General features: G+C 59.4%; 40 protein-coding genes and 1 tRNA gene. 20 read left to right on the forward strand and 21 right to left on the reverse strand.

What is annotated here, in order from left to right; translation table 11 throughout:
- Positions 1-113: 113 nt before the first annotated feature.
- The 6 genes from EXQ56_07565 to EXQ56_07590 all read right to left on the reverse strand — a co-directional run bounded on the left by EXQ56_07565 (position 114) and on the right by EXQ56_07590 (position 6368).
- A complete protein-coding gene (locus EXQ56_07565; GenBank protein MSO20310.1) occupies positions 114-569 on the reverse strand; it encodes a hypothetical protein in 456 nt (151 codons plus the stop codon).
- 569 nt (positions 570-1138) lie between these two features.
- On the reverse strand, positions 1139-1744 hold the full coding sequence (locus EXQ56_07570; protein ID MSO20311.1) for an HAD family phosphatase: 606 nt from the start codon (positions 1742-1744) through the stop codon (positions 1139-1141).
- Between the two features lie 602 nt (positions 1745-2346).
- Positions 2347-3714 carry a GTPase HflX gene (gene hflX, locus EXQ56_07575; GenBank protein ID MSO20312.1) on the reverse strand — a complete coding sequence of 456 codons (1368 nt, stop codon included), beginning with the start codon at positions 3712-3714 and terminating at the stop codon, positions 2347-2349.
- A 6-nt stretch (positions 3715-3720) separates the two neighbouring features.
- On the reverse strand, positions 3721-4020 hold the full coding sequence (hfq, locus tag EXQ56_07580) for an RNA chaperone Hfq (GenBank protein ID MSO20313.1): 300 nt from the start codon (positions 4018-4020) through the stop codon (positions 3721-3723).
- A 164-nt stretch (positions 4021-4184) separates the two neighbouring features.
- Positions 4185-5012: a hypothetical protein gene (locus EXQ56_07585; protein MSO20314.1), complete on the reverse strand. Its 828-nt coding sequence runs from the start codon at positions 5010-5012 to the stop codon at positions 4185-4187.
- The gene (locus EXQ56_07590; protein ID MSO20315.1) at positions 5013-6368 is read right to left on the reverse strand and encodes a hypothetical protein; all 1356 of its coding nucleotides are present in this window, start codon (positions 6366-6368) and stop codon (positions 5013-5015) included. It lies immediately after the preceding gene.
- 193 nt (positions 6369-6561) lie between these two features.
- On the opposite strand from EXQ56_07590, the gene EXQ56_07595 reads away from it, so the two are divergent.
- Complete coding sequence (locus EXQ56_07595; protein MSO20316.1) at positions 6562-6858, forward strand: hypothetical protein; 297 nt, start codon at positions 6562-6564, stop codon at positions 6856-6858.
- 32 nt (positions 6859-6890) lie between these two features.
- Complete coding sequence (locus EXQ56_07600; GenBank protein MSO20317.1) at positions 6891-7814, forward strand: dihydroorotate dehydrogenase; 924 nt, start codon at positions 6891-6893, stop codon at positions 7812-7814.
- Positions 7815-8015: 201 nt separating this feature from the next.
- On the opposite strand, the gene EXQ56_07605 is transcribed toward EXQ56_07600, so the two are convergent.
- The 7 genes from EXQ56_07605 to EXQ56_07635 form a co-directional block, all read right to left on the reverse strand.
- Positions 8016-9197 (reverse strand): tetratricopeptide repeat protein, encoded by a 1182-nt coding sequence (locus EXQ56_07605; protein MSO20318.1) that lies wholly within the window; start codon positions 9195-9197, stop codon positions 8016-8018.
- A gap of 78 nt (positions 9198-9275) precedes the next feature.
- A complete protein-coding gene (gene queC / locus EXQ56_07610) occupies positions 9276-10019 on the reverse strand; it encodes a 7-cyano-7-deazaguanine synthase QueC (protein ID MSO20319.1) in 744 nt (247 codons plus the stop codon).
- A gap of 156 nt (positions 10020-10175) precedes the next feature.
- On the reverse strand, positions 10176-10835 hold the full coding sequence (locus EXQ56_07615) for a radical SAM protein (protein ID MSO20320.1): 660 nt from the start codon (positions 10833-10835) through the stop codon (positions 10176-10178).
- Positions 10836-10894: 59 nt separating this feature from the next.
- The gene (locus EXQ56_07620) at positions 10895-11344 is read right to left on the reverse strand and encodes a metal-dependent hydrolase (protein MSO20321.1); all 450 of its coding nucleotides are present in this window, start codon (positions 11342-11344) and stop codon (positions 10895-10897) included.
- A gap of 34 nt (positions 11345-11378) precedes the next feature.
- Positions 11379-11786 carry a 6-carboxytetrahydropterin synthase QueD gene (gene queD / locus EXQ56_07625; protein ID MSO20322.1) on the reverse strand — a complete coding sequence of 136 codons (408 nt, stop codon included), beginning with the start codon at positions 11784-11786 and terminating at the stop codon, positions 11379-11381.
- Positions 11787-11794: 8 nt separating this feature from the next.
- Positions 11795-13807, reverse strand: coding sequence for a DEAD/DEAH box helicase (locus EXQ56_07630; protein ID MSO20323.1), 2013 nt, complete (start codon positions 13805-13807; stop codon positions 11795-11797).
- Between the two features lie 151 nt (positions 13808-13958).
- On the reverse strand, positions 13959-14630 hold the full coding sequence (locus EXQ56_07635; protein ID MSO20324.1) for a bifunctional precorrin-2 dehydrogenase/sirohydrochlorin ferrochelatase: 672 nt from the start codon (positions 14628-14630) through the stop codon (positions 13959-13961).
- Between the two features lie 367 nt (positions 14631-14997).
- Between EXQ56_07635 and EXQ56_07640 the strand changes: the two genes are divergently transcribed.
- Together EXQ56_07640 and EXQ56_07645 are read left to right on the forward strand one after the other, a co-directional pair.
- A complete protein-coding gene (locus EXQ56_07640; protein ID MSO20325.1) occupies positions 14998-16233 on the forward strand; it encodes a twin-arginine translocation signal domain-containing protein in 1236 nt (411 codons plus the stop codon).
- Positions 16220-16780, forward strand: coding sequence for a cytochrome c (locus tag EXQ56_07645; protein MSO20326.1), 561 nt, complete (start codon positions 16220-16222; stop codon positions 16778-16780). Before EXQ56_07640 ends, EXQ56_07645 begins: the two co-directional genes overlap by 14 nt.
- 423 nt (positions 16781-17203) lie before the next feature.
- Here the strand turns inward: EXQ56_07645 and EXQ56_07650 are convergent, their stop codons facing one another.
- Positions 17204-18445 (reverse strand): hypothetical protein, encoded by a 1242-nt coding sequence (locus EXQ56_07650; GenBank protein MSO20327.1) that lies wholly within the window; start codon positions 18443-18445, stop codon positions 17204-17206.
- A 683-nt stretch (positions 18446-19128) separates the two neighbouring features.
- Positions 19129-19218 (reverse strand) — tRNA-Ser (locus tag EXQ56_07655).
- Positions 19219-19437: 219 nt separating this feature from the next.
- Between EXQ56_07655 and surE the strand changes: the two genes are divergently transcribed.
- The 7 genes from surE to EXQ56_07690 all read left to right on the forward strand — a co-directional run bounded on the left by surE (position 19438) and on the right by EXQ56_07690 (position 31287).
- On the forward strand, positions 19438-20217 hold the full coding sequence (gene surE / locus EXQ56_07660) for a 5'/3'-nucleotidase SurE (protein ID MSO20328.1): 780 nt from the start codon (positions 19438-19440) through the stop codon (positions 20215-20217).
- 16 nt (positions 20218-20233) lie between these two features.
- On the forward strand, positions 20234-21043 hold the full coding sequence (locus EXQ56_07665; protein ID MSO20329.1) for a hypothetical protein: 810 nt from the start codon (positions 20234-20236) through the stop codon (positions 21041-21043).
- A complete protein-coding gene (locus tag EXQ56_07670; GenBank protein MSO20330.1) occupies positions 20835-22313 on the forward strand; it encodes a site-specific DNA-methyltransferase in 1479 nt (492 codons plus the stop codon). The genes EXQ56_07665 and EXQ56_07670 overlap by 209 nt, the downstream gene beginning before the upstream one ends.
- A gap of 117 nt (positions 22314-22430) precedes the next feature.
- A complete protein-coding gene (locus tag EXQ56_07675) occupies positions 22431-25478 on the forward strand; it encodes a hypothetical protein (GenBank protein MSO20331.1) in 3048 nt (1015 codons plus the stop codon).
- Between the two features lie 8 nt (positions 25479-25486).
- The gene (locus tag EXQ56_07680; protein ID MSO20332.1) at positions 25487-26224 is read left to right on the forward strand and encodes a hypothetical protein; all 738 of its coding nucleotides are present in this window, start codon (positions 25487-25489) and stop codon (positions 26222-26224) included.
- A gap of 20 nt (positions 26225-26244) precedes the next feature.
- Positions 26245-30432, forward strand: coding sequence for a hypothetical protein (locus EXQ56_07685; GenBank protein MSO20333.1), 4188 nt, complete (start codon positions 26245-26247; stop codon positions 30430-30432).
- 69 nt (positions 30433-30501) lie between these two features.
- Positions 30502-31287 (forward strand): glycosyltransferase family 2 protein, encoded by a 786-nt coding sequence (locus tag EXQ56_07690; GenBank protein ID MSO20334.1) that lies wholly within the window; start codon positions 30502-30504, stop codon positions 31285-31287.
- Between the two features lie 14 nt (positions 31288-31301).
- Here the strand turns inward: EXQ56_07690 and EXQ56_07695 are convergent, their stop codons facing one another.
- Entirely contained in the window at positions 31302-32252 is a 951-nt protein-coding gene (locus EXQ56_07695) for a helix-turn-helix domain-containing protein (GenBank protein MSO20335.1), read from the reverse strand.
- 247 nt (positions 32253-32499) lie between these two features.
- On the opposite strand from EXQ56_07695, the gene EXQ56_07700 reads away from it, so the two are divergent.
- The 3 genes from EXQ56_07700 to EXQ56_07710 all read left to right on the forward strand — a co-directional run bounded on the left by EXQ56_07700 (position 32500) and on the right by EXQ56_07710 (position 35190).
- The gene (locus EXQ56_07700; GenBank protein MSO20336.1) at positions 32500-33639 is read left to right on the forward strand and encodes a hypothetical protein; all 1140 of its coding nucleotides are present in this window, start codon (positions 32500-32502) and stop codon (positions 33637-33639) included.
- Positions 33597-34031: a (2Fe-2S) ferredoxin domain-containing protein gene (locus EXQ56_07705; protein ID MSO20337.1), complete on the forward strand. Its 435-nt coding sequence runs from the start codon at positions 33597-33599 to the stop codon at positions 34029-34031. Before EXQ56_07700 ends, EXQ56_07705 begins: the two co-directional genes overlap by 43 nt.
- A gap of 148 nt (positions 34032-34179) precedes the next feature.
- Complete coding sequence (locus EXQ56_07710; protein MSO20338.1) at positions 34180-35190, forward strand: alpha/beta fold hydrolase; 1011 nt, start codon at positions 34180-34182, stop codon at positions 35188-35190.
- Between the two features lie 130 nt (positions 35191-35320).
- On the opposite strand, the gene EXQ56_07715 is transcribed toward EXQ56_07710, so the two are convergent.
- Entirely contained in the window at positions 35321-36712 is a 1392-nt protein-coding gene (locus EXQ56_07715; GenBank protein ID MSO20339.1) for an anaerobic glycerol-3-phosphate dehydrogenase subunit C, read from the reverse strand.
- A gap of 245 nt (positions 36713-36957) precedes the next feature.
- On the opposite strand from EXQ56_07715, the gene EXQ56_07720 reads away from it, so the two are divergent.
- A complete protein-coding gene (locus tag EXQ56_07720; GenBank protein MSO20340.1) occupies positions 36958-37680 on the forward strand; it encodes a dienelactone hydrolase family protein in 723 nt (240 codons plus the stop codon).
- A gap of 25 nt (positions 37681-37705) precedes the next feature.
- Here the strand turns inward: EXQ56_07720 and EXQ56_07725 are convergent, their stop codons facing one another.
- Complete coding sequence (locus EXQ56_07725) at positions 37706-38227, reverse strand: phosphatidylglycerophosphatase A (protein MSO20341.1); 522 nt, start codon at positions 38225-38227, stop codon at positions 37706-37708.
- A gap of 176 nt (positions 38228-38403) precedes the next feature.
- The gene (locus EXQ56_07730; protein ID MSO20342.1) at positions 38404-39708 is read right to left on the reverse strand and encodes a thymidine phosphorylase; all 1305 of its coding nucleotides are present in this window, start codon (positions 39706-39708) and stop codon (positions 38404-38406) included.
- A 793-nt stretch (positions 39709-40501) separates the two neighbouring features.
- Here EXQ56_07730 and EXQ56_07735 point away from each other — a divergent pair.
- From EXQ56_07735 to EXQ56_07755, 5 genes are all read left to right on the forward strand, one after another.
- A complete protein-coding gene (locus EXQ56_07735) occupies positions 40502-41320 on the forward strand; it encodes a hypothetical protein (GenBank protein MSO20343.1) in 819 nt (272 codons plus the stop codon).
- A gap of 548 nt (positions 41321-41868) precedes the next feature.
- The gene (locus EXQ56_07740) at positions 41869-42099 is read left to right on the forward strand and encodes a hypothetical protein (protein ID MSO20344.1); all 231 of its coding nucleotides are present in this window, start codon (positions 41869-41871) and stop codon (positions 42097-42099) included.
- Positions 42100-42184: 85 nt separating this feature from the next.
- Complete coding sequence (locus EXQ56_07745) at positions 42185-42439, forward strand: hypothetical protein (protein MSO20345.1); 255 nt, start codon at positions 42185-42187, stop codon at positions 42437-42439.
- A 63-nt stretch (positions 42440-42502) separates the two neighbouring features.
- Positions 42503-42784, forward strand: coding sequence for a hypothetical protein (locus EXQ56_07750; protein MSO20346.1), 282 nt, complete (start codon positions 42503-42505; stop codon positions 42782-42784).
- Positions 42785-43258: 474 nt separating this feature from the next.
- Entirely contained in the window at positions 43259-43900 is a 642-nt protein-coding gene (locus EXQ56_07755; protein MSO20347.1) for an NAD-dependent epimerase/dehydratase family protein, read from the forward strand.
- A gap of 683 nt (positions 43901-44583) precedes the next feature.
- Here EXQ56_07755 and EXQ56_07760 read toward each other — a convergent pair.
- Positions 44584-45150, reverse strand: a complete 567-nt coding sequence (locus tag EXQ56_07760) for a hypothetical protein (GenBank protein MSO20348.1) — start codon at positions 45148-45150, stop codon at positions 44584-44586.
- Between the two features lie 252 nt (positions 45151-45402).
- Positions 45403-48795, reverse strand: coding sequence for a TonB-dependent receptor (locus tag EXQ56_07765; GenBank protein ID MSO20349.1), 3393 nt, complete (start codon positions 48793-48795; stop codon positions 45403-45405).
- Positions 48796-49169: the final 374 nt, after the last annotated feature.

Raw genomic sequence — 49169 nt, forward strand, 5'->3', positions numbered from 1 at the left:
AGTACAACACCCGCAGGCCGCACTCGGCGCTCGGCTATAGGCCCCCGGCGCCGGGGGCCTATAGCCCTGTCAAAAACCCAGTTTCTCGGCCTCAGGTTGTGATGTAAACTCTCTCACAAGGATTGGTACAAAATCTCGGGCGGGTCAGATGGATCAAAGATTTCAGCGGTGCATATGCCTCCGCCATGTGGTGTTGAAGTAAGACCTCCCGTGATGAGAACCTTGCCCTCAGGTAGCAATGTGGCTGAATGGTCTGCCCTCGTCCAAATCATGTTGCCTGGAATAGGCCTGAATGTTTCCGTGATGGGATCATAAATCTCGGCGGAGGAGAGGTAGTTAGGATTGCGGAATCCTCCAGCTATCAAGACCTTTCCGTTAACTAGGAGAGTCGCCGTATGCCCCCTACGACCGATTGTCATCCTTCCGGTCGGAGTGAATGTTCCTTTAGTCCAATCATAGAGCTCGGTTCCTAGTGCCCAGCCCCCGCATGGACCAATGTCCCCACCAACAATCAGGACTTTACCATCGGCGAGCAGCGTTGCTGTATGCTGCACGTGCCCGGTTCTCATGTTTGGTGTTTGCTGAAAGGTGCTAGTCGTTGGATCATAAAGCGCCGCGTGAGAATTTACGGCAGGATTCAACGGACAGCAAGGAGTGCTGCTCCCTCCGGCAATGAGAGCTTCGCCGTTGGGCAACAATGTGGCATGGCTTGCAGTTGCTCCCTCGTGTTGACAATCCCGGTGTTAGCACTCGCGTAAGCCGGGACTACCGTTTTGGCTGGCGGGGTCAACTCCGCGTCCGCTTCCTTACGTTGGGGACGATGGAGCCATGATAGCAGGGATTGGAGCCAGCCGGCCTTTGCCTTTGGTGTGGGTTTAGGGTGCATGAGGGGAGCCTTCATTTTTCACTGCGGGCATTATCTTCCGCCGTCAGATGGATCAGTGAGCTTGGCGGGTCGAGTCAGCCAACCATCAAACGGGCAATTGAGTTGACAGCAGTTGTCTGCATATCTCAGGGGGGAGCGAGCCTGATTACGAAAAAAGTATTAGCCTCCCCCCTATCATGTCAAGGGTCAAGTTGGCCCCAACTTGGCCCCAACTTGGGGAGTAGTGATTGGGGAATTGGCGGTGGGGAGGGATCAGCACGTTACGCCGCGCAATTGCAGGTCGGCGCGTAGCTGGTCGAGAGAGGTGAACACTGCGGCGTCGATGCCTGCGCGGCGGGCGGCGTCCACGTTGTCGGCGAGGTCGTCCACGAAGAAGCACTCCGGCGGCGGGCATCCGGCGGCCGCGATGGCGTGTTGGTAGATGCGGGGGTCGGGCTTCATTGCGCCCACGCGAAACGAGAGGACGAACTCGTGGAAGTGGCGCAGCATCGGGTAGCGCGCCTCGGCCTGGCCAAAGTGCATGGCGTTGGTGTTGGAGAGCAGCACCAGGCGGCGCGACACGGCCAACGATTCCAGCAAGCTTTCCGGCACCAGTGGATCGGGAGACAAAATCTCGCCCCAGACCGCGCAGAATGTTTCGTAGGTAACCCGCATGTCCAGCAGGCGGCAGGTGGTCTCGAAGAACTCTTCGGAAGTGACTTCGCCCTGCTCATAACGGCGCGGCAGCCCGCTCGTGCTCATGATGCGCTGGACGTCTTGCGGAGTGTGCGGGCAGACCTCCGCCAGGGCCTCGCGGCAACGCCGGAAATCCACGGGCACCAGCACGTTGCCCAGATCGAACAGGACAGCCTTGATCATGGTGATGGAGAGACCTCACTATGAATCTCGCAAATTTAGTCGCATCTGTCCAGCGAACCCACAGCCAATGGTCCGCGCCGTTCCGGAGTATCAGGATGACGCGCCTACCAGAGCCTGCTGCTGCGCTTTGGTAGCTGCCTCAAGACCATCTCTTTCCGCTGGTTTTCCAGACAGCCCTGCATACATTTAAAAAAATCAAGGGAAAAGTAGCAAAATGAAGGCGCGCCATGGCCTGTGGAAAAAGATGTGGAAATTGCTAGCTAGGTGAAATTGGGGAACGAGCATCGTAACGGACATTCAGGCGTTGTCAATAGAGAAAATAAATAAATATAATATATTTATAATCAACATGTTACGGACTTTCCGTTGGGTGATGCTCAGGATCGTGCAATGCTGCCTGGGTTTGCTCGTGTTCTGGCTGATGATTTGCACAACTATGCAGCAGTAAATGGCCAAAACAGCTGTTTTTTAAGGCTTTTGTGCTCTTTTCGGCACTCTGTTTCGGTTGCCTACTTTGTAGCACGGCATGCATGTTCCATCAATAAAAAACGAGTCATTTGTGTCTGGGAACCATTCCAGAGAAAAGTTTCTGCGGAGGCGATCTATTGGACTTGGCGCGATGCTGCAGCCGGCGGTTGGACATGATTGCCGAAGCGCAGGACCAGGGAATGCGGCAGCTCAGCCACCACCGTGATTCCCGCCGCGGAGTCTTCGCGGTGCAGAACACGCCCGGCGTCATAGACCTGCGACAACTCCTTGCCTTCGCGCTGCGTGAATTGCAGCACCACGCGTTTGATGGGATCGCTAGTGAGGGCGCGATCAATCGCCTCGAGCAACTCCTGAATTCCTTCGCCGGTGTGCGCCGAGACCAACGCCTGTCCGGGAATTGCTGCCTGTCCGGGAATTGCTGATAGCTGTGCGCGCTGCTCCTTGCTCAGCAGATCCATCTTATTTCCGATATGCAGCACGGGACTCTCGCTCGCGCCCAGGTCGGACAGCACCTTCATGACCTCCTGCTCCTGTTGTTGACGGAGCGGCGAGGCGCAGTCGGAGACATGCAGGATCAGTTGCGCTTCGCTGACTTCTTCGAGCGTGGCGCGGAACGCTTTGATGAGCGAGACGGGCAAGTTGCTGATGAAGCCGACGGTGTCCGACAGCAGCACGCGTCGTCGCGACGGCAGTTCGAGCAGGCGACCTGTGGGGTCCAGCGTGGCGAACATCTGCGGCGAGGCCAGCACCTGCGCCTCGGTGAGCCGGTTGAAGAGCGTCGACTTTCCCGCGTTGGTATAGCCCGCCAGCGCCACGGTTGGAATGGGAATCGAGAAGCGGCGCGAGCGGCGGCGCAGGCGCTGCTGGCGCACCGTCTCCAGCGTCGCGGTCAACGTGCGGATGCGCTCGCGGATGCGGCGGCGGTCCACTTCCAGTTGCGTTTCGCCCGGCCCGCGCGTGCCGATGCCGCCGCCGAGCCGCGACATCTCCACGCCGCGTCCGGTGAGCCGGGGCAGCAGATAGGTCAGTTGCGCCAGCTCCACCTGCAACTGACCTTCGCGCGTGCGTGCGTGCCGCGCGAAGATGTCCAGGATCAACTGTGTCCGATCGATGGCGCGGCAGGAGGTGTGTTTCTCGATATTGCGTTGCTGCGTGGGCGTGAGTTCGTGGTCGAAGATGAGCAGGTTGGCTGCGAGCGCGGCGGCCTGCTCGCGCAACTCGTCCAGCTTGCCGCTGCCGAGCAGCGTGGCTGCGTCCAGACGGTCGCGCGCCTGCAGCATCATCCCAGCCACCAACGCCCCGGCGCTGAACGCGAGTTGGCGCAACTCGTCGAGCGACTCCTCCGGCTCCAGCCCCGCCGCGTGGCCCGCCGCGTGAGCAGCGCTCTTCAGGCGCACGCCAACGAGGATGGCGCGCTCGGGTCCGCGAGCGGATCGCTGGGCCGAAGTGGTGTCGGATGCAGTTGGTTGCCGGTGCGTCAGAAAAGTTTAGCCCTCCGCGGGAGGGTTCGCCGGCGGCGTGGCTCCAGCAGGAGATGAGTTGCCTCCGCCGGGGCGGCTCTGCGTGGTAATCGAAGCGATGGCGTGCTTGAAGACCAGATGGTCCTGATGATTGGCATCGAGTATCAACGAAAATTTATCGAAGCTGCGAATCTTGCCGGTGAGTTTGACGCCACCCATCAGAACCAGCGTTACCAGCGCGCGGTCGCGCCGGGCGTTGTTCAGAAATAGATCCTGAATGTTCTCGGGCTTATCAGCGGTATGTGGTGCATTCTTGAGTTCGCTCATGTGGATCATTCTACTGGCGAGTGGAGGGATACTGCAACTGAAAGCAAATTCTGGTAGTGTCCGATTTGTGTGTAGCTCCGTGTATCTCTGTGTCCTCTGTGGTTAAGAACGATCTCAACCACAGAGGACACAGAGGCAAACACAAACAGAACATCACCGATGCGTTAGAACACCTCCGGGAAGTAGAAGCTCATCACCGCGTTCTGGGCCATGTCGGAGACCACGATCTCCTTGTGCTTGGGGTTCAGGGCGATGCCGCGCGGCTTGATGAGCGTGCTGCTGGGTCCGCGCAGCTTCCAGCGCGGGGCTACGTTGCCGTTGTCGTTGACGTGCCAGACGCCGAGGAAACCGTCGTCGGGATGCAACTCCTCGTGCGTGCCCGCTTGCGCGGCCAGTATCCAGCCCTTGGGCTCGTAGATGGCGGTTTGCGTGATGCGGATAATCTCCGTCTTGTCGCCCTCGATGACGCGCAGCGGCGCGGCGTCGCCATTGGCGGTGCGGCTGTAAGTCAGCAGCACGCCGTACTGCTCGCCTTTCGGCCCGCGCGCCTGCGTGCCGGCCACCAGCAGATTGCGGATGGTGTCGACGGAGAGCGAGCGGACGCTCTTCAGTTGCGTTTGCTTTCCCTGAATCCTGCGCAGCGGGGGAACATCGCCATTCGCGGTGCGCGAATAGACGAGGATGGAGTCGCCGGCTTCGGGAACGTAAATTTCGTTATTGACCGCATCCACTTCCAACCGGTCCGGCCCTTCAAGTTGCGTCTTGGGCCCTTGAATGACGCGGATGGGAGCCTCCTCGCCGTTGGCACCGCCGCGGAAAACCAGGATCGCGCCGGCAAACGGCTGGCCGACCCACATCTCGTCATTCACTTCGTCATAGCGAATATCGTGCATGGTGCGCGAGAGCTTGCTGTTCTGTCCAAAGATGAGACGCGTGGGCGTCGCATTTTCTTTCGCCATCCTGGCGAAGATCGCAATCTGCGGATGCGCCACTCAGTTGGGCACCAGTATTTCCTCGCGCTTGGTGTCATAGCCGACCGCGCCGGGATTGCCGATGGCCATGGCCAGCTTGTCATTCGGCGCGCTGCGGATGACGCGCGCGGGCGCGGCGTTGCCGTTGGCCGTGAGGGGGTACACCGTCGCGCGGTGATTGCCCATGTTGGAAATCCAGACTTCCTTGTTCTTCGCGTCCACGAACACGCCGGTGGGATTCTTGATCTGCGTGCGCGCGCCCTTCACCTCGCGGGTGGGTGCGACGTTGCCGCTGTCGGTAATCTTGAAGACCAGCATGGAATCGGCGGCGTCGTTGGCCACGTAAATCTCGCCGCGCTCTTCGTCGACGGCCATGGCGGCGGGCCAGTTCAGTTGCGTCTTGTCGCCTTGAATCATGCGCACAGGAGCGACATCGCCCTTCGACTTCAGCGGATAAATGGTAATGGATGGCGCGGAGAAGCGGCCTGAGCCGACTACGTCTTCCGTTACACGGCTGCCGTGGTTGGAGACGAACAGCAGATTATTTTTCTTGTCGAGGGCGATGCCGTGCGGATCGGCGAACTCGGTCTTCTCGCCTCGGATCTCGCGCAGCGCCTTGTCTTCGTCCTTGGCGTATTTGTTGTAGACCACCACGGAGTTCTGATGCTCCACCGTCATGTAGAGTTCCGAGTCCTGCTCATCGACCGCAATGCCGTAGGTTCCGTGCGGGGTGTGCAGCTTGCGCGAGGGCTTCACATTGCCCTTGGCGTCGCGCGGGAAGATGACCATCGAGTCCTGCGTGTCGTTGTTTACCGAATAGACATCACCCGTCTTGGGGTCGATGTACAGGCCACAGTTGAACTCCATGCCGGTGTCCAGGCCCTGCACGATGCGCTTGGGCTCGGTCATGGCGGCGGCGGGCGGGGTGTTGTCCATGCGATTGAAGACGCGATAGCCGAACAGGTTTTCATCCTGCATGTAGACTTCGTTCGATTGCAGATCAACCGCGATCGCACTGTAAGTGGGATAAGTATCCTTAATGGTCCGCACGGGAACGCGGTCGGCATTTTCGGATTTCGCCTCGCGGTTCGCGGTCTCTGCTCTCCCTTGGGCGGCGCGAACTTGCATCGCGATCATCTTCGATGGCGCCATGCTGGCTGGCATCCACTCGCACATCTCGCCGTTTTCAGGCGAAAGCGGTACGGATGCGACCAATTGCGCCTGGCCGTTGGCGGCGCGGAGCGCATCGACGCCCGACTTGCGCAATGTTTCCGGCTGCGGATGCGTTGAAACCAATGTGGCGACCGTGCCAGCCGAAAGCAAGAAGAGTAAAAACCACGGGCCGAATGGAATCCGGCGACGAATGCGCGACATCATATATATCTGCCTCCGATAGTTCTGCGGAAAAATAGGTACCCTAAAATGTTACAACAATTGGAGTTCTGATGGGCATGGAAAATGACGCCGGGGTTACCGAGAATTGCCAAGCGTGGCCCGGCGAGTATGAATTGACGACCGTCACCGGACTGGGCGACAATGGACTTTGTTGAGACCATGACCGAGACTTCTAATGCCAGGGACTCCTATGGACTACCCGCAACGATGGCCGGGTGACTCCGAGCACGATTTGTGGAGCGAAGTGCGCGGTGGACGGTTGGCTCCCGACGCCTCCGCAGCCAGTCCTGCTGGCGCGCCCACGCACGAATCTGACGAAGACGATCATTGGCTGGGACGTATCGCGCTGGTCTACATCGCGCACCCGACGATTCCCAATCTGTTTCACTTCTGTTTCGATTACGCCGAGCCTTGGGACTGGTCCCGCGAGACCGAGCACGTCCCGACCGGCTGCTGGGTGCGCAGAGATTGAACGCCAATCCAGACATGCCCAATATGCCCAACATGAATGTCGAGTTCGCCGGGATTCGCTTGCAGAATCCCGTGCTGGCGGCCAGCGGCACGTTCGGCTATGGCCTCGAATGGGAGTCGCTGCTCGACCTGAACAGTCTCGGCGGTTTTGTCACCAAGGGACTGTCGCGCCAGCCGATGGCGGGCAATCCGCCGCCGCGTCTGGCGGTGATGCCAGATGGCCGCGATGTTCAAATTGGCATGCTCAATTCCATTGGACTGCAGAACGTCGGCGTGGACGCCTTCATCAAGGATAAGCTTCCGAAGCTCGCCAAGCTGAAGACCGCCGTCATCGCCAATGTCTTCGGTTACGAGATTGAGGATTACGTCGAGGTCGTGCGGCGGCTGGATGCCTCCGAAGGCCTTGTCGCATATGAACTGAATCTCTCGTGCCCGAATACCAGCCAGGGCGGCATGACCTTTGGCATTGACCCGCAACTCACCGCGGCGGTCATTGCGGCGGTGAAGAAGATCAGTCAGCGGCCCGTGATCGCCAAACTATCGCCGAACGTCGCCGACATAGTGCCGATCGCGCGGGCCGCCGCGTCGGCGGGAGCGGATGCCCTCTCGCTGGTCAATACGGTAATTGCCAAGCAGTCGCCCGCCGCTGCGCCCAGCGCGCGCATTCCTTCCGGTGGAGGCGGACTCTCCGGTCCGGCGATTCGCGATGTTGCGCTGCGCATGGTGAGCGCTGCGGCGCGCGCGGTCCAGATTCCCATCATCGGGATGGGTGGGATCATCTGCGGCGCCGATGCCGCTGCCTTCATCTGCGCTGGCGCCGCAGCTGTTCAGGTGGGTACTGCGAACTTCTACGATCCGCTGGCAGTGCCACGCATCACCCGCGAGTTGGAGGACTATTGCCGCCGCGCGGGAGTTTCGCGCCTGGCCGACCTGCGCGTGACAGTGCCGCGCGCGTAAGCGAGCGGGCCAATGGAAAAACCACGCTGACGAATCCTGATTTCCAGTATTCGGCACGATGCCCACGACAACCATTACCCAGCGACCCAGTGCGTTGGGTTCCATCGGCCCGCTGCGGCACTGTCACGCACAAAAAAAAGCTCCCGGCTTCGACCGGGAGCTTTTTCGTTGGAGGAGAGAGTACCTTGCGGTTGATGGTTGTTACTTTTTCGCCGGTGCCGGCTTGCCGCCCACCTGCGTGGTGACCGAGGTACTCAGTGATTCGATCAGCGCCTTCGCGCCAGCAGCGTTGGGGCCGGTGGGAGCCGCGGCGAGGTATTTCTCCAGAGCATCCTGCGTGCCCGACGCCGGGACCATCGCGCCGGTCTTGGGATCAATGGTGGCCATGCCGATCAGGGTTACGCCCATCTGGTAGTAGCCTTCCACGAACGGTGGGGTGGTCTGCGTGGACTTGGTGAAGGCATCGGCGGCTTCCTTCATGTTGCCCTTGTTCACCAGCACCGCGCCCAGATTGAAGAAATACTGCCCGGCGTTGACCGGATCGAGGCTGGCGGCCTGGGTCAGCTCGACCTGCGCCTCGGCGGCCATGCCCATGTTGGCCAGCGCCAGCCCGTAATTATTGTGATAAGAAGCATCGTCGGCTTTCAGCTCGATGGCCTTCTTGTAGTTGTCGATGGACTTGGTATAGAACTCTTTCCGCTGCGCCGCATCGCGCGTGGCTAAGGCCTTGCCGCCCCAGGCTTCGCCGAGTTGCGCGAAGATCACGTGCTGCGTGGCGTCCACCGACGCGGCGGCTTCAAACTGCGGGATAGCCGTGTCATAGTCCTTGGCCTTCATCGCTTCCATCGCACCGCCGAACTTGGCGCTCAGTTCCTGACGCTTCTTGATGGATTCGGCGCGGTCGGAGGCGGCCTTCTCGATGGCCGCCATCTGCGCCTCGGAGAGCTTGCCCCCCGGCTGCTCGGTAACCGAGACTCCGGCTGCCTGCGCTTCCGTGCGGGCGCGCTCCTCGCGCAGGTTGATGTTGACGGTGGCCGGCTCGTTCATGCGCGTGGTGATGTTGCCCTGCTTGAACAGAGGCTTGCCATCCTTCAACACGGAAACAGAGAACTTGCCGAGCGGCAGGCCGGCATGGAAAAATCTGCCGTTCTTATCGGTCTTGACTTCGTAGTGGCCGCGAATATCCTCGCGGTCGATGGAGACGGCGCCGTTGGTGTAGGGCTTGCCATCTTCGCCGATCACCGTGCCGGTCATCTGGCCGAACTGAGCGGAAGCGGTGCCCGCACCCAGAGTGAGCAGTCCAAGCAACATGCCCAGTGCCCATACTTTTTTCATCATCTTGGTTTCTCCCATGCTTTCAAATTTACTACGCGCGACGCGCATGCACCTTCAATACAATAGACGCAATTTTTGGATGAAAGGTTTCCTTGCCATCCGGGGTTGGCGTTTGGACTCAGTTACCTATGGGATGGCCGGAGAGTCCGGATTAACCCTGTAGGAAATGGCATCCACCACGCCGGCCTGCGCAAAGGCCCGCAGCCTCAGGGCACAACTATCGCACGTACCGCAGGCCGTTTCGCTTTCCCGGTAGCATGACCAGCTTAAATGAAGTGGCGCTCCAAGTTCAACCCCCTTTTTGATGATGGCGTCCTTGGGCAGGTGAATCAGCGGCGTAACGATCTTGATGGCGGCATCGGGACTGGCGCCGGCTTTGGTTCCGGCCTCGGTTCCCACCTTTGTGCCCACCTGTATCAGTTCATTGAATACGCGATAGTATTCCGGGCGGCAATCGGGGTAGCCGGAGCTGTCCGGCTCCACCGCGCCGATGAATATTTTGCTCGCGCCGATCACCTCCGCCCAGGAGACGGCAATGGCCAGAAAATGCGCGTTGCGGAAGGGCACATAGCTGGTGGGAATGTCGTTAAATATTTCGGGGGCCGCAAGGTCGGCCTCGCGTAACGGGATCGCGGCATCGGTCAACGCCGATCCGCCGATCTGGCCGAGCACGGCATGGTCCGCCACCAGCCGCTGCGTGATGTGATAGTAGTCGGCGATCTGCTCGAACGCGCGCCGCTCCCGCTTAGCGGTGAGTTGCCCGTAAGACACATGCAGCGCGGCAACGCGATAATCCCGCGCCGCGATGGCCGCCGTTACGCAGCTATCCATGCCGCCCGACATCAGCACCACCGCCGTCGCACGGGGCATGTTGGATGGGTTAGATATGGCCGTCACTCCTCTATATTCGTCGTCATTCCGAGCGCAGCGAGGAACCTGCTTTTGTGTCACAGAGCCGCGCGCGTCAGCAAGCGGACACGCCAGAAAAGCAGATTCCTCGCTGCGCTCGGAATGACAGAAGAAAGGTTACACGCCCTGCGTGTTCGGCTCCCAGATAAACTTGTGCAACTGCATCCCAAGGCGCACCGGCAGGCCGTCCTCGAGTATCCACTCTGCCAGCGGACGCGGCTCCAGTTGGCCGAACACCGGCGAGAAGATCAGCGCATCAACTTTGCCTGGCAAGCCGTGCTCGTCGATGAAGGCGCGGGCAAACTCGTAGTCCTCCCGACTTGCTAAGACGAACTTGAGTTGATCGCTTGGCCGCAGCACTTCAAGGTTCTTCCTGTCGAACGTGCCACCCTCGCCGCTTCCCGGACACTTCACGTCGATCACTCGCACCACCGGCGCGGGCACGTCGCCGACGAAACGCTCGCCGCTGGTCTCGATGAGCACCTGATAGCGCGCGGCGAGCAGGGCGTCCAGCAACGCGCAGCACTCTTTCTGCAGCAGCGGCTCGCCACCAGTTACCTCGACAAGGTTTATCGCGCGCCGGCCATCGTTCTCGCTGAAGCCACGCACCACCTCCATCACTTCCGCGATGGACATCTTCTTGCCGCCATAAAACGAATACTCCGAGTCGCACCAAGTGCAGCGCAGGTTGCATCCCGTCAGGCGCACGAAGATGCAGGGCAGCCCCGCGTAAGTGGACTCACCTTGAATGGATCGGAATATTTCAGTGATCTGCATGAGGGGAAATCAGATGTTAGAAGCCAGGAGTTGGAAGCCAGAATCAACGCTACGGCGCGCTACGAACCCTTCAGTGCCAATGCGATCTGTTCAAGATGATGTTCGTTATGGGAAGCAACCTTGTCGAACTCAGCCTTCAGCGTCCGAACGCCGGTTTCATTGTGGACGAATTCCAGGTGGCCACTGCTGTCGTAATGCAGGCGCGCTTGATAAATGACGCCAGCACGGACGGAATCGTAAATTCGCCGAGATAAATCGAGAGGCACATGGGAATAGTCGAGGCCCTTTGCCCAGGCATCCTGATCGAACGCCCAGAGCACTTGTCGAGGTTCACTGATAATCCGCCGAATGCGGTCGAATAGAACTGTCTCTGCATCCGCAATGTGATGCAATAAGAAGCGGGCCGACCATTTGCCCGGTCCATAACTCCGAGAGAGTTGCTCATCGCCCAACTCAAAGTACGGCAGAGTGCGCTCTCTCGCTGCTTCCAGTCGCGTGACAATATCCATGTCAATCTTTCTGAACTTCTAACTACTATCTCCTTCATTCACTGTAAGTGGCCGTGGTGATGTCGGCTTCCCACACGGTTACTTCGCGGACACGGCATGGCGCGCTGGGCGGGTTGATTCCCTTTAGTTCTTCGGATGGGCCGGCGGACATGGAGCGCGCTACTTCGTCGTAAAAGTACTTGGCGATGTTTTCCGCCGAGGGGTTTAGTACGTCAAACGGAGCCAGCTCGTTCAGAAACGTATGGTCAACTTTCTTCACCGCTCCGTGCAGCGCGTCCTTCAGTTCCTTGAAGTCGCACAGCAGGCCGATGGAGTTCAGCGCGGGGCCTTCCAGAGTAACGCGCACCTTGTAATTATGGCCGTGCAGGTTCTCGCACTTGCCGCGATAGCCGCGCAACTGATGTGCCGCCGCGAAACTTTCCTCTACCCAAACCTGATACATTCCCGCACTCACTCCCCATCAATTTCTTCAAACATCTTTTTAACTTCCGCGCGGTCGCGTGTTACGCGGTAGGACGGCAGGCTTTCCAGGAACACCTTTCCGTAGCCCTTCGACTTGATCCGCGGATCGAGCAGCACCAGAACGCCGCGATCCGACTTGTTGCGGATCAGCCGCCCGAAACCCTGCTTCAGCGCGATCACAGCGTCGGGCACCTGATACTCGTAAAACGGGTTACCGCCCGCGTCGCGCAAGCTCTCAACGCGCGCCTTCACCACAGGGTCTGAAGGGACTGCGAAGGGCAGGCGGTCGATGATCACCGCGCTTAATTTTTCGCCCGGCACATCCACGCCCTGCCAGAAGCTGGAGGTGGCGAACAGCACCGCGCCGGCCATCTCGTCGCTCTGAAACTGCTCCAGCAAGACGCGCTTGGGCGCCGTGCCCTGCAACAATAAAGGATAACGCACTTTGGTATGCGCGCGCGCGAGGAACTGCTTCACGCGATCATGTGCCATCCGCATCTGCTGGTTGCTGGTGAACAGCACAAAGGCGCGACCGCCGGAAATTTTAATCAGTTGAATGATCTCCTCCACGGCGGCATTGGCAAACGCCGGGTCATTCGGTTCGGGCATGTCGGGCGGCAGGTAGAGCAGCGCCTGCTTGGGATAGTCGAAGTGCGGCTCCAGAATCATCTCCTCAGCGCGGCGAATGCCGAGACGCGATTTCACGAAGTCAAAGGTTCCGCCGACGGCCAGAGTGGCGGAGGTCAGCACGATGGTTTCGACCTTATCAAATAGACGTTCAGTGAGGATGGGCGCCACGTCGATGGGCGTCGCCTGCAAATATAATCCGCGTCCGCGGCGCTCGTACCAGTGGACGAAGCGGCGGTCGCTGCTCTCCATCAGGAAGGTCAGGTCGCCGCGCAGCTCGTCGATGCGCCCCATCAGCGTGTGAACTTCTTCCGGTTTTTCCCCGAGCGCGGCCAGCTCGCCGCGCAGACGCGCAATCGAATTTTGCAGCGCGGAATATTGATCGAAGTGCTCTTCCAGAAATTGCGGCCGCTGCTCGAATCCGAAGCGGCCCTCGGGGGCGGGGAAGAGCGAGTAGAACATCTGCGAGTCTTCGTGCAGGCGTTTCAGCGCGCGCTGCAATGAAGTGTTGATGCATTCCTTCTGGCGCAGCGTCTGCTCGGCGTCGCGCGTCAGCTCATCGAAGCGGAAGTTGCTGCACTCCAGGCCGAAGTACTCACCAGCGATGGATTCAATCTCGTGTGCCTCATCAAAGACCACGGCGCCGTAGTTGGGCAGGATGCCGCCGTATTCGTTCTGGCGCAGCGCGAGGTCGGCGAAGAAGAGATGATGATTGACGATGACGATGTCGCTGTCGAGCGCGCGGGTATGCATCAGCGTGAGGAAGCAGCGATCGTACTGCTTGCACTTCGAGCCGGTGCAGGCCTCGCGCCGCGCGTCGAGACGGCCCCACAGCGCGCTGTCCTCGGCCAACTCGGCTAACTCGCTGCGGTCGCCGGTCTCGGTCTTGTCTTCCCAGGAGCGAATCTGCGCGAACTCCTCGACCTCTTCAAGACCGCGCAGCATGGGCCGGCCGTCCATGTCGTAAACTTTCTGGCGACACAGATAATTCGACCGCCCCTTCATGTAGCAGACGCGCAAGGGCCGCCCGAGAATGGGCGCGAGATGTTCGGCGAGGAAGGGAATATCCTTGTAGTAAAGCTGGTCCTGAAGATTCTTGGTGCCCGTGGAAATGATGACGCGCTGCTCGCTGGTCAGCGCCGGTATCAGATAAGCGAGCGTCTTGCCCGTGCCTGTGCCGGCCTCGACCAGCAGGTGTTTGCGCTGTTTGAACGCCGCTTCCACGGCCTTGGCCATCTGCAATTGACCGGGGCGATATTCATAGGCCGGGTGACTCTTCTGTAGCCAACCGCCAGGGCCGAAGCATGCGTACATGTCGTTGTGTGAGGCGGGCTGCGAGCCGGAGCGAGCGCCGGATTGTGTGGAGGTGGTCATCACAAATTTGCTTTATTGAAATACATTATCTAAATCGGCTGTCATTCTGAGCGTAGCGAAGAATCTATTTTTCTCCCGCCGCCTGCTGCTGACGTAAAGCAATCCTTCGCGGCGCTCAGGATGACAGCGCTGGAAGGATAGGGAGAAGCGCCTATTTGCTGGCGCGATCATTTTTGCGTGCGCGCTCAATCATCTGCAATGCCAGCTGTCGGGCCTGCACGCTTTTGCGCTGGCGCAGGAGACGCCCAATTTGTTCGCCCGCAAGCTGGTTCCACAATGCGGCGCGCCGAGGCTGGGGGACTTTTCGGATCACCGCGGGCCGCAACTGGTTCAACAGATTGGCCCACTGAAGGTACTCGCTGCGAATGGTGTCCGCGATGGCTACCGCCAGGTTGCGCGCCAACGCCGGACTCGCTCCGCCCGTGGATACCGCGATCTGCACGCGGCCTGCCCTGGCGGATGCGGGAAGGATGAAATTGCCCAATTCTGGAAGCGCGGCGCAGTTGACCGCGAAGCCCCGGCGACGGGCTCCCTGTGCGACGCGACGATCCACCTCCGGATGATCCGTGGCGCTGAACACCATGCATTGGCCGCGCAGGTCTTCTGCCTTATACTCACGGGCATGCCAGTGCAACTGTCCCGAGGCTGACCAGCGTTTTACGGCAGCCGTGGCCAGAGGGGCCACCACGGTAACGTCCGCACCAGCATTCAGCAGGCCGCGAATCTTGCGCTCGGCCACTGCTCCTGCGCCGACCACGAGCACGGGTTCATCGTTCAGGTTGAGGAAGATCGGATAGTATGGTTTGTTTTTTGAAATAGTCACAGCTCATTGTCACAGCGTATGCACAGACATTGAGAATAACACACTAGCGGGAACCGTCTGGAGGCAGGCTGTAAAGGAGCCGAAGGATGTGCAATGCAATGGCGGGCCAGGTGGGACACCTATCGAACTCTGTTGGCTCAGACATTCCATCCATCCGTCAAGCTAACTGTACGTCCAAGAAACTGTAGCGCGGTTGATCCGGCAGTGGACGACAGCGGGTTGCGAGGACCTCTGGAAGGGCGGTTCGGAGCCGACCACTCCCTCGGGGAGAAAAACTCGCCCGCCTGAAGGCAAATGGGTGTATATTTTCAATCGGCGGAAGTCCCAAAGACTATTCCTGGCAATTGCATCTGCGAAGGAGAGACCCATGGATACGAAACAATCGAATCGAAGAAAATTTCTAAAAGGGAGCGCGGCGTTGGCCGGATTGGCCGCCGTACGGTCCGCTAGTGGACAGACTCCAGCACCTGGAGCGTTCATCAAAGGCAATACGGAACTGGTCGCCTATGGCCAGCGCTCCCGTTTCGAGACCGCGGTACGCGTGTCGCACGGCGGAAGGAATTCACCCGACGCCTTTGGACTCGTTATGCACGTGGCGACTCCGCTGCAGGACTCGGTGGGGGTGATCACGCCATCCGCGCTCCACTATGTGGCGACCACCCGTGGCTCCTACATTCCGGACATTGATCCCAAGGAGCATCGGCTCATGGTCCACGGAATGGTGGACCGTCCGCTGACCTTCACCATGGAGGATCTGAAGCGCCTCCCTTCCGTCACCCGCCTTCATTTCGTCGAGTGCGCGGCGAACCGTCCGAGTCCCACGGCTAAGACCATTCAGGATTCGCACGGGATGACCAGTTGCGCCGAATGGACCGGAGTGCTCCTGAGTGTGCTGCTCAAGGAGGCCGGGGTGCAAGGCGGGGCTTCCTGGATAGTTGCGGAAGGGGCGGAGGAAGTGAAGGGAGCGTCGAGCATTCCGATGGCGAAGGCCATGGACGACTGTCTGGTGGCCTACGGCATGAACGGCGAGGCGGTGCGTCCCCAGCAAGGTTATCCGCTGCGCTTGTTGGTTCCCGGCTTCGAAGGAATCTTTAACGTAAAGTGGCTGAGGCGAATCAAGGCGGTGGACCAGTACTACATGACTTACAACGACTTCGGGCATCTGCGACAGGAGCCTGAAAACGCTGCGTTGGGTTACCAGATCGGACCGAAATCGGTCATCACCTTTCCTTGCGTGGGAACGCAGTTGCCCGGCAAGGGATTCTACGAGATCAGTGGCTTGGCCTGGTCCGGTGGGGGCGCCATACGCAGGGTGGAGGTATCCACCAACGGCGGACGGAGCTGGACAGACGCCGAGATTCGGGGAACGGCACAGCGCATGGCCCATACCCGGTTTAGCCTCACCTGGAATTGGGACGGAACAGAGACCGCGCTGCTTTCGCGCTGCACGGACGAAATGGGGAAGATTCAACCGACGCGAGCCCAGGTCGCCGAGTTCTTTAAGGCGCCCCTGGTTCCGTCATACAGGGCCCCGGGCCAGGACAATACCATTCAGACATGGAAGATCGCGGGCGATGGGAGCGTTCACAATGCGTATTCTTAGGCTTCTCTCGTTGGTGTTGCTGCTGGGGGGCTCCGCGCTGGCGCAGTCGACGTACGGCGTGGGAAGCACCCCGAGCAAAGAGGATATTCGTCTCTGGGATATCTCCATCAGTCCGACGGGAGCGGAACTCCCGCCGGGACGCGGAGCCGTCAAGGACGGTGCGCGGCTCTATGTGGCGAAAGGGTGCGCGGCTTGCCACGGGGCGACAGCGAAAGGAGGCCCCGCTCCCACTTTGCTAAAATCCGAAGCGAAGCCGAATGGCACTCCCTGGGACTTGGGGCGAGTACTGCCGATCCGCTCGCCGTACGCTACGACGGTATGGGACTACATCAATCGCGCCATGCCTCTCAATCGGGAGGGGACGCTAACGGCTGATGAGGTCTACGCGCTGACCGCCTATCTGCTCAACATCAACGGTGTCATCCCGGAGGACGCGGTAATGGACGCCCAGAGCCTGCCGAAGGTGAAGATGCCAAACCGCGAGGCATGGGCTCCCCTACCGGATTGGAGGCCCGGAATGCCAAGGTTTGCAGGTTACCCCTACTAGCCCTTCGTCAGGCACTAAAAGTCGCCACTTTGGAGATTATCTTGAAACGGCGTTGTGAGAAGCAAGGGACTAGCGTTTGAAAGTATCGTCGCCTAAGCGGAATTAATCGCTGGGCTCCGCCGTGGAACCTCTACCACCGCATTGCCGGAATGTGGATTGCCTAAAAGATCTACCGAACTTCCGGTGGGTGGGATTCGAACCAGATAAGTTGCTGGAGAGAAGAAAGTTGCCAACTCGGCGGAAATACCTGTAAGGCTAAGCAGAACAAGACAAGCAGCTCATTTTATGGCGGGCTAGGTGGGACACTTATCGAACCCATTTAGAGGGAATGGCTAAAGCGGGAAAATTAAACCCAGAACGATTCACCGGCCTGATACATGAACGTAAGTGCACCGCGCTGGTCATGGGCCAGGAGGCGCACGTTTAGGGCTGGGTGGCGTCGCAGTAGACTTGCTGTTCAGTGGCTGGGGCGTCGGGTTCCCAACTGAGCTGATCGGCGGGTAGGCGGGCGCCGATGACCATTGCGTCACGGGCCACGGCGTAAGTGTAGGGGAAGCATTTCAAGCGGATGGGGCCGCCACTCTGACGGGCACGCAGGATCAGTGCCTCGGTGGGCTGGGCGCGGCGCACATACTGCGGGAACTTGCGCGTCCACAGGTAGACGCAGTTCACGCCTACGAACAGTGCTGCCGCGGCGGTGGCCATGTGCCGGCCAGAGATGGTACGACCAGCGATGGGGACTGCGGAGTCTTCCAGCCCGCGGTAGGCCACGGCGATGATCACGGCCAGTCCTAGACTGGCCATGTAGGTATGTCGGCTGGGGACATAGGACATGTATGTGAGGAACGAGTAGGGCAACAGGGTGATAGCAATCCAGGCGGCGCCCGCCAGCAGAGCGGGATGCTTCGGGGTTCTGGCCAACAGCAGCGTCAGCAGGGCGGCCACGCCCCACACGCGAAACATTCTGGCGGCGGAATTTGCCAGCGTGATCAAAAAGGTAGCGCGCAGCGAGAAGGTGCCATCCGCGTAATGCTGGTTCTGGCCGGCGCCGGCAATGCTGAGTAGAGAGTAGCCAGCCGCGAGAAGCATGAACGGCAGCAGTTCTCCGCGGGCCAGACCTTTCGGCGCGTCGCCGGCAAGGGAGAGCAGCAGCAACAGCAAAGGAGTTATGACCGCGGACTCTTTGGAAAGCAACGCCAAGATGAACAGCGCGCAGGCGCCCAAGTACAGCTCTGCGCGCTGCCGCCCGCTATGCAGCCAGTGTATCCAGCACATCACGCAGCCCAGAGTGAAGCCGAACACCAGCAGCTCCGGCAACGCGGCATACCACGCCACCGCCTCCTGATGGCCTTCGAACACGGCGAAGGCCATCGCCGCGGCGGTGGAAATACGCCAGCCGATAGGCTGCCAGGCCCCCAGCAGGAAGATGAGGAATGAGTTGGCGATATGCAGAAGCAGGCTGGTCAGATTGACCAGCAGAGGGGACATACCGAATGCCTGTTCGCTCCAGTAGGTCAGCAGCAGGGAGGTGGCGCGGCAACGGTAAAGGGAGTCGGCAAACAGAGCGCCCCAGTGCGCCATCGGGCCGTAGAGACGCGCCATCGAGATTTGCACATAGTCGTCGGAGATGAATGGCAGCGAGAGAAATGGCCAGTAGGCCAGCACGGACAGGGCTGACAGCAGGGCCAGCAGTCGAAAGCTCGCAACACGGGGGGGGGGGGGGCATCGCGAAACCTCAAGATAAATTGCCGCCAGAATTTCCTTTTCGGCATTCCGGACGAACATAGTGTAGCGAGTGTCCACTCGATTGTGAACAGTTTTGTTCGGCTCCGCAAAACTGGACCTCCCGCGGTCTCGGAAACGCCCTTTACCAGCCATCTCAGCTCCGGCCACTCCCTCGTTCCAAGAGCTTTCGCAGACACCGCTCATAGCTCCCACAGCAGTTGCTGGCGCCCTTGGTATCCGAGAACAATGGGCGAAATTGGGGTTCACTTTTGCGCGAATATAGGATACGGCCCGCATAATGCCTTCCGTAACGGCTGCCACGAACGCCAGCGGCTTCGCTCAGACAACGCAGCGTAGCGTTAACGCCGATACGATCCACAAACGGCGTTGTGGGAAGCATGGGACTTTCATTCTGAAAGAATCGTCGTACACCTGGAATTGATCGCTTGGCTCTGCCGAAAAACGTCCCACCCCGCATCGCCGGAAGGCGGATTGCCTAAAAGATCTGCCGAACTTTGGGGTGAGTGGGATTCGAATTGGATAAGTTGTTGGAGAGAAAGATGTTGCCAACTCGGCGGAAAAACCTGCCAAGCTAAGCTGCAGAAGACAAGCAGCTTATTTTATGGCGGAGAGGGTGGGATTCGAACCCACGGAACCGGTAAAGGTTCAACGGTTTTCGAGACCGCCCGATTCAACCACTCTCGCACCTCTCCGCGTGGTGGCGCCCCAGTGGTGCGCCCGATTCGGCTTTTTCTACAGTAGCAGCACTCGGCGCAGTTCTCAACCATGCCGGCTGGCTTGGCGGCTGGGACGGCCACGAAATTCGCTGTGTTATGATGAACCTTCCGCGTGAGATGGGACCTTCCATCTTGTGGCGATGGTGAATTTCAAGGCTGGCGATTTTCTCGCAACGTCCTAACTGAAACCAATTCATGTCTGGAAACGGAACCCCACACTTTCTCTTGACCAACGATGACGGCATCAACGCCGAAGGCATCGCCGCGCTGCGCAATGCCGTGGCACCGTTGGGTGAGGTAACCACGGTTGCGCCGAAGGATCACATGAGCGCGACCAGCCACTCCATTTCGCTGTACCGGCCGGTCAGCTACCAAAAAATGGGTGCGGATAGCTATGCAGTGGATGGCACGCCGGTCGACGCTGTTCTCCTGGCGCTGCACAAGATTCTTCCGCACAAGCCCAGCTTCGTTCTCTCCGGGATCAATCAAGGCGGCAACCTCGGCCAGAATGTGTATTACTCCGGCACCGTGGCCGCGGCGGTGGAGGGAACATTTAACGGCATACCGTCGGTGGCCATCTCGCTGGCCGCGCTGCGCGGCTCTTCCTATAACGCTTCCGTTCATTATGTGCGCCACTTAATGAGCCTGCTGATCGAGCACGGCATCCCGCGCGGAGTTACCTTGAATGTGAATGTTCCCTACGGGCGGCAGCATCGCGGCGCCAGAATCACTCGACGGGCCGACCGCCACGCGCGCCGCATTCGTCTGGACGCCAACCGCACGGGCGAGGAGAGCGGCTGGTGGATTCGCGAGGAGTTGCAGCAACACAAGATCGCCGAAGGGACCGACCATGCCGCGATTCGCGACGGTTGCGTGTCGGTGTGCCCACTGGTGTTCGATCCTCACGACATGGGGCCTGCCGGTGAGCTGGAAGACTGGATGCTGAAGATGCAGCCGCTTTTGCACAAGTTGTGAAGGTGACACTCGAAAGATGATGATGCGCGATCCATTTAAGCTCGACATCCAAAATGCCTTGGAGCGGTCGTCGGCAGCAACAACGAAAGGTTTTCCACCCGTCCCCGCCGGCGTATTTGCGGCGCATGATTTTGCGAAGGAGCTGGTGGCCGCGGCCATCTGTAACGATCCCCGTTTTGCTCACCCATTCCTGCGTGGCATCGCCAATGGCACATGGAGCCGCGCACAATTGCGCGAATGGGCCCGGCACGATTATGCAGCCATAATCGTGACGATACGCCGGCACACCCTGGCGGCAGCCAACTGCGAAGAATGCGATCTGCTGCGGTCGCTGCTCGGTTTCGTCGGCATCGAGGCCGATGCCGACCCCGTGGGTGGAGCGTTCTTTTCATTGCCTCAGCTTTGGGTGAAGTTCGGCATCTCCCTTGGCTTGACCCGTGATGAGATGATCCACTTCCAACCGCATCCCCAGTTGCGAAGCTGGAACGAGCGCGCCCTGAGCGCCGCGCGCGCAAGCACGGAAGTGCCGGTCACTCTGCTTATTGACTCCATGGTAACTCCCGGCCTGCACCTGATCCTTGGCGAGGCGCTGCAACGCCAGCTCGGACTTCCGCGCGATGCGCTCGATTTCTTCTGGGCGGCGGCTGGAAATCGCTGGGGGGAAGAGGTCGCATGGCCCATCCTCGAAGGCTGGTGCAGTTCTCCTGCGGCTCAAGCGAGCACATGGAAACGATACTGCGCCGAGCGCGAGCGGATCCCGGAGCATGAGCGACTTTCGATTCTCCAGGCGATCCTTCAGGAAATTGTTGAAAACTCACCTGTCTAACGAAGGCCACATGCCTGCGAAACGTGGACCATCACCCCGCCGCCCGAGTCCGCGCCGAACGAATGGCGTCAATGCCCCGGCTGTTGCCAATGAAAAATCCAGTCGCCGAAAATTTCCACGGACTCCCGTCGATATCGAGCTGGCTTACGAAAATAAGGCGGCTGAAGGCGAGCTGCTGCATCCGCCGAGCACCATCGCCATCCGTGGCGGCAAGACGATTGGCAAGACATCTGGCCGATGGGTGAACCGGTTGATCCACGGCGACAACCTGGCGGTGATGCAGGCTCTACTGCGTGATGAGCAGATTGCCGGCCGCATTACGCTTGCTTACATCGATCCGCCCTTTTCCTCGATGAATGATTTTCGCGCGGGGAAGCTGCGCACTTCCACGATGAGTAAAGCCTCCGGGGACCAACTGGCCTATCAAGACCATTTACAACGCGCGGAGTATTTGGAGTTCTTGCGCCGGCGTTTGATCGTACTGCGCGAGCTGCTGGGCGAGCAGGGCGCGATCTGGGTGCATATCGGCCACCAGATGTCGCACTACGTTCGCGTGTTGCTCGATGAGGTTTTTGGGCCGGAAAACTTTCTGAACGAGATCACGCGCGTTAAATGCAACCCCAAGAATTTTCTGCGGCGCGCCTTCGGCAACGTCAAGGACAGTCTGCTTTATTACTCGAAGACCGGGTGCCACGTCTGGAACGAGCAGCGCGAGATGATGAGCGAAGACGACCTGGACCGGCTGTTTCCGCGTGCCGATAAACGCAGGCGGCGCTACACGACCACTCCACTGCACGCTCCCGGTGAAACGCGCCAGGGTGCGACGGGGCAGAATTGGATGGGGCAGCCGCCGCCTCCCGGCCGCCACTGGCGGTATGCTCCAGCCGAACTGACTCGGCTCGACCAGGCCGGAATGATCGAGTGGTCCGCGCGGGGCAACCCACGCAAGATCGTTTATGCGGACGACATCCGGCGGGCTGGAAAGAAGCGTCAGGACATCTGGACCTTCAAGGACCCGGCTTATCCCAGCTATCCCACGGAGAAAAATCTCTCTCTGCTGGAGACCATTATTCTCACGTCGTCCAATCCCGGCGATCTGGTGCTGGACTGCTTTGCCGGGTCAGGCACCACGCTGGCTGCCGCGGCCATGCATGGGCGCAGGTGGATCGGGATCGATGGTTCCGCGGTCGCCATGGAGAAGGCCGGGGAGCGGCTCAAGGGAATGTCCGCCGCCCGACCTTTCCGTCTGGACCGCGTATCCGCGAAGTAGCGGTCCGCAGCGCGCCACTGTTCTGCTGTCGGCTATCAAACATACCTCTGAGAGAACTTAACCTGCCATCTTAAGAATGCAGTGTCCCTCTTCGGCGAGGCTTGTTAAACTTTTTGAATGAAGTCCTGCGCGATGGCCCAATCCCGTCTGCGAAATATATGCAAGCCATCTGGTGCCCCGCTTCGTCCGCGCCCGGCTGATACTTGCCCTCGCTTGGACTCGGCAGGATCACGGCTGCTGGTTTCACTGTCCTGCCTGTTGCTCCTCGTGCAAATGATGGTGAAGGAATCTGCCGCTGCCGAGTGGGAAGGTAAGCCGGTTGCACGAGTTCTCCACCGGCCTGAGAGGGACGGTGAGCGTCAACTTGAACAGAGCGAGCTGGAGGGAATTGTAACCATCAAGCCCGGCGCGCCGTACCGGGCGGCTCTGGTGAGCGAAAGCCTGGAGCGGCTATACGCCGCGGGACGATTTGTGGATATTCGCGCTGACGCGTCCGAGTCGCTAGAAGGTGTCGTCATTACGTTTCTTACCAAGGGTCAGTACTTCTTGGGAACTGTCCGCGTGCAGGGAGTCGATGCGCCTCCTAGCGAAACGCAATTGCGCGTTGCCACCGCTCTCGAACTCGGCGCCCCGCTGACCGATGACAGCCTCGCGGTAGCCATCGCAAAAATGAAGGGACTTCTCGAAGATCAAGGATATTTTCAGGCGGAAATATCCTGGACGACGCAGCGCAACGCCGATTCGCAGCAAGCCTCCGTTGTCTTTCAAGTGAAAACGGGCGAGCGCGCCCGCCTGGGCGAGGTGAGAGTTTCCGGAACGCCCATCTATCCCCTGGACCGGATCGTGCAGCACGCGGAATGGAAGCGGGGTGAACGTGTGAACTCGGATTATCTGCAGAATGGTCTGGAGCGGCTTCGGGAGCGCTACCAGGAGGATGGCTATCTGCAAGCCTCCATTGATCTGACCCGGCGCACCTACCATGCGGAGACCAACCAGGTGGATTGGGATGTGACCGTAGCCGCCGGCACGCTGGTGGAGATCGTCCTGACCGGGGCGAGTCTCAGTCGTTCCCAGTTGCGGGATCTGGTGCCGGTATATCAGGAAGGTTCCCTGGACGAGGACCTGTTGCGCGAGGGTGAGCGAAATCTTGGTTCGCATTTTGAGGCCGAAGGGTACTTCGACGTGGCGGTCAGCACCGTAAGGCATCCGTCCGGGAATTCTGCCGCCAATTCCAGCGATGAGAAGGTTTCGATCGAGTATCTGATTAACCTGGGAGAGCATCACCGGTTGCGATCCATTCAGATCAGCGGCAACAAGTACTTCCGCACCGAGGTCATCGCCGAGCAGATGCAGATACAAACGCCTCGGCTGCTTTCGCGCTTCGGACGCTTCAGCCGCCAGTTGCTGGATCGCGATCTGGCCCGCATCCGCGCGCTCTACAATGAGAACGGTTTCGCGCAGGCAGAGGTTCGCGGATCGTTGCGCGAGTCAGACCCCAATAACAAGGGAGATATTGATGTCCTCATCGAAGTGGAGGAGGGCCCGCAGACGCGGATCGGGGAGTTTGCGTTCGCGGGCAACACGGCATTTTCTGAAGATGAATTGCGTGGTCTGATCAATGCCGATTCCGGGCAGCCATTCAGCGAATCCATGGTGACAGCGGACGGCAATCATCTGCTGACATTCTATTTGAACGAAGGCTACCCCGCCGCGCGCTTTCGCGCTGAGTCGGAGGTCCGCGAGACCGAGCGAAACCTGAAGTATATTCTGGAGGAAGGCGAGCCTTCCTATGTGGCCAACGTCTTCATCGGCGATCTGCGCTACACGCGGTCCGGCATCGTCAACCGCCAGGTTCAGGTGCGGCCCGGCGAGCCGGTCAGTCAGGGCCGCTTGTTGGACACCCAGCGCCGCCTCTATGATCTGGGCGTTTTTAGCCGCGTGGATATCGGGTTGCAGAATCCAGGCTCGCAGACAGCGCAGAAAAATGTACTGATCTACCTGGAGGAGGCGCGGCGCTACACGCTGAAACTGGGACTGGGCGCGGAGGTGGGCCGCTTCGGTGGGTCCGGCCAGGAGGGCGAGACGGAGTTCAGTCCGGATGTCTCGCTGGCCATCACTCGATTGAACGTCGGCGGCCGGCCGCACACCGCCGGGATGCGCGCACGGTTCAGCGCATTGCAGCGGCGCGCAGGCCTTACTTACACCGCACCTCGTTTGTTTAACGCACCGTGGCTCACTGGGTCGTTATTGGCCTTCTACGATGAAACAAGGGATGTGAAGACGTTCACGGCGAAACGCTGGGAGGGCTCGCTGCAGTTTGAGATGCGGCGCTCGCGCGCCACCACGGTGCTTTCGCGCTACGCCTTCCGGCGCGTCTCCGTGGATGAAAACACGCTGCGCATTTCGCGCGACCAGATACCGCTGGTTAGTCAGCCCGTGCTGGTGGGCTTGGCGGGACTGATCTGGCTGCGCGACACGCGCGATTCACCCGGCAGCCCCCGGCAGGGTGCGTTCTTTTCGCTGGACCTGGCCGTCGCGGCGCGGCAGTTTGCCTCAGAGGCCAGCTTTGTTCGCGGCCTGATTCAGCATTCATCCTATTACCGTCTGCCCAATGGTTTGACGCTGGTGCGGTCATCCCAGTTCGGCGCGCAGACCCCTTTCGGCAAGGAGCGGATATTTGTAATTCCCGGCGCGGAGATGTCCGATACGCCACAGGAGATCGCCACGCGCGCCATCCCCATCTCCGAAAGGTTCTTCACCGGCGGCGGCAGCACACATCGTGGGTACGGACTGAATCAGGCCGGCCCGCGGGATCTGATCACGGGTTTTGCGGTCGGCGGAAACGCACTGCTGTTGAACACGGTGGAACTGCGCTTCCCTGTGTGGCAAAGCATCATTGGCGTGCTGTTTCATGATATGGGCAATGTGTTCTCCAGCGTCCGGGAAATTTCCCTGAAGAGCAAACAGGATCAATCCTCTGATTTTAGTTATCTGACGCACGCCATCGGCATCGGCTCGCGGTATGAAACGGCGGTGGCGCCCATCCGCTTCGATGTCGGCTACACCATCAACCCCACGCGGTTTCCTGTGGTAACCGACACGGCAACGGAGACACGGCGGCTCTCGCGATGGCAATTTCTATTCAGCGTGGGCCAAACATTTTGAGGAACACGATGAAGTTGCGATACCTGTTAGCGGTCGTGCAGATGCTCGGCGTGCTCATGTGGAGGCCGGTGGACACGTCTGCCGAAGTGGTGGACCGCATCGTGGCCACCGCCGCTGGCAAGGCCATATCGTTTCATTCCGCAGTGGTGGAGGCCAACTACCAAGCGCTGCTTTCCGGCGATTCGCGGGTGCAGCTGAATGGGGAGGACTCTCTCGCCCTGGAAACTCTGCGGCCTGCCATCTCGCGTTTGGTGGACCAGCTTGTAATTGAGCAGTTGCGCGACCGCGCGCCGCTCGACGAGCCGGATATGGAAGATGAAACCTCCAGGGTGGAGAGGATGCTCGATGAACTGCGCGGGAACTATTCGACCGCCGAGGAGTTCGCACAGACTCTTGTCCGCTACGGTTTTTCCGAGGAGATGCTGCGCGCGCGGATGCGGCGCGAACGGCGCATTATGTTGTTTGTGGATTATTCCCTGCGTCCGCAAGTCCGCATTCCAGGTGAGCAGGTGGAGGCTTATTATCGCGAGCAGTTCGTACCCCAGATTCAGGCGACGCAGCAGACAGAGCAACCCGGCGAAACGCCTCCGGAATTGGACCAGGTGGGCGAGAAGATCGAAGAGATACTGATCCAGCGGGAGATCAACAAGCTGCTGGAACCATGGCTGGTGAATCTGCGCCGCGAAAGCGGTGTCCGCCTGTTCGATCAGCGAAGCGCGACTGCCGAATCAGTCGAGGGGAAGTAATAATTTAAGCCATTGAGGGAATGTATTTAGTGAGCGAAACGAATCCAGGGCAAGCTGTAGCCCAGCCCATGCAACGACGTCCTTTGCGCCGCCGTGCCGTCGTGGTGTGTGGCGTGCTCGTCGTCGCTTTACTATTGGCGGGAATTACGTACCTCCAGAGCGATGCGTTTCAGGAGACGATCCGCCAACGCATTGTCAGCGGGCTCACGCAGACGTTGGGTGTTCAAGTGGAGCTGGAGGAATTCGCGTTCGACTGGACCAATCTTCGCGCACGCCTGGGAAATTTGGTGGTTCGCGGCAGAGTGCGGGCGAATAGTACTTCCAATGAGGAAGAGCCACTGTTTGCGGCGCGCGAGGTGGAAGCGTCCTGGACGCTGCTCTCCGTCTGGACACTGGCCACGGAGTTCAAATCCGTCAAGCTGACTGAGCCGCGTATTCGTCTGGAGTTCTATGAGGACGGCTCGAACAATCTGCCCCTGTCGCCGCCGCGGCCAGACGGGCAGGGAGGCTGGGCCGAGCAATTGCTCGGACTGCGCATCGGCACGATTGAGGTAATCGACGGGTTGTTGGCCTGGAACCAACATCGCGTGCCGCTGGCATTTCAGTCTCGTGATGTGGATCTGCGCCTGGCGTACGCTGCTGCCACGGACGCGGTCAGAGAGTCAGGCTATCAGGGTTCTCTCGCATTGCGCGACGGTACGTTTCAGCTTCGTGATGCGGCGACGCTGCCTTTAACGGGCACCGTGCAGTTCCATTTTTATCCGCAGCGCGCGGAGGTGCAGGCGATGGAACTGCGCGCCGGGAGATCACTGATCCGCTCGACCGTGAAAGTAAACAGCTATCGCAGTCTGGACCTGTCGATGACCTACGATTTGCAACTCGACTGGCAGGAAGCCGGCGGACTGATCCGCGCGCGCGGCTGGCAGGGGGATATTCGCTGGCAGGGCCAAGGGCAAGTCAGCAGTGAACGCTGGAACCTTGGTGGCGCGCTTACGGTCAATACTTCCCGCACAGGGATTCGCAATTGGGAACACCTGCCGTGGCGGCTCCGCTCCGAGCTGACAGTAAATAGAGAAACCGCTGCGAATGCGAGCGGTTCGCAGCCTATTCATGCAGAGCTTCGCAGCATCAACATCGCTGCCGCGGGTGGTCAGATGACCGGGGACGCCAAAGTGAAATGGGAGAATGGCATCGCCTCTGTCGATTCCGATTTGCAAGTCGAACGGCTCGGCTTTGCGGAGGCGGCGCAGGCCATACGCACGCTGCCGGTGGATTTAACCCGCTTGCCTTGGTCCGGTGATTTGTCTGGTCCTGTTCACGTGTCATTTGAAAATGCTCCAGCGGATATCCCTTCGCAACGAATTCAGCCGGCACAATCGGCATACACTTCCGGCGCACCGCCAACTCGCATAGTGCGCAACATGCGGCTGGATGCTGACTTGAATGTGCAGCCGTCAGCGACTATTCCTGAAGGAAGTGTTGCTGTTAATGGCCAGTTGAAAGGGACCTACCTGATTCAGGATCGGCGGCTCGAAGACGTGGATGTGGTAATTCAACTGCCGGGCACCCGTCTTACTGCGCAGGGCTGGTTGGAGGAGCAGCAATCCTCCATGCAACTCGGCATGGAGACTGCCGAATTGGACGTGAATAAGCCGCTGGCGGAGTTGTTCTGGCGAGGCTTTAGCGAACTGCCGTTGACCCTGGATGGAAAATTAAAAGCTGATGTTCAGTTGAGTGGAGGATGGCGCGATGCGCGTCTGCGTGGCCCCGTGGAATTCTCCGGCCTGACGTATGAGCAAACGCGCTGGGATCAATTCGCCGGTAGCCTGAATTTTCACCGCAGTGTGCAGTCGGAGAATGCCGCGCAGGTTTCCCCCAGCCCGGCGCGTAGCCGCTCCGAGGTGGAGATCACCTCGGGCCGACTCCGGCGCGGCGCCGCGCTGGCTGAATTCGATCTGTTTCTGGAGCTTCAGGACGGACGATTTGTTCCAGGCAGCGTGTTCCGCACTCAGGGGAGCGTCAATCGACTGGCGCTTAGTGCGGTCCAATCATTGACTGGTTCCAACTATCCGGTGAGCGGAATGATCGAGGCCACCTTTGACGCCTCTGGGACGAGGCAAAATCCACGCGGTCGGGCCAGCGTGCAGATGACAGGTGGCACCATCTACGACGAGCCGTTCTCGCGCCTCACCGCCGAACTGCGCTTCGATCCCGGCCCGGTCATCACGGCCAGTCCTCTGCGGATCGAAAAAGGCGGCACACTATTCGGGAGTGCCGTGGTGCGTCTCGCGCAGCGGCAGTTTGATTTGGACCTGACCGCCGCGGACATCTCCATCAAGGAATTAGGGATGCTCCAAAGCCGTCTAGCCGGTTCGCCAATGGCGATCAACGGGATTCTTTCCGGTCGCATTTCGGGCGGGGGCGCATGGGAGAGTCCGCAACTACGCGGGGAACTCACTGTGCGCGATGCGGGCTTGGGTGCGCTCCGCGACGGGCGGCTGAGGATTGAGTTCGATTCGGATCGGACTCAAGTGAATTGGAGATCCGACGGCTCGATGTTCGGCGGTGAAATTACAGGAAGCGGGAAAGTGGGTCTTGCCGCGCCACGAATCCTTGCGGCGAGACTCGACTTGCGCAATGCAGCAATCCGGTCGCTGGTTTCCTTGCAGCAGGAGCCGCCACCAGGGCTGGACGGGTTGCTGGATGCCACGGCTAACATCGCGGGCAACCTGCAAGACCCGAAATCCATTGTTGGCGAGGGCGAAGTCACGCGGCTGGAAGTAACGCGCGCGGGCGTCTCCATGCGCACCAGCGGGCCCGTCGAATTGCGCTACGCGAATCAGATGGTTCAGATTAGTTCACTTCATCTCATGGGGGATCAAGTCGACCTGACCGCCAGCGGCACCATTCGCACCGTCTCCGACCCGGCGATGAACTTAACGGCCAAGGGGCAGATTGATTTGGCCGCGCTCAGTAAGCTGGACCCGCAAGTGGCAACTCAGGGCCAAGCCTTGCTTGATGCCCAGATTACCGGCACGCTACGCAGGCCGCAGTGGCGCGGGCGATTGCAGGTGGTCAACGGCAGCGCGCAGTTTGGCAGGCTGGCGAATTCGCTGGCAGCTATCCGCGGCGCGATTGTCTTCGACGGCACGCGCGGCGAATTGGAGGGATTCCGCGCCGAGAGCGGTGGCGGCGAACTTCTGATCGGCGGCAACGTGCGCTACGGCGAAGGCGCAGGAATACAGTTCAACCTGAACGGCACGGTTCGGAATGTCCGCATACGCTATCCAGAGGAGTTGAACACCTGGGTCGATGGACAGTTGAATTGGACCGGCTCGACTCGTGCGAGCTTGCTGGAAGGCCGGGTTACCATCGCGCGCCAGGCCGTAACGCCGCCCAATGATCTGGCGCAGGTTTTGCTGGGGCGACGCGGCAGTCCCGTTCCATTCAACGATTCTCCGTTCTTGCGCAACCTGCGGTTGAGCCTCGCCGTGAACTCTGCTCCCGAAGTTCGGCTGGACACGCGCACGGCGCGCAATCTGCAAACCGTGGTGGAGGCACGTATCCAGGGCACGGGAGAGCAGCCCGCGATACTGGGCCGCGTTGGCGTGTTGGGCGGCGAAATTGAATTTGCCGGGAAGCGATACACCATCAACCGCGGCGAGATATCGTTTCTCAATCCGTTCCGCTTCGAGCCAGTGCTCAATCTGAATGTGCAGGCGCGGGTGCAGCAATACGACATCACCATGGATTTTTCCGGGCCGCCCGACCGGCTGAATGTAACCTATCGTTCGGACCCACCGCTGCCCACACGCGACATTCTCGCGCTATTGGTGGCGGGCGGCGGGCGGCAGACTTCGCTGCAGCCCTCCACGTCGCAGCAGTTGCCGCAGGTAACAGCGGACTCGCTCCTGTCGCAGGCGCTCAGCAGCCAGATTGGTTCGCGCCTCGATCGCATCTTCGGAGCCGGTCGCGTGCGTGTCGATCCTCAGATCAGCGGTTTGGGTAGGCCGGCGAGCGCGACGGTGGCGCTAGAGCAGCAGTTCCGCAACAACCTCACGCTGCTCTACGTTACTGACGTTTCGACCGCGCAGCAGCAGTACGTGCAGGCCGAATGGCTCATCAGCCCCAAGCTTTCCGTTGTGGGCATCCGCGATCATAATGGCCTGATCGGCGTAAACTTTCAGATTACACTGCGGTTCGAGTAGCATGTGGAACGGCGCTGATGGTGCGATGGAGGAGAACACGGCGGGCTGCCGGAAGCGACCAACTAAACGATGAATGAGCAACAAATATCCGCTGGACAAGATATCTTCCTGAGCGTGGTCATCCCGGCCTATAACGAGGCGGAACGCATCGGCGCGACCGTGTGCCGCGTGGTGGAATTTTTAGGCCGCCGCGTGGACCGTTGGGAAATGGTGGTGGTCGATGACGGCTCCACGGACGGCACGGCGCAACTGGTGCGGAACCTTTTTCCCTCCGAACACCGCCTCCGTGTACTTCAATTGTCGCCGAATCACGGTAAAGGTCATGCCGTGCGCGTCGGCATGCTGGCCGCCGAGGGCGACCTGATCCTATTCTCCGATGCGGATCTCTCTGCGCCCATCGAAGAAGTTGAGCGCTTGCTTCCTGCCGTACTGGATTCAACGGTTGGTGGTTACGATGTAGCCTTCGGCTCCCGCGCCCTCAAGCGTGAATGGATCGAGGTTCACCAATCCATGCGCCGCGAGCTCGCCGGCAAGTGTTTCAACCTTGCGTTGCGTGTCCTGACTGGGTTGAATTATCGGGATACCCAATGTGGATTCAAGCTGTTCCGCCGGGCGGCGGCACGGGCCATTTTTTCGCGCCAGCAAATCATCGGATTCGGATTTGACCCGGAAGTATTGTTCCTGGCCCGTAAGCTCGGGCTGCGCGCCATCGAAGTGCCGGTACGCTGGGCTCACAACGAGGGTAGCAAGGTAAGAGTCTTGCGCGATGGCATTCGAATGGTTGTCGATCTTTTGCGGATTCGAGGGAATGACCTGACCGGAAAATACGCGGGCGAGGAGTCGAAGCAGCCCTAGAAGTTCCGTGACTGTCAGCCCGCGGCCCTCTCCGTTCGGATACTGGAGGACCTTGCCGGACGATTGTTTTGTGGATTTCCCGGTGCCGTGCTCTTTCCCTTCACGGCTTTCACCAGCCCCAGTCCGGTCATCACCAGCTCAACAATTTTCTCAGGTGGATGCCGCCACGTTTCCATCACCAATTCCGCCTGCGAGTACAGGGGCTCGCGAATTTTCAGCATGACCTTTAGTTCATCCTTCGCTGCCGGATTGTTGCGCATGGGCCGGATGTCGCCCTGCGCAACCACGCGGTTCCAGTGATCCTGCGTGCGCGCCTTCAGCCATACTGTGTGGCACTGCCGCCGCACCATGGCCCAGGTCTCCCGGTCCGTTACCAGCGAGCCTCCGGTGGCGATCACGGCGGGAGCGGCGCTGGCCAGGAATTTTTCCATGACATCGTGCTGGAGTTGGCCGTAGTAGCCCTCGCCATGCAGCGTGAACATCTGCACCAGATTCAGGCCGGACTGCCGCTCCAGCAGCGCGTCGAATTCCACGAAGCGTATTCCCAGCCGGCGCGCCAGCAAACGGCCCACCGTGGATTTGCCTGCGCCGCGCACGCCGACCAGCGCGATGGAGCGGGGAATGGGTTTGTGCAGCCGCTCGGAGAGCCACTTGTATAGCTCATCGAGACTGTCGCCGCCGCAGCCCTCTACTAATTCCAAAACGCGGCCACGCAGCGAGACATCTTTCTTGTTGGCGGGGATCAAACTTTGCAGCGGTAACTCCAGAGCGCTGGCCACGCGCAGCAGACGGGCCACGGAGATGTTGCCGCGACCGGCTTCCAGCTCGGACAGGAATCGCGGTGACAACCCGGCCTGACCGGCCAAATCGTGAATGCTGCGCCCGCCTTCGTTGCGCAGAGTGCGCACGCGTTGGCCGAGGTCCTTCAGGAATCCATCGGCTTCGAATTTATGGTCAGTCGCCATGCCTGAACCTCGCTGCCCGCCCGGCCAGTCCCCGATTTTCTGACGGGCACTTGATATGCATTATATTTCACTTGTCAAGAAAGTCAAGCTGCATTAAATTTCTAAGTGGATGGTGTCTTTGGCTTCCGCTCCGGTTACTGGCAAGGGAGAGAGGAAGCGAGATGCGCCGTAAAAAGTTTACAGTTTGTCGCAACGAAATTCATCTATCCGGGAGCCTGTCGGGCCGCCCGCTAAAGGAGCCAGAACGATGCTAGTCAAGAAAAGCAGGGTGCAGACCTTTGATGATTGGATCGATTATTTCCATCAATGGCGCAACGACATCGGCTATCCCACCGACCTGATCGGCGCGGACTATACCTTTGAGACCAAGCTGAGCGAGCTGGAGAGCGACGAAGTTGAGTTCGGCCACTTTGCCGGACAGCGCAAGTGGGAGAAGGTCTCCGACATCCCGGATCAGCGCATCAAGGACGCGCTGCTGCACCTGATCGAATTCCAGGGCGACACCGAGTTCGCCTCGGTCGAGCAGCAGAAGGGTCTGCTCGATCGGGCTCCGACCAAGTACGATCTGGACTCGATGCTGCGAGTGAACCGCGAGGAGATGCGCCACGGCTGGCAGATGGGCTATCTGCTGGTAACGCACTTCGGCGACACCGGACGGCAGCGCTCCGAGCGCCTGCTCACGCGCCGCGCCTCCGAGCGCACTCGTCTGCTCGGCTCCTTCAACGAGCCGGTCAACAACTGGCTGGACTTCTTCACCTATACCGACTTCATCGATCGCGACGGCAAGTACCAGTTGAACATGCTGAGCCGCAGCGCGTTCGCGCCGCTGGCGCAGAGCATGCGTCCGATGCTGCAGGAAGAGGCGTTCCATCTGCTCACCGGCAACACCGGCCTGATGCGCATTGTGAAAGCGGGAGTGATTCCGACCGCGATTATTCAGAAATATTTCAATAAGTGGATCTCCACGGCCTACGATCTGTTCGGCCAGGATGAATCCTCGACGGCCTACTGGGCATACCTGTGGGGAGTGAAGGGGCGCTACGACGAGCACCTCTTCGACGGCCCGCCGGACATGAACAAGATCAACGACGTGTCGCGCAACCAGTACTACAAGGAAGTCGCGGCCATCGTGGATTCGCTCAACAGGAACATCAAGCCGGATCAGCAGAAGTTGGTGATGCCGGACATTAAGTTCAACCGCGCCGTGGGCATGTACGCCGGACAGCCTTACAGCGTTACCGGCGAACTGCTCTCACCCGAGGAATACGCGAAGCATAAGGACGACGTGGTCCCCAGCGAGGCGGACGTGCAGTACGTCATCAATCTCGAAAAGGAGAAAACTCCGTGGATCGTGGACCCGAATCAGGCAGCAACGCCGGCGCGGTAACCGGGCTGGCGGAAAATCCCGCGGAAGCCAAGAAGCTGGTCTTTGTCTGCATGAATGTGGATTGCCGTGTGCGAGGCGCCTCCGAAGTGATGGAGCGCCTCAGCACTCGAGTCCAGAACGAATGCAGTCAGTCGACTGGCGGAGAGGGCGCGGACAATCCCTGCGGAAATACCGAAGTGCGGCCGTACATGTGCTTCGGCGGCTGCCACGACGGTCCCAACGTGATCGTCTATCCGGATCGCGTCTGGTACGCCAACGTGAAGCCGGAGGACGCCGACACGATTGTGGATCAGCATTTGAAGAAGGGCGAGATCGTAAAGCCGTTGACTGGGAAGATCGAAAAGGGTCTCGAAGATATGATCTTCAATCTTCTGGATTTCGGCATCTACTAGCGCGACTGCTGAATCCGCAAGGAGTTTTGAAAACAGTCCAGATAATTGGACCATCACGCAACACCAATCAAGGGCCTGCGGGAAGTACTCTCACCCGCAGGCTCTTCGCTTTTGGCGGCTCCGCCAGTCGGTGTGCTATTTTGAGGTTATGCTGCGCGCCGCCATAACCGCTTTCCTGCTGACCCTCCTGGTCGCCCTACCGGGCGAAGCGCAGAGTCGATACCGTGCCGAGCCCGATCCGCAATCGCCGGCGGGCATACCTTACCAGCGTTACTTCACGCGAGACACATACAACCGGCGGATTACATTCTACGTTTCCGGTAATCCGCGTGAGCGGCTGCCGCTGGTTACAGTCGTCCTCGGTTCGGGGGCCTTCTCGAACTTCCGGCGCGAGGGTGAGCGCATCGTGGATGCGCACGGAACGGTGCGGCAAGCGTTTGCGGGGAAGGCGCACATTGTGGCGGTGGAAAAGCCCGGCGTCGAATTTCTGGAGCAGCCCGGTCATGGGAGAGTGGAGGAAATTCGCGGCTCCCTCGAATTTCAGGCGGAAAGCGCGTTGCCCCGGTGGGTGGAGGCGGTCTCCGCCGCGCTGCGAGCGGCGCGCACGTTGCCGCAAGTGAATACGAAGCAGACGCTTATTATCGGACATTCGGAGGGCGCGCTGGTGGCCGCGCTGGTGGCTTCGGAGAACTCCTTTGTGACGCACGCGGCCTCGCTGGCGGGACCGGGTCCGACGATGCTCTTCGAGTTGACGCGCAAGGCCCGCGAGGGGCGGCTCTATCCCGACTTGCAGAATAATCCGCGGCAGCAGGTGGCGCAACTTGATGCCGACATCGCCGCTGTTCGCCGTGATCCATCGAGTACCACGAAGCAGGCCGCGGGCCACTCGCATATCTATTGGTCCAGCCGCTGGCCCCATTCCACCATGCGCATTTTTTCGCGCAGCCGGGCGCGAATCTTTCTGGCGCACGGAACGGCCGACCGGAATATTTCCTTCGTGAACTTTGAGCTAATGTCCGAGATGTTGCGCGAGCACAAACGAGACGTTACCAGCATGCGCGTGGAAGGCGCGGATCACGGCTTCCGCATCGCCGGGCCACCATCGCGCGATGCCTGGGGAGACGTGATCAACAACTTGAAAAACTGGTTCCTGCCATAACCCGCAGCGGGAGTGTTTTAATCAGAGCCCCGACCGCCAGGGAGGGGGCACGGTTGCCGGTTACCACAGACCGTTGCACGTGCCCCCTCCCTGGCGGTTGGGGCTCTGATTCGCTGACTGCAACGCTAGCCTAATGCACACTGAAGTCGATGTCGCCGTCGGGGCCTGGCATCGGCATTGGTGGAGGCGGTGGCGGCGGGGCCGTGAGCGCGGGCTTGGCCGCATGATGCACGTCGTGGCCTTTCTTGGTCTGCGGCGGCGCGACGCCATAGGCGCGTGCCAGCACCTCGATGGGATGGATGGGCTTCTTGCCGGTGGCCTGCTCCACCTGAATCGCGGAGAGAGGGCAGTCCGTGGTGGTGCAGCAATCCTCCGTCTTCATGAACTTGAATAGCGGCTTGCCCACCGTCATGGACATCTCGAAGTATTCTTTCTTAACGCTCCAGCTTCCATCGTGGCCCGAGCAGGCCTGCATGCGCTTGACCTCGGCGCCGGGGATGATGGCCATCAACTCCTGACCTTTGAATCCCATGTTCTGCGCCTTCAGATGGCAGGGCTGGTGGTAGCGAATCTTCCCGGCTTGCTTCAGACCCTCCTCGGTGAACTCGGCAGCGAGCTTGCCCTCGGCGTGCAGACCGACAAGATACTCGGATAAGTCCATGGTGTTGGCGGCCACGAGTCGCGAGTCTTCGGTGGGAACCAGGTTGGGATAATCGAGCTTCATTGTGTAGCTGCAACTGGCGCTGGGTACGACAATTTTGTAGCCCTTCTTTACCAGCGGAGCGAGCCGGGCGACGTTGGCCTCCGCTTTCGCCACGGCCTGCTCAGTCATGCCGCTATCGAGGAAGGGAAGTCCGCAGCACTCTTGAGCCGGCACGGCGCACTCGATGCCGTTATTTTCCATCACGGCCACGGCGGCCCTGCCGATCTGCGGCTCGTTATAGTTAATCAGGCAGGTGTAGAACAGCGCGGCCTTCGGAGCGTCAGGAGCAGTCGGCGGCGCATTGTGTTTGCCCGACCAGGTCTCGAATGTCTGCGCGTGGAAGGTGGGCAGGATGCGGTCCTTGTGGATGCCGAAATGCTTCTCCATCAACTCGCGCAGCTTGGGGTTCTGATTCACCCAGTTGACGACGGGCGCGGCCAGGCTGGAGAGCTTTCCCACCAGATCAATATCGCCCAACATGCGATCCCGCATGGTGAAGCCCGTTTCTTTCTTGTCCACGATATGCGCGCGCATGATCATGCGCGGATAGTCGATATCCCACTCGTGATTCGGGACGTAAGGGCAAACGACGTAGCAAAGCTTGCACTGGTAGCACTCGTCCACCACCTGCTTGATCTGCGGCTCGCTCAGCGTGTAAACGTCGCCGGCGTTCTCGTCGGTGTACTGGAACAGATGCACAAAAGATGGGCAGTAGGTGTCGCAGACGCGGCAGCCGTGGCAGACGTCGAAGACGCGCAGCAGTTCTTTGCGCGTTACCTCCGGGTCCCAGAATTCCTTGGATCGAATGTCGAAGTTCATGTGCGTTGAACCCTGTTCCGCGCACCTCGCTCAGGCGGGCACGCACGGTGATGGCATTGTCAGTGGAAACAACTCCAAAGCTTGTCATCTTACCGTGTTCTGCAATCGCAGAGCAATTGTTCCCTGTAGAAAATATATTGCAACACCCCGCCATGTATGAGTAGAATCTTCAAATTGCAGTTGCCGGACGTCTGTCCGTGGTCTTGGTGCAAAATCGCGCGCGAATGGAAGCAGGGTAGTAATTCATGGACATCATCGCAGAGAAGATTAAGACAGCGGACGGGGCGGAGGGCTATCTGGCCCGCCCAAAGGATGGTTCTGCCCCGGGGTTATTAATTCACTTTGAAATATTCGGCGTGAACGATCACATTCAGGATGTCTGCCGGCGTTTCGCGGCGGAGGGCTATGCGGCATTTGCTCCCGATTACTATTGGCGTGAGCAGACCCGCACGATCCCTTACGCGGAAGTTAAGACAGCCTTTGGAATGGCCAACAAGCTGAAGGACAGCGAGATCATCTCCGATGCCGCGAGCTGCATTCGGCACCTGCGGGCGCAGCCGTTCGTCAAGACGGGTGGGATGGGCACGGTGGGCTTCTGCATGGGTGGGCGCATCTCCATTCTGGTTGCGACCCAGCTTCCTGCGGAAATTGGCGCGGCGGTCAGCTTCTATGGGGGCGGGTTGGCGGGAGAGCCGCGCTTTGCGGGTCTGACGATGAATACAATGGACGAAGCGCCCAAGCTGAAAGCGCCCGTGCTGTTATTCTACGGCGCGCTCGACAAGATGATCACGCACGACCTCGTTGACCGTTTCACCGGACGGCTCAAGGAACTGGCGAAGGGTCATCATAGTTTCGTGTATCCAGGAGCGGATCACGGTTTCTTCTGCAACGAGAGGCCGACTTACAATGCGCATGCCGCTGCCGATGCCTGGCAGAAGAGTCTCGATTTTCTGAAGGCGAATCTGTAGAGTTGGCTCGGATTGCGGAAAGCCATCAACCGAAGTAGCCCCAGCTCCACAGCAGGAGTCCGCCAACGACGCCTGCTCCGATGTCATCGGCGACCACGCCCCATGCGCCCGGCAATTTGTCCAGACTGCGAATGAAGAGCGGCTTGGAGATGTCGAAGATGCGGAACAGGATGAAGCCCGCGACCAGATGCGTCCAGTTCCACGCAGCCGCCGGGGGCCAGAACGCCAACGCCAACAGAGTAACGGACTGCCCGGCGATCTCGTCGATGACGATAACTTGAGGATCGTTGCTGGAGAAGTGCGGCAGGGCCCGCGCCGTGATCCACACCGATAGCAGAGTAAGCACGACAACTGCCAATACCAAAGCCCAAGCCAACCAGATTCTGCCCAGGCCCAGGCTGCGCGTCCCGGTCTCCAAAGCGAGAAAGACGATCACCCCTTCGACTGACCCATAGGTGCCCGGCATCTTGGGCAGATAGCCTGCGCCCAACCCGGTGGCCAGCCATACGGCCCAACGACTGGAGGATGCTGCGGTAGGGGATGGCATATGGGTTCAATTAAGGCGGGATTACCAAGGTACGGCGAAGGCACGGATCGAGCACGGCCAGAACACGGCCAGAGCACGGAATGTGAAGCGGCCCTGGAGCAACTACGAGCGGACGTCATGAAGATTCGCGCAGGGAAGCATCGCTTCCTCTACCCCGCGCGAATCAGTGGCCTGAACTATTGCATCACCTCGTAAACCAGAGGCCGCGTGTCTGGAGCGGTGGTCGAGATGCGGAAAGCGTCTTCCACGGTAGCGGTGGCTTCTTCAAGATTGGAGTCATCGTTGTAGTAGATGGTGCAGAGACGGTCACCAGCGTTGATGCGGTCACCCACCTTATGCTCGAGTACGATGCCTACCGCCGCATCGAGCGCCTCGTCGGATACACCGGTCTTCCGCCCGATGAGTGCTACAGCGCGGCCGATATCGTCCGCTGAGATGCGCGAAACAAATCCAGCGCGTGGCGAGGAGATCACGTGCTCCGCCGAGGCGTTTGGCAGCAACTCAAAGCTGTCGATCACCTGCGGATTGCCGCCCTGAGCCTCAATGAGTTCACGGAACTTCTGCAGACCCTTGCCGTCATTGAGCAACTGGAATATCTCTTCCTTGGCGCTGTCAAGGCTCCGATCCGGATGTGCGAGGCAGACCATGCGCGAAGCGATTTCCAGAGAGATCTGTACTAGATCATCGGGGCCATTTCCGCGCAGGGTTTCGATGGCCTCCATCACTTCCAGCGCGTGGCCCACTGCGTATCCCAGGGGCTGATCCATCTCTGTGATCAGAGCCACCACCTTGCGTCCCATCCGCTTGCCAACGGTGACCATGATCTGCGCCAGACGCCGCGCGTCGGTCATTTTCTTGGTCAGCGCGCCGGAGCCCACCTTCACATCCAGCACCAGTCCATCCGTGCCTTCCGCCAGCTTGCGGGCGAGGATAGAGCCGGCAATCATGGGGATGCACTCGGACGATCCCGAGCCATTGCGCAGTGCGTAGAGCTTCTTGTCGGCGGGAAGTAAGCCCTCTACGGGAGCCATCATCGCGATGTTTACCTTGCGCAGCGCCGCTTTAAACTCCACTGCAGTAAGGCTTGTCTTGAATCCTGCGATGGACTCCATCTTGTCGAGCGTTCCGCCCGTGTGGGCCAAACCACGTCCAATGATCATCGGAACGGAGATGCCTGCCGCCGCCACCAATGGGCCGACTATCAAGCTGACTTTGTCGCCCACGCCACCCGTGGAGTGCTTGCTGATCTTCACGCCAGGGATATCGCTCAAGTCCATCGGAACAGCCAGCTTGAGCAGCTCATTCGACCACTCGTATTGCTCCTGGTCCGACAATCCATTGAAATAGATGGCCATTAGCAGGGCCGAGGCCTGGAAATCGGGCACCTCGCCCTTGACGATCCCTTGCAGGAAAAATCCGATCTCTTCAGGCGATAGCTCTCCGCCATCGCGCTTCTGAGTAATAATTTCCGTCATTCTCATGAGGTTAAGCTTTTCTCCAAGTATCAGTTTCCCGGAACATCGGGTGTCTTCCTTTTGGACCTGACTGTTGGCCCTAGCTGTTGGACCTGGCCGCAATCTGTGGGCCAATTAACCGCGCCATTGCATATGAAGAAGCACTTCCCACTCAGTCACCGCCAAGGCTAAAGCGGGGCGCCGATGGTCACTTTTGCAATCACAAGAAACTTGGCCAGACTAACATCCACGGAGCCCTGTTGCCAAGCAAAATCTGAATGGCCACGGTGGTACGGCCGAACATTCTTGGAAAACGAACCCTGCTATTGCTTTATTTAGCACATCCGGTTAGAATGGATCTTTCCAAAAGGATGGTTGCAGGTTGAGGCCGACGGTTCTTTCTCTCTCGCCGTTTGACGGGCAAGCGCGATGTTGCCAGTCAGTCTAGGCCTCTAGAAAAGTCCTGTGATGGTTTCCCAATCCACCACGGATTGTCTCATTTTTGTTTTGTGGCAAGGCGCGTGTAGGCGAACTAACTGAAAACGACCAAGGGATGGGCAGTATCCTCTGCCGTCCAGCGGTACTTAGGAAATCGCCCTAGAATGCTCTGTAACCACAGGAATTCTCACTCCGCGACGGCACGATCCTGGCGAACCTGCCGGGTCGCCTCTTCCGCCCTCCTGTCACTATTCCCAGAGACTTTCCAGCGCCATAGTCATCAGCTAAAACATCGCAATACGCCGTTATCCATGCGGGTCGCGGCGCTACTCCAATCAGGACTTGGCTGGCTAGCAGCGCAGCCGAATCGAGGATAATTCTTATGTCGTTCTACGCCTACGGACTCCTCCGCCTTCCCCCCGACGAAGCGCTTCCGCAGATCAAAGGCATCGACGAAACACTGGTCTTTCCGTTCCGCTGTGAGAAGTACGGCATGCTTGTCAGCCGCCTCAATAGGGATTTCCGCTTCACGCCGCACTCCATCGCTGAGCACTGGCAGGTCATCGCCCGAGCCTTCGAGTCGCATACCGTTCTGCCGATGCGCTTCGGCACCTTCTTCAGCAACGAGATGCAGATCATGGAGCTGATTCGCCAGAACCGTCAGGAGCTGGTGGAGTCCTTCTGCCGTCTGCGCGGCAAGGCCGAGATGCGCATGAAAGTACTGATTGGCGCACCTGCCGCCGCGCCTGCCGGCAAGTCATCCGCGGCCAGCCGCAAGCCGCCGCGCCGCGCCGCGCGAGCCAGTGGCGCCGCTGGTATCGCCACTTTGATTGCCCCACTGGCCCCCGTCGAGCCCGTCGAGATTGACCCGCGCAGCCTGGAGATGGCCAGTCAGGCCGCCGCGCATCTGCAGGCGGCGCTCAAGCCGCTGGAGCATCACATCATCAGCCATCGCATGGAAGGCCCGCAATGCCAGGTCGAGTTGGTGCACTTGATCGAGTTGACCAACGCCCCGGCTTATCAGAAGTTCAGTCAGGCACTGCTCCAGTCCGGCCAGAACGTGGACCTGCGCCTGAGCGGTCCGTGGCCGCCGTGCCACTTCATGCCCTCGACGATCAAGCCGCCCAAGGCCAGTCTGTCGATGTCGCGCCCGAGCCTGCGCACGGTCCCTCGTTCGATGGTCCGCGCTCTGGCCCGCTAGACATTGTGAACCGAGCCGCGACCGAAAGGGAGCGGGCACGCTCGACGATTTTCAGTGTCCATTGAACGCGACTGCTCCCTTTCGGGAGCGGCTTGGTTCACACCCCAAATCATCCCAATTTGCGGTTCTGCACAAAGTGCACACTTTCACGGTTTTCACCACTCTGACCACAAACTGCCCTGACCAAAACAGGCAAGAAAAAAAGCCACCTCGCCGCATGGCAGGATCGGTCTTTGCGGAATTTGCGGTTCTGACCAAATTTTCCAGCCGAATAATCTGTCAGATTCAACCGCCACGCGAGGAAAAGGGGACGTCGCAAGTGCGGTGATTTATTTTCCGTCACTGCTGCAATTTAGTTTTTCCAGGATCGACCGGCGCAGTATAACGTGGTCCGCATACCGCTCTTTCCGACTCACTCACAAAAATAATCACGCAGTTCAGGCTGGTTCCTTTTGCCCCCTTTTACCTGCACGGACGGTCAGGGACGAATGGGTGGCAGGACTTTACGTATAGCTATTATATAGCTATACTAACTTTGGTGAAATTTCGTGAAGCTCGAATCTGATCCTTCCGCGGTTGCATGGCTGGAGGACCTTGTCCCGGACCCCGAGGCGTTTGAGTGGGATCAGGGAAACGAAGCGAAGAATCTCAAACATGGATTGACTCAGGATGAAATTGAATCCGTGTTTTGGCAACTATATGTCTTTGCAGGACGAATTGTAGAACCAGCACACGCAGAATGGCGGGGATTGATTCTCGGCCAGTCGGCTCAGGGATGACGGGTCGCGCTGATATTCACTCGGCGAAGTGAGAAAGTTCGTGTAATCTCCTGCCGGTCCATGCGCCCCACAGAACGGAGGCTTTATGAAAGCTCGACGACCCAAGCGTGACGATCAAGTTCATGAGTTCAAAAAACGCGATCTAGGCAAGGATATCGAACGCAGCCGTTCCGCCGTGGTCATTCGCGCCCACAAAGGAAAGACGCCGCGCTCCTTGCCAACATCGATTCTTTTGGATTCGTCTCTCATCGGCAGGTTAAAGGTAAAAGCCGGGGATCGTGGCATCGGTTACCAGACCATGCTCAAAATCATCCTGCACGAGCACGTGGACGACTATTGAGTAAGTTCGTTCCGCCTCAAAAATCGCGTGGTTCAGGCCGTCCCCTTTCCCATGGAGCCAGCCTTGTTTGATCAACGACTGACACTCACTGCAATTCGTCCTTATTTGTTGAGTTGCGGCCTGTTGTTGATTCCCGTGAGCGTTTGGAACATCGCGCTTGCGGGGTACCTCCCCCCGTCTTTCGCTCCCGCCGAATTTTGGAGGGACATTCCAGTGCCGCTGGCATTGGCCGAGAATGGTTTGCGTCTTGCCGTCTTTGTTCTGCCGTTTCTAATGCCCCTCAACCTAGCAGCGCCGGGTCGCATCCGCAAGTTACTTGTCTTCGTTGCTGGCACCTTGCTCTAGTTCGCAAGCTGGCTCGCGCTAATCTTGTTTCCGACATCGGCGTGGTCATCCTCCGCGCTCGGCTTCGCGGCGCCCTCATATACGCCGTCGCTGTGGCTCTTTGGCATTGCGTTGCTCGGCCGCCGGTTGTTCTGGGGCGCATTCTATCGCTGGTGGATGTACGCTGCGCTAGCAATTGCTTTTCTCGCCGCCCATGTTTCGCACACCGCATTGGTATTTACTCGCACCCACTAGCAGCCCGTGGCAGAAACCACTCTGAAATAAAAGGGGACCGCCTGAACTGCGCGAATTAATTCTGGTTGCTGCTTCCATAGGGTTTTCCCTGCATCGACCGGCACGGCATACGCTCTCGGCTTACTGCTGCTCCCACTCACTGACAATGGTATAAATGGGTATGGATGGGGACAACCTTCCGCAATTCAATTCGCGTTGCTGCTCCCTTAGGGTTTTTCCTGATGGATGGGTATTCTGAAAATGAAGCGTCTCTTCATAACCGGCGGAACTGGCTACATGGGTCGCCCGCTCATCCCGGAGCTGCAGCGCATAGGATGGCACGTCCGCGCGTTGGTTCGCAGTGGCTCGGAGAATAAACTTCCGCAGGGTTGCGAGGCGATTATTGGCGACGCTCTGCATAGCAACTCGTACGCAAGTCAGGTTCGTCCGGCCGATACGTTTGTGCATCTGGTGGGAGTCTCTCACCCCAACCCTGCGAAGGCCGCGGAATTTCGGTCGGTCGATTTCACTGCGTTACAAGCCAGTGTTGCCGCTGCCGTGGAGTCTGGATGCAATCACTTTGTATACGTCAGCGTGGCGCAACCGGCCCCGGTCATGAAGGCTTATCTACAAGTTCGCGCCGAATGCGAGGAAGTGATTCGCGGCAGCGGACTCCATGCGACCATTCTGAGGCCGTGGTACGTGCTGGGTCCGAGCCATCGCTGGCCTTACCTGCTGCTGCCTATGTACTGGGTTCTGGAACGACTGCCGGCAACGAGGGAATCCGCCCACAGGCTGGGATTGATAACGCTGGATCAAATGATCCGCGCTCTCGTCGGCGCAGTGGAGAGACCTTGCTCGGGAATTCGAGTCCTCGGCGTGCCAGAATTGCGGCGGGCGTGAATGGCACACTCCCACGGAGGAAAAGGAAGGGAAGATAAAAAATGGACCGCTTGAACTGCGCGAATCTTTAAAATGCGATTCACCTTCCACTCTGCCGAAGGCGGGAGCGCAGACGCAGTCGGAGCGGCGCTGGGGTGCGGCGACATCTGATGGCTTATATAATCTCCATCTGAATGAATAACCTAGCCCGCTGCGGCGGCACCCGCCTCGTCGTCTTAGCTCGCTCCGGCTACGCCTGCGCATGGGCCTACGGCAGCGAGGTAAAGTCTCTGTAAATCAAATGCGTAAGTGTGGGGCAGAATGCCACTGAGCTTTGCAGCTTGTTCGACGCGCAGGGGTGGCCTGTGGGCGAGATAAATCGCGCAGTTCAGGAGCCTGTCGGAGTGAAACTACTTTCTACCGAGAATCACAACTTACGACCATGCGGCGCTCGTAGTTATGGATTCTACGTTCAACAAATTCTATCTCCGACAGGCTCTTGAATTGCATGATTTATTCAAGACAACTTGGCATTTATGAAGGGCAACTCCGGGCAGCACACATCGGTTTCGGGGCGGCATAAGTGGTCAGCATGCCGCTGATTCTCAATCCCCGGCTAAAATATTTCGCGCAGCTCCCGACCGTCCCCTTTCCCCCGTGTTTACACGGTGGATTCCCCGACGGTTAATTTCCGGAGACGCCGGTTAACTTCCCGGGACCATGATATGCGCCGTCGACGTGCCCGGATTCATCACCCACGCGCCACCTTGATTGCGGTTGTCGGGGAGTCCCGTTGACTGCGTCGTGCCGCCGGGTACGGCAATCGTCGTGTGCCGGCGAGCCTTGTCCTCGCTGGCGCCCATGAAGTTGAACCACATGGACCCGTACTCGGGCTTCACGCGCGTTCCATCCTTCTCCGCGGCATCCAGCAGCACCTGGGCCTTGGCTTTGTCGCCCACGGCCTCGAGCTTCATGTTCTGCGCCACTCGCTCCAGGTTGCCGATGCTGGTGCACTCAATCGAGAACGGTTGTTGCAAAGGCTGGCCGGAGCGGTCGTAGCAGACCAGACGACCGGTCCCTTTCTTCAACGTCTCATAGCTGAAATCGGCTTTCCACTTAATCACCGTCGCTTCCTCGCGCAGGTTGGCCGCGATCGCCAGTAAGGCTTTGTCGATGTCCGGTGAGGAAATCGGCGCAGCCGCCGGGGCCTGGGAAAAAGCCAGGTTCGTAAATAGAACTGCTCCGAATACAAACAGAGAAATGAGTTTCATGCGAGTCCTCCGATGGCCATGTGCCCTTTTGGTGTTGAAAATGAGCGTTCCGAAAATCAATGACAGTATAGCACGCCAAGCGAAGCAGCGAACCGCCAGGAATCTGGGGACCACCGCGCGCTTTATACAGACCAATTCACGAGTAGTGGGTCCGTTTGAAATTTGCAAATCGTCAGGGCAGCTTTCAGCAACCCGTGAAGGCATGCGCTGACGGGTCTTCCAAATTCAAATTGACCCACTAGCCACTCTTGGTTAAAACGCCACGCGCAGCGACAACTGAATTTGCCGTGAATTGCCGCGCGTGGAATCAATGCGGCCAGATTCGGCACGACGCGCCAGGGTTCCCGCGCCGGGCTGATTGGCCGCCGGCCCCGTCCGGTCAAATACCACCAGCACGGGGATGGAGAAGTTGGGACGATTCAAGACGTTGAAGAACTCAGCGCGGAACTCCAGCTTGCCCGTCTCGCCAAGCATCGGCAGGCCGGTGTCTTTTCGCAGATTCAAATCCACCGTGGCGCTGCCGGGCGCGATCAGCGTGTTGCGTCCCAGGGTGCCTTGATACTGTCCAATCGGCTTGGTGCGATCGCAGGGGCCATTGGGCACATCCTGCGTGCTGGCGCAGTTGAATGTGGGATAGATGTACTGAGTCGGGTCAAAGTAGGCATCCGGACTCTGCGCGCGGGCGGAGTTCTGATTCCCGTCGGCGATCAGGTTGATGGTGCTGCCTTCCTGAAAGCGTTGGGTGATGTTGGTCTGAACGCCACTCACTAGTTCGCGCGAACGGATGATCGTCGACGTGGGATTCATCGGATAGCCGTCGTTCATGCGGACCACTCCGCTCAATCCCCATCCGCCCAATGTCTGGCCGGCGAAGCCGCTCCAATCCTTGCCGGGGAGATCAATAATGAAGCTGTTGGTCCAGCTTCGGGGAACGTGGAAGGCGGAGAGTGCATGCTCTTTCTCCAGGAGATGCCCGCGACGATCGGCCTCGTTGAAGTCGGTGGCACCGCTCCAGGTGGAGGTGTCGTCGGTGGTCTTGGACCAGGTGAACGCGCTCGAAAACTGGAAGCTCCCGCTGAAACGCTTGTCCGCATTCACGCGTAGCCCGTGATAATCCGATGTGGCGTCGGTCAGCCGCCAGCGCATGCGTCCGAAGTTGTCGTTCAGCAGCCGCGGGCTATCTAGCAGGATGAAGTTGGTCAGCCCATTGCTGGCGGGGATAAACGGGTTGGTGTTGAACATGATTGCGCCGCGTCCCAGATGCGTCCCGCGCGCAGCCGAGTATCCGGCGGAGATGGACAGGTTGCTCACGATCTCGCGCTCGATGTCCAAACTCCATTTGTAGACGGTGGGCTGCGATGCCGCGAAGATGAAGCCGTCGAGCTGCGGCTTCGAGCCAATGTTGGCGCGCAGCAGATCGTTCTGCGTGGCAAACATATTGGGGAAGTCGATGCGCGTGCCGGGCCGCGCGGCGGTCAGCGCTGCCTGATCGACCTCCGCGACGGAGAAAAACGGCGACATGCGCACCCCGGCCGTGCCGTAATTGTGGAACAAGATCTGATCGTGGAAGGTGCCGAATCCGCCGCGCACGCTGGTCTTGGAGTCGCCAAACGGCGTCCAGGCAAAGCCCACGCGTGGAGCGAAGTTCTTGAGCGAAGGGTTGAGGAAATACGGGTCGCCTACGTCGATACGGTTTTCGGTAAGCCGAGCCATGTTTTCCAGCGACAGATCGCGCACGGTGGAAACCTTGTTGTTGGCCTCCGTTGGGCTGGTGATGAATTCATGCCGGATGCCGATGTTCAATGTAAATCCGGGGGCCAGCTTCCAGTCATCGTGCAGGTAACTTCCCATCAGGCTCTGTCGCCAGCCGCGGATGTCATCCGAGCCGGGGCGAATGAAGTTGCCGGCGGTCACATCGCCGTTCAGAAAAGAAGTCACCGAGGCGAAGGTAAAATTTCCGCCGGCGTAAAAGTCGGAGCGCTGATTGAATTGGAAGCGCTCGAACTGCCCGCCAAACCGGATGGAATGCGCGCCCGCCACCCAGGTGAATTCTTCCTTGAACTGGAAGGTGTTCAATATGTGTTTTTTGGGGTTGAGCGTGCTGCCGCCAAAGCTGGTTAGTCCGGTGATGGTGATGATGCCGGGGACATCGGCCTCGCTGCCCAGGCTCCGCCCGACGACCTCGGGGAATCGGTCCGTGTCGGTGCGCGGCAAGTCATTGAAGCGCAGGTTGGTCCGGTTGAACGAGAAGTGGGTGCGGCCCAGCACGGCGGGGGAGTAGATATGCGTCTGCTCCAGAGTCGAGTAGCGGCTCCCGGTTACGGCCAGCTCGGTGACGTTGAACAGCGGGTCGTTGTTGCGGGCATTATCGACTACCATGCGGAAGAAGATGCTGTCGTTCTCTGAGAAGTTGTGGTCCACGCGGCCGGTGAAGTAGTTTTGCCTGGTGTCGGTGGGTGCGGCGTCAAAGAAGTTTCCGCGATCTGCGTCAATGTCGCCCGCATTGGGCAGCGGATAAGCTTCCCAATACGGGCGAACCTGCGGGACCACCGCACGCGTGCCGGCGGCCACGGCGGAGCGCAGCGCGCGCGAAGGTACCGTGTAGGTGGCCGTCTCGCCCTGCGCCTGGCGCAGTCCTTCATAGCTGCCGAAGAAGAAACTCTTGTCGGTGATGATGGGACCGCCGAGCGAGCCGCCGAATTGGGCGCGGCGGAACTCTGCCTTGGTGCCGTCACCGCGGGCATTGTCTTCCCATTTCGATGCGTCCAGGTTGTCATTGCGCAGGAAGCCGAAGACCGATCCGAACATTTTGTTGGTGCCTGACTTGCTGATGGCGCTGATCACGCCGCCAGTGTGGCGTCCATACTCGGCGTCATAGGCGTTGGTGATGAGCTTGAACTCGCGCACCGTCTCGATGCCGGCCATGGTTCCCGCCGCCGAGCCGGAGCCGCCGGCGGCGTCATTGATGTCGGCGCCATCGAGCAGGAAGCTGTTGGAAGCATAGCGCTGGCCGGAGATGGCCAGTTTGCGCCCGAAGCCTTTCACCGCGCTGGATTCGGCGGGCTCGGTGAACACGGCGTTGGTTTGCAGCGCGGCCAGCTCAATGAAGCTGCGACCGTTGAGAGGCATCTCGCGCATCTGCGCCTGATCGACCACCGCGCCCACCACCGCCGTGGTGGTCTCCAGTTGCGCCGCTTCGCCCGTGATGGTAACCGACTCGGCCACGTTGCCGACGTTCAGCGTGAAGTCCACCACCGCCTCGCGGCCAATCACCAGCGTGATGCCCTGACGGACCTCCGTCTGGAAGCCGGTCATCCTGCTTTCCACGCTGTAGGCGCCCACGGCCAGCGCCGGGATGCGATATGCGCCGTGCTCATTGGCCGGGACGGTGCGGGTGATGCCGGTCTCGGTGTGCGTGGCGGTAACTTCCGCGCCGGGCAGCACTGCGCCGGACTGATCCTTGATGGACCCCAAAATGGTCGCGGTAGTCTGCGCGCTGGCGTTGCGCGCGCTGACCAATATCAGCAACAGGGCAATTGCCATCAGGGCAATCGCCGCGGGCGCGGCCACTTTGCCTGCGAGTTTGGTCATCATGGTGAATTCTCCTTCGTTTTGAGTCAGACCGTTTTTAGGGCAAATTGCCATTTAGGAAAGATGGATTGGATCGGACCATCCCCGCAGGGGATCGATCCCATTCAAACCGCCACTATCAGTTTCCACCCTGCATTCAGCAAACCTAATTGACAAGTTGGCAACAGGCTACACCTCCGAACGGAGGGGAGTCAATTTATTAGTTATATAAAGTTTTTGGTACGTCCGAATGGGCGGATGCTAGACCATTTTTACTTTTGGTGTGGTGCCATCAGAGACCCTGACCCGCCCGAGATTTTGTACCAATCCTTGTGAGAGAGTTTACATCACAACCTGAGGCCGAGAAACTGGGTTTTTGACAGGGCTATAGGCCCCCGGCGCCGGGGGCCTATAGCCGAGCGCCGAGTGCGGCCTGCGGGTGTTGTACT

It is taken from the genome of Acidobacteriota bacterium (genome assembly GCA_009691245.1).
Taxonomy (GTDB): Bacteria; Acidobacteriota; Terriglobia; order 2-12-FULL-54-10; family 2-12-FULL-54-10; genus SHUM01.

Excerpts from the sequence above, each read along its gene's own strand:
- EXQ56_07565 (MSO20310.1), bottom strand. The coding sequence starts at position 569 with ATGAGAACCGGGCACGTGCAGCATACAGCAACGCTGCTCGCCGATGGT.
- EXQ56_07570 (MSO20311.1), bottom strand. The coding sequence starts at position 1,744 with ATGATCAAGGCTGTCCTGTTCGATCTGGGCAACGTGCTGGTGCCCGTG.
- hfq (MSO20313.1), bottom strand. The coding sequence starts at position 4,020 with ATGAGCGAACTCAAGAATGCACCACATACCGCTGATAAGCCCGAGAAC.
- EXQ56_07590 (MSO20315.1), bottom strand. The coding sequence starts at position 6,368 with ATGATGTCGCGCATTCGTCGCCGGATTCCATTCGGCCCGTGGTTTTTA.
- EXQ56_07595 (MSO20316.1), top strand. The coding sequence starts at position 6,562 with ATGCCAGGGACTCCTATGGACTACCCGCAACGATGGCCGGGTGACTCC.
- EXQ56_07600 (MSO20317.1), top strand. The coding sequence starts at position 6,891 with ATGAATGTCGAGTTCGCCGGGATTCGCTTGCAGAATCCCGTGCTGGCG.
- EXQ56_07605 (MSO20318.1), bottom strand. The coding sequence starts at position 9,197 with ATGCGCGTCGCGCGTAGTAAATTTGAAAGCATGGGAGAAACCAAGATG.
- queC (MSO20319.1), bottom strand. The coding sequence starts at position 10,019 with ATGCCCCGTGCGACGGCGGTGGTGCTGATGTCGGGCGGCATGGATAGC.
- EXQ56_07615 (MSO20320.1), bottom strand. The coding sequence starts at position 10,835 with ATGCAGATCACTGAAATATTCCGATCCATTCAAGGTGAGTCCACTTAC.
- EXQ56_07620 (MSO20321.1), bottom strand. The coding sequence starts at position 11,344 with ATGGATATTGTCACGCGACTGGAAGCAGCGAGAGAGCGCACTCTGCCG.
- queD (MSO20322.1), bottom strand. The coding sequence starts at position 11,786 with ATGTATCAGGTTTGGGTAGAGGAAAGTTTCGCGGCGGCACATCAGTTG.
- EXQ56_07630 (MSO20323.1), bottom strand. The coding sequence starts at position 13,807 with ATGACCACCTCCACACAATCCGGCGCTCGCTCCGGCTCGCAGCCCGCC.
- EXQ56_07640 (MSO20325.1), top strand. The coding sequence starts at position 14,998 with ATGGATACGAAACAATCGAATCGAAGAAAATTTCTAAAAGGGAGCGCG.
- EXQ56_07645 (MSO20326.1), top strand. The coding sequence starts at position 16,220 with ATGCGTATTCTTAGGCTTCTCTCGTTGGTGTTGCTGCTGGGGGGCTCC.
- surE (MSO20328.1), top strand. The coding sequence starts at position 19,438 with ATGTCTGGAAACGGAACCCCACACTTTCTCTTGACCAACGATGACGGC.
- EXQ56_07665 (MSO20329.1), top strand. The coding sequence starts at position 20,234 with ATGATGATGCGCGATCCATTTAAGCTCGACATCCAAAATGCCTTGGAG.
- EXQ56_07670 (MSO20330.1), top strand. The coding sequence starts at position 20,835 with ATGCGCTCGATTTCTTCTGGGCGGCGGCTGGAAATCGCTGGGGGGAAG.
- EXQ56_07675 (MSO20331.1), top strand. The coding sequence starts at position 22,431 with ATGAAGTCCTGCGCGATGGCCCAATCCCGTCTGCGAAATATATGCAAG.
- EXQ56_07680 (MSO20332.1), top strand. The coding sequence starts at position 25,487 with ATGAAGTTGCGATACCTGTTAGCGGTCGTGCAGATGCTCGGCGTGCTC.
- EXQ56_07685 (MSO20333.1), top strand. The coding sequence starts at position 26,245 with ATGTATTTAGTGAGCGAAACGAATCCAGGGCAAGCTGTAGCCCAGCCC.
- EXQ56_07690 (MSO20334.1), top strand. The coding sequence starts at position 30,502 with ATGAATGAGCAACAAATATCCGCTGGACAAGATATCTTCCTGAGCGTG.
- EXQ56_07695 (MSO20335.1), bottom strand. The coding sequence starts at position 32,252 with ATGGCGACTGACCATAAATTCGAAGCCGATGGATTCCTGAAGGACCTC.
- EXQ56_07700 (MSO20336.1), top strand. The coding sequence starts at position 32,500 with ATGCTAGTCAAGAAAAGCAGGGTGCAGACCTTTGATGATTGGATCGAT.
- EXQ56_07710 (MSO20338.1), top strand. The coding sequence starts at position 34,180 with ATGCTGCGCGCCGCCATAACCGCTTTCCTGCTGACCCTCCTGGTCGCC.
- EXQ56_07715 (MSO20339.1), bottom strand. The coding sequence starts at position 36,712 with ATGAACTTCGACATTCGATCCAAGGAATTCTGGGACCCGGAGGTAACG.
- EXQ56_07720 (MSO20340.1), top strand. The coding sequence starts at position 36,958 with ATGGACATCATCGCAGAGAAGATTAAGACAGCGGACGGGGCGGAGGGC.
- EXQ56_07725 (MSO20341.1), bottom strand. The coding sequence starts at position 38,227 with ATGCCATCCCCTACCGCAGCATCCTCCAGTCGTTGGGCCGTATGGCTG.
- EXQ56_07730 (MSO20342.1), bottom strand. The coding sequence starts at position 39,708 with ATGAGAATGACGGAAATTATTACTCAGAAGCGCGATGGCGGAGAGCTA.
- EXQ56_07735 (MSO20343.1), top strand. The coding sequence starts at position 40,502 with ATGTCGTTCTACGCCTACGGACTCCTCCGCCTTCCCCCCGACGAAGCG.
- EXQ56_07745 (MSO20345.1), top strand. The coding sequence starts at position 42,185 with ATGAAAGCTCGACGACCCAAGCGTGACGATCAAGTTCATGAGTTCAAA.
- EXQ56_07755 (MSO20347.1), top strand. The coding sequence starts at position 43,259 with ATGAAGCGTCTCTTCATAACCGGCGGAACTGGCTACATGGGTCGCCCG.
- EXQ56_07760 (MSO20348.1), bottom strand. The coding sequence starts at position 45,150 with ATGAAACTCATTTCTCTGTTTGTATTCGGAGCAGTTCTATTTACGAAC.
- EXQ56_07765 (MSO20349.1), bottom strand. The coding sequence starts at position 48,795 with ATGGCAATTTGCCCTAAAAACGGTCTGACTCAAAACGAAGGAGAATTC.